The 57,671-nt window shown below is 45.0% G+C and carries 56 protein-coding genes and 1 tRNA gene (2 of these 57 running past the window's edge); 36 read left to right on the top strand and 21 right to left on the bottom strand.

Annotated elements, in window-relative coordinates; genetic code table 11:
- The 3 genes in view from ON006_RS26195 to ON006_RS26185 are tightly spaced (at most 45 nt apart) and all read left to right on the top strand, a layout consistent with a single transcriptional unit that may run on beyond the window.
- Positions 1–1,173 carry the 3' portion of a bifunctional 3,4-dihydroxy-2-butanone-4-phosphate synthase/GTP cyclohydrolase II gene (locus tag ON006_RS26195; RefSeq protein WP_244824196.1) on the top strand. 75 nt of this gene lie to the left of the window's left edge, so only the last 1,173 of its 1,248 coding nucleotides appear in the window; its start codon lies beyond the left edge, outside the window; the stop codon is at positions 1,171–1,173.
- A complete protein-coding gene (locus ON006_RS26190; RefSeq protein ID WP_244824195.1) occupies positions 1,170–1,598 on the top strand; it encodes a GNAT family N-acetyltransferase in 429 nt (142 codons plus the stop codon). Before ON006_RS26195 ends, ON006_RS26190 begins: the two co-directional genes overlap by 4 nt.
- 45 nt (positions 1,599–1,643) lie before the next feature.
- The gene (locus ON006_RS26185; RefSeq protein ID WP_244824194.1) at positions 1,644–2,621 is read left to right on the top strand and encodes a bifunctional heptose 7-phosphate kinase/heptose 1-phosphate adenyltransferase; all 978 of its coding nucleotides are present in this window, start codon (positions 1,644–1,646) and stop codon (positions 2,619–2,621) included.
- A gap of 31 nt (positions 2,622–2,652) precedes the next feature.
- On the opposite strand, the gene ON006_RS26180 is transcribed toward ON006_RS26185, so the two are convergent.
- The gene (locus ON006_RS26180) at positions 2,653–3,633 is read right to left on the bottom strand and encodes a hypothetical protein (RefSeq protein ID WP_244824193.1); all 981 of its coding nucleotides are present in this window, start codon (positions 3,631–3,633) and stop codon (positions 2,653–2,655) included.
- Between the two features lie 133 nt (positions 3,634–3,766).
- Between ON006_RS26180 and ON006_RS26175 the strand changes: the two genes are divergently transcribed.
- Together ON006_RS26175 and ON006_RS26170 are read left to right on the top strand one after the other, a co-directional pair.
- Positions 3,767–5,521: a DUF4153 domain-containing protein gene (locus ON006_RS26175; RefSeq protein WP_244824192.1), complete on the top strand. Its 1,755-nt coding sequence runs from the start codon at positions 3,767–3,769 to the stop codon at positions 5,519–5,521.
- Between the two features lie 91 nt (positions 5,522–5,612).
- Positions 5,613–6,623: a polysaccharide deacetylase family protein gene (locus ON006_RS26170; protein ID WP_244824191.1), complete on the top strand. Its 1,011-nt coding sequence runs from the start codon at positions 5,613–5,615 to the stop codon at positions 6,621–6,623.
- Between the two features lie 15 nt (positions 6,624–6,638).
- Here ON006_RS26170 and ON006_RS26165 read toward each other — a convergent pair whose 3' ends face one another.
- Both ON006_RS26165 and lpdA read right to left on the bottom strand, forming a co-directional pair.
- Positions 6,639–7,343, bottom strand: coding sequence for a DUF6036 family nucleotidyltransferase (locus ON006_RS26165; protein ID WP_244824190.1), 705 nt, complete (start codon positions 7,341–7,343; stop codon positions 6,639–6,641).
- Between the two features lie 12 nt (positions 7,344–7,355).
- Positions 7,356–8,753, bottom strand: a complete 1,398-nt coding sequence (lpdA, locus tag ON006_RS26160; RefSeq protein WP_244824189.1) for a dihydrolipoyl dehydrogenase — start codon at positions 8,751–8,753, stop codon at positions 7,356–7,358.
- Between the two features lie 304 nt (positions 8,754–9,057).
- Between lpdA and ON006_RS26155 the strand changes: the two genes are divergently transcribed.
- The 7 genes from ON006_RS26155 to ON006_RS26125 all read left to right on the top strand — a co-directional run bounded on the left by ON006_RS26155 (position 9,058) and on the right by ON006_RS26125 (position 13,775).
- Complete coding sequence (locus ON006_RS26155; protein ID WP_244824188.1) at positions 9,058–9,435, top strand: four helix bundle protein; 378 nt, start codon at positions 9,058–9,060, stop codon at positions 9,433–9,435.
- Positions 9,436–9,549: 114 nt separating this feature from the next.
- A protein-coding gene (gene prfB, locus ON006_RS26150) for a peptide chain release factor 2 (RefSeq protein ID WP_244824187.1) occupies positions 9,550–10,624 on the top strand; the annotation gives its coding sequence in 2 pieces (ribosomal slippage) (positions 9,550–9,609 and positions 9,611–10,624; 1,074 coding nt in all).
- 91 nt (positions 10,625–10,715) lie between these two features.
- Positions 10,716–10,907 carry a hypothetical protein gene (locus ON006_RS26145; protein WP_244824186.1) on the top strand — a complete coding sequence of 64 codons (192 nt, stop codon included), beginning with the start codon at positions 10,716–10,718 and terminating at the stop codon, positions 10,905–10,907.
- Positions 10,900–11,163, top strand: a complete 264-nt coding sequence (locus tag ON006_RS26140) for a type II toxin-antitoxin system RelE family toxin (RefSeq protein WP_244824185.1) — start codon at positions 10,900–10,902, stop codon at positions 11,161–11,163. The genes ON006_RS26145 and ON006_RS26140 overlap by 8 nt, the downstream gene beginning before the upstream one ends.
- Positions 11,156–11,950 (top strand): alpha/beta hydrolase, encoded by a 795-nt coding sequence (locus ON006_RS26135; protein ID WP_244824184.1) that lies wholly within the window; start codon positions 11,156–11,158, stop codon positions 11,948–11,950. Before ON006_RS26140 ends, ON006_RS26135 begins: the two co-directional genes overlap by 8 nt.
- 25 nt (positions 11,951–11,975) lie before the next feature.
- Positions 11,976–13,271 (top strand): MFS transporter, encoded by a 1,296-nt coding sequence (locus ON006_RS26130; RefSeq protein ID WP_244824183.1) that lies wholly within the window; start codon positions 11,976–11,978, stop codon positions 13,269–13,271.
- A 69-nt stretch (positions 13,272–13,340) separates the two neighbouring features.
- Entirely contained in the window at positions 13,341–13,775 is a 435-nt protein-coding gene (locus tag ON006_RS26125; protein ID WP_244824182.1) for a DoxX family protein, read from the top strand.
- A gap of 2 nt (positions 13,776–13,777) precedes the next feature.
- Here the strand turns inward: ON006_RS26125 and ON006_RS26120 are convergent, their stop codons facing one another.
- The 5 genes from ON006_RS26120 to ON006_RS26100 form a co-directional block, all read right to left on the bottom strand.
- Positions 13,778–14,653 carry an AraC family transcriptional regulator gene (locus tag ON006_RS26120; protein ID WP_244824181.1) on the bottom strand — a complete coding sequence of 292 codons (876 nt, stop codon included), beginning with the start codon at positions 14,651–14,653 and terminating at the stop codon, positions 13,778–13,780.
- Between the two features lie 162 nt (positions 14,654–14,815).
- Entirely contained in the window at positions 14,816–15,139 is a 324-nt protein-coding gene (locus ON006_RS26115) for an RNA polymerase sigma factor (RefSeq protein ID WP_244824180.1), read from the bottom strand.
- 12 nt (positions 15,140–15,151) lie between these two features.
- Positions 15,152–16,123 (bottom strand): dihydrodipicolinate synthase family protein, encoded by a 972-nt coding sequence (locus ON006_RS26110; RefSeq protein WP_244824179.1) that lies wholly within the window; start codon positions 16,121–16,123, stop codon positions 15,152–15,154.
- A gap of 43 nt (positions 16,124–16,166) precedes the next feature.
- Positions 16,167–17,753 carry a sodium:solute symporter family protein gene (locus ON006_RS26105; protein WP_244824178.1) on the bottom strand — a complete coding sequence of 529 codons (1,587 nt, stop codon included), beginning with the start codon at positions 17,751–17,753 and terminating at the stop codon, positions 16,167–16,169.
- A gap of 129 nt (positions 17,754–17,882) precedes the next feature.
- Positions 17,883–18,641, bottom strand: coding sequence for a TVP38/TMEM64 family protein (locus tag ON006_RS26100; protein ID WP_244824177.1), 759 nt, complete (start codon positions 18,639–18,641; stop codon positions 17,883–17,885).
- Positions 18,642–18,759: 118 nt separating this feature from the next.
- On the opposite strand from ON006_RS26100, the gene ON006_RS26095 reads away from it, so the two are divergent.
- The 3 genes from ON006_RS26095 to crcB all read left to right on the top strand — a co-directional run bounded on the left by ON006_RS26095 (position 18,760) and on the right by crcB (position 20,767).
- On the top strand, positions 18,760–19,905 hold the full coding sequence (locus ON006_RS26095) for a cystathionine gamma-synthase (protein ID WP_244824176.1): 1,146 nt from the start codon (positions 18,760–18,762) through the stop codon (positions 19,903–19,905).
- Between the two features lie 77 nt (positions 19,906–19,982).
- The gene (locus ON006_RS26090; protein WP_244824175.1) at positions 19,983–20,336 is read left to right on the top strand and encodes a DUF3127 domain-containing protein; all 354 of its coding nucleotides are present in this window, start codon (positions 19,983–19,985) and stop codon (positions 20,334–20,336) included.
- Between the two features lie 47 nt (positions 20,337–20,383).
- On the top strand, positions 20,384–20,767 hold the full coding sequence (gene crcB, locus ON006_RS26085) for a fluoride efflux transporter CrcB (RefSeq protein WP_244824174.1): 384 nt from the start codon (positions 20,384–20,386) through the stop codon (positions 20,765–20,767).
- 5 nt (positions 20,768–20,772) lie between these two features.
- On the opposite strand, the gene ON006_RS26080 is transcribed toward crcB, so the two are convergent.
- From ON006_RS26080 to ON006_RS26065, 4 genes are all read right to left on the bottom strand, one after another.
- Positions 20,773–21,426 carry an AlbA family DNA-binding domain-containing protein gene (locus ON006_RS26080; RefSeq protein WP_244824173.1) on the bottom strand — a complete coding sequence of 218 codons (654 nt, stop codon included), beginning with the start codon at positions 21,424–21,426 and terminating at the stop codon, positions 20,773–20,775.
- Between the two features lie 187 nt (positions 21,427–21,613).
- Positions 21,614–21,835 carry a DUF2795 domain-containing protein gene (locus ON006_RS26075; RefSeq protein WP_013927448.1) on the bottom strand — a complete coding sequence of 74 codons (222 nt, stop codon included), beginning with the start codon at positions 21,833–21,835 and terminating at the stop codon, positions 21,614–21,616.
- A gap of 164 nt (positions 21,836–21,999) precedes the next feature.
- Positions 22,000–22,374: a helix-turn-helix domain-containing protein gene (locus ON006_RS26070; RefSeq protein WP_244824172.1), complete on the bottom strand. Its 375-nt coding sequence runs from the start codon at positions 22,372–22,374 to the stop codon at positions 22,000–22,002.
- Positions 22,375–22,379: 5 nt separating this feature from the next.
- Positions 22,380–22,676, bottom strand: a complete 297-nt coding sequence (locus ON006_RS26065) for a type II toxin-antitoxin system HigB family toxin (RefSeq protein WP_244824171.1) — start codon at positions 22,674–22,676, stop codon at positions 22,380–22,382.
- A 147-nt stretch (positions 22,677–22,823) separates the two neighbouring features.
- Between ON006_RS26065 and ON006_RS26060 the strand changes: the two genes are divergently transcribed.
- The 4 genes from ON006_RS26060 to ON006_RS26045 all read left to right on the top strand — a co-directional run bounded on the left by ON006_RS26060 (position 22,824) and on the right by ON006_RS26045 (position 27,144).
- On the top strand, positions 22,824–23,555 hold the full coding sequence (locus ON006_RS26060) for a copper homeostasis protein CutC (protein ID WP_244824170.1): 732 nt from the start codon (positions 22,824–22,826) through the stop codon (positions 23,553–23,555).
- Positions 23,556–23,597: 42 nt separating this feature from the next.
- Positions 23,598–26,054, top strand: coding sequence for a penicillin acylase family protein (locus ON006_RS26055; RefSeq protein WP_244824169.1), 2,457 nt, complete (start codon positions 23,598–23,600; stop codon positions 26,052–26,054).
- A 13-nt stretch (positions 26,055–26,067) separates the two neighbouring features.
- Positions 26,068–26,433: a hypothetical protein gene (locus tag ON006_RS26050; protein ID WP_244824168.1), complete on the top strand. Its 366-nt coding sequence runs from the start codon at positions 26,068–26,070 to the stop codon at positions 26,431–26,433.
- 90 nt (positions 26,434–26,523) lie between these two features.
- A complete protein-coding gene (locus tag ON006_RS26045; protein ID WP_244824167.1) occupies positions 26,524–27,144 on the top strand; it encodes an OmpH/Skp family outer membrane protein in 621 nt (206 codons plus the stop codon).
- A gap of 78 nt (positions 27,145–27,222) precedes the next feature.
- On the opposite strand, the gene ON006_RS26040 is transcribed toward ON006_RS26045, so the two are convergent.
- The 4 genes from ON006_RS26040 to ON006_RS26025 all read right to left on the bottom strand — a co-directional run bounded on the left by ON006_RS26040 (position 27,223) and on the right by ON006_RS26025 (position 32,402).
- A complete protein-coding gene (locus ON006_RS26040; RefSeq protein WP_244824240.1) occupies positions 27,223–27,975 on the bottom strand; it encodes a succinate dehydrogenase/fumarate reductase iron-sulfur subunit in 753 nt (250 codons plus the stop codon).
- 35 nt (positions 27,976–28,010) lie between these two features.
- Positions 28,011–29,600 (bottom strand): DUF8728 domain-containing protein, encoded by a 1,590-nt coding sequence (locus ON006_RS26035; RefSeq protein ID WP_244824166.1) that lies wholly within the window; start codon positions 29,598–29,600, stop codon positions 28,011–28,013.
- A 75-nt stretch (positions 29,601–29,675) separates the two neighbouring features.
- Positions 29,676–31,664 carry a fumarate reductase/succinate dehydrogenase flavoprotein subunit gene (locus ON006_RS26030; protein WP_244824165.1) on the bottom strand — a complete coding sequence of 663 codons (1,989 nt, stop codon included), beginning with the start codon at positions 31,662–31,664 and terminating at the stop codon, positions 29,676–29,678.
- Positions 31,665–31,730: 66 nt separating this feature from the next.
- Positions 31,731–32,402 (bottom strand): succinate dehydrogenase cytochrome b subunit, encoded by a 672-nt coding sequence (locus ON006_RS26025; RefSeq protein ID WP_244824164.1) that lies wholly within the window; start codon positions 32,400–32,402, stop codon positions 31,731–31,733.
- A gap of 240 nt (positions 32,403–32,642) precedes the next feature.
- On the opposite strand from ON006_RS26025, the gene ON006_RS26020 reads away from it, so the two are divergent.
- The 6 genes from ON006_RS26020 (at position 32,643) to ON006_RS25995 (ending at position 42,245) form a co-directional block, all read left to right on the top strand.
- Entirely contained in the window at positions 32,643–35,540 is a 2,898-nt protein-coding gene (locus tag ON006_RS26020; RefSeq protein WP_244824163.1) for a T9SS type B sorting domain-containing protein, read from the top strand.
- 209 nt (positions 35,541–35,749) lie between these two features.
- Positions 35,750–38,653, top strand: coding sequence for a T9SS type B sorting domain-containing protein (locus ON006_RS26015; RefSeq protein WP_244824162.1), 2,904 nt, complete (start codon positions 35,750–35,752; stop codon positions 38,651–38,653).
- A gap of 96 nt (positions 38,654–38,749) precedes the next feature.
- Entirely contained in the window at positions 38,750–39,628 is an 879-nt protein-coding gene (gene fabD, locus ON006_RS26010) for an ACP S-malonyltransferase (protein ID WP_244824161.1), read from the top strand.
- Positions 39,629–39,693: 65 nt separating this feature from the next.
- A tRNA-Gln gene (locus ON006_RS26005) sits at positions 39,694–39,764 on the top strand.
- 235 nt (positions 39,765–39,999) lie between these two features.
- On the top strand, positions 40,000–40,605 hold the full coding sequence (locus ON006_RS26000) for a TetR/AcrR family transcriptional regulator (RefSeq protein ID WP_244824160.1): 606 nt from the start codon (positions 40,000–40,002) through the stop codon (positions 40,603–40,605).
- Between the two features lie 137 nt (positions 40,606–40,742).
- Positions 40,743–42,245, top strand: a complete 1,503-nt coding sequence (locus ON006_RS25995) for a lipopolysaccharide biosynthesis protein (RefSeq protein WP_244824159.1) — start codon at positions 40,743–40,745, stop codon at positions 42,243–42,245.
- Positions 42,246–42,249: 4 nt separating this feature from the next.
- On the opposite strand, the gene ON006_RS25990 is transcribed toward ON006_RS25995, so the two are convergent.
- Together ON006_RS25990 and ON006_RS25985 are read right to left on the bottom strand one after the other, a co-directional pair.
- Entirely contained in the window at positions 42,250–42,996 is a 747-nt protein-coding gene (locus ON006_RS25990) for an ABC transporter ATP-binding protein (protein WP_244824158.1), read from the bottom strand.
- Positions 42,997–43,042: 46 nt separating this feature from the next.
- Entirely contained in the window at positions 43,043–43,771 is a 729-nt protein-coding gene (locus ON006_RS25985) for an MlaE family ABC transporter permease (RefSeq protein ID WP_244824157.1), read from the bottom strand.
- A 62-nt stretch (positions 43,772–43,833) separates the two neighbouring features.
- On the opposite strand from ON006_RS25985, the gene ON006_RS25980 reads away from it, so the two are divergent.
- From ON006_RS25980 to ON006_RS25965, 4 genes are all read left to right on the top strand, one after another.
- Positions 43,834–44,544 carry an SDR family oxidoreductase gene (locus tag ON006_RS25980; RefSeq protein WP_244824156.1) on the top strand — a complete coding sequence of 237 codons (711 nt, stop codon included), beginning with the start codon at positions 43,834–43,836 and terminating at the stop codon, positions 44,542–44,544.
- 73 nt (positions 44,545–44,617) lie between these two features.
- Positions 44,618–45,526 (top strand): ROK family protein, encoded by a 909-nt coding sequence (locus tag ON006_RS25975; protein WP_244824155.1) that lies wholly within the window; start codon positions 44,618–44,620, stop codon positions 45,524–45,526.
- Between the two features lie 64 nt (positions 45,527–45,590).
- On the top strand, positions 45,591–46,301 hold the full coding sequence (locus ON006_RS25970) for a glycosyltransferase family 2 protein (RefSeq protein WP_244824154.1): 711 nt from the start codon (positions 45,591–45,593) through the stop codon (positions 46,299–46,301).
- Positions 46,302–46,416: 115 nt separating this feature from the next.
- Positions 46,417–48,381 carry a T9SS type A sorting domain-containing protein gene (locus ON006_RS25965; protein ID WP_244824153.1) on the top strand — a complete coding sequence of 655 codons (1,965 nt, stop codon included), beginning with the start codon at positions 46,417–46,419 and terminating at the stop codon, positions 48,379–48,381.
- Between the two features lie 58 nt (positions 48,382–48,439).
- Here ON006_RS25965 and ON006_RS25960 read toward each other — a convergent pair whose 3' ends face one another.
- Together ON006_RS25960 and murB are read right to left on the bottom strand one after the other, a co-directional pair.
- Positions 48,440–49,942, bottom strand: coding sequence for a hypothetical protein (locus tag ON006_RS25960; protein WP_244824152.1), 1,503 nt, complete (start codon positions 49,940–49,942; stop codon positions 48,440–48,442).
- Positions 49,943–49,997: 55 nt separating this feature from the next.
- The gene (gene murB, locus ON006_RS25955) at positions 49,998–51,014 is read right to left on the bottom strand and encodes a UDP-N-acetylmuramate dehydrogenase (RefSeq protein WP_244824151.1); all 1,017 of its coding nucleotides are present in this window, start codon (positions 51,012–51,014) and stop codon (positions 49,998–50,000) included.
- Positions 51,015–51,069: 55 nt separating this feature from the next.
- Between murB and ON006_RS25950 the strand changes: the two genes are divergently transcribed.
- Complete coding sequence (locus tag ON006_RS25950) at positions 51,070–51,696, top strand: SPOR domain-containing protein (RefSeq protein WP_244824150.1); 627 nt, start codon at positions 51,070–51,072, stop codon at positions 51,694–51,696.
- Between the two features lie 72 nt (positions 51,697–51,768).
- On the top strand, positions 51,769–52,881 hold the full coding sequence (gene gmd / locus ON006_RS25945; protein ID WP_244824149.1) for a GDP-mannose 4,6-dehydratase: 1,113 nt from the start codon (positions 51,769–51,771) through the stop codon (positions 52,879–52,881).
- Positions 52,882–52,953: 72 nt separating this feature from the next.
- Here the strand turns inward: gmd and ON006_RS25940 are convergent, their stop codons facing one another.
- A complete protein-coding gene (locus tag ON006_RS25940; protein WP_374760242.1) occupies positions 52,954–53,421 on the bottom strand; it encodes a thioredoxin family protein in 468 nt (155 codons plus the stop codon).
- Positions 53,422–53,574: 153 nt separating this feature from the next.
- On the opposite strand from ON006_RS25940, the gene yihA reads away from it, so the two are divergent.
- The 5 genes from yihA to ON006_RS25915 all read left to right on the top strand — a co-directional run.
- Positions 53,575–54,183 carry a ribosome biogenesis GTP-binding protein YihA/YsxC gene (gene yihA, locus ON006_RS25935; RefSeq protein ID WP_244824148.1) on the top strand — a complete coding sequence of 203 codons (609 nt, stop codon included), beginning with the start codon at positions 53,575–53,577 and terminating at the stop codon, positions 54,181–54,183.
- A 107-nt stretch (positions 54,184–54,290) separates the two neighbouring features.
- The gene (locus ON006_RS25930) at positions 54,291–54,815 is read left to right on the top strand and encodes a DUF5606 family protein (protein ID WP_244824147.1); all 525 of its coding nucleotides are present in this window, start codon (positions 54,291–54,293) and stop codon (positions 54,813–54,815) included.
- Positions 54,816–54,893: 78 nt separating this feature from the next.
- Positions 54,894–55,553, top strand: coding sequence for a deoxyribose-phosphate aldolase (deoC, locus tag ON006_RS25925; protein WP_244824146.1), 660 nt, complete (start codon positions 54,894–54,896; stop codon positions 55,551–55,553).
- Entirely contained in the window at positions 55,550–56,683 is a 1,134-nt protein-coding gene (locus tag ON006_RS25920) for a glycosyltransferase (protein ID WP_244824145.1), read from the top strand. Before deoC ends, ON006_RS25920 begins: the two co-directional genes overlap by 4 nt.
- 132 nt (positions 56,684–56,815) lie before the next feature.
- On the top strand, positions 56,816–57,671 hold the 5' portion of the coding sequence (locus tag ON006_RS25915; RefSeq protein ID WP_244824144.1) for a 3-oxoacyl-ACP synthase III family protein. Its footprint extends 89 nt past the window's final position; the window shows 856 of its 945 coding nt (coding positions 1–856); the start codon lies at positions 56,816–56,818; the stop codon falls past the right edge of the window.

The following is a 57,671-nucleotide window of genomic DNA, read 5'->3' as shown; positions in this document are numbered from 1 at the left end:
ATTATTGTCGTTGACGACGAGGACCGGGAAAATGAGGGTGATTTTATTTGCGCTGCCGAATTGATAACTCCCGAAATCGTCAACTTTATGGCCAGAGAAGGCCGCGGCTTGATTTGCGTTCCCATCACCGAGGAACGTTGTGCCGAGCTCGATCTCGAAATGATGGTAGGAAATAATACTGCATTGCACGAAACAGCATTCACCGTTTCTGTGGATTTGCTGGGACATGGCTGCACTACCGGAATTTCTGCCAGCGACCGCTCCAAAACCATTCAGGCACTGGTTAGCTCTGACACCAAACCAGAAGATTTGGGTCGCCCCGGTCATATTTTTCCATTAAAAGCAAAAAAAGGCGGAGTACTTCGCCGTACCGGACATACCGAAGCCGCCATTGACTTTCCGCGGCTGGCCGGATTATCGCCTGCTGGTGTCCTTGTTGAAATTCTCAATGAAGATGGTTCTATGGCGCGCCTGCCTCAATTGCGTGAGATCGCCAACCGATTTAATCTCAAACTCGTAAGTATCAAAGACCTGATTGAGTATCGGCTACGTGAAGAATCCTTGATCAAAAGAGAGATTGGCGTTGATATGCCTACTAAATGGGGACATTTCGACCTGATCGCTTACCGCCAGATCAACACCGGAGACTTACATTTGGCGTTGGTTAAAGGTACCTGGGAGAAAGATGAACCTGTATTGGTTCGGGTACATTCATCTTGTGTTACCGGTGATATTTTCGGTTCCTGCCGATGTGATTGTGGCCCTCAGCTGCATGCCGCAATGGAAATGGTAGACAAAGCAGGCAAGGGAGTGATCGTTTATATGAACCAGGAAGGACGTGGTATCGGTTTGCTAAATAAATTGAAGGCCTACAAGTTACAGGAAATGGGCCGCGATACCGTGGAAGCCAATCTGGAACTTGGGCTGCCAATGGATGACAGAGACTACGGTGTAGGCGCTCAGATCCTGCGCGACCTGGAAGTGACTAAATTGAAATTGATCACCAATAATCCTAAAAAACGGGCAGGATTGATCGGCTATGGTTTGGAAATAGTAGACTCCGTAGCCGTCGAAATTGCTTCTAATCCCTACAATGAAAAATATCTTTTGACCAAAAGAGATAAAATGGGTCACAATTTGAGCAACCTCACAATCCCCGTTAATAAAGGATGACAGCTGTTCAAATCGTAAAAACAGAAAGTGATATTTTGAAATGCCGCAGTGCCGTACAGGCGTTGCGGCCTTCTCTTACCGATGATATTTACGACGAAGCGGTGCAAAAAACGCTCGCTGATAACCGTCAGATCGTTTTTATTGAAGAAGACAATGAAGCTGCGGCCATTGCAGTTTTTGAGACGGGCTACAACCTTTTTCGGGGGAAATATATCTACATTGATGACCTGTCGACATTACCCGGCCATCGTGGAAAAGGGTATGCGGGTGTTCTCATCGACTGGATCATGGAGTATGCTCAAAAAGAAGGCTACAATGAAGTCCATCTCGATTCCGGTGTAAGCGCAGCCAGAACGGACGCACATAGGCTTTATCTCAATAAAAGATTTCAGGTCACAAGCCTTCATTTTGTTGCCAAGGTCTGATTTTTTGGTCAGTCAAAATTTTGATTTCAATACGGTACTATTTCAATGAATATAAATCAGGTATTCGAAGCATTTAACTCTCTGCGTGTACTAGTAATCGGAGATGTGATGCTGGACTCATATGTTTGGGGAAAAGTAGAGAGAATTTCACCGGAAGCACCTGTTCCGGTGGTCAATGTTCAAACCAGGGAATACAGGCTTGGAGGCGCCGGTAATGTACTTTTGAATGTGCAGTCGCTAGGCGCCGAGGCCATTATCTGCTCCGTCATCGGCACCGATAGCTCCGGCGACCTGCTCGAAAACAGCCTGATTGAAAAAGGCTTGAACTGTGAAGGCCTCATCCGAAGTGAACACAGGATCACAACGATCAAGGAAAGAATCATTGCAGGCTCTCAGCAGGTAGTACGCATTGATACCGAAACTGATAAACCTGTTTCTGTCTCAGAAACGGCACAATTGATCGCCAAAGCCAAAGAACTGATCCCTACCTGCCAGGTGATTATTTTTGAAGACTACGACAAAGGTGTGCTGACTCCCGAATCAATCGCCGAGATCACTTCCTTTGCGAATGCCAATAATGTACCAACCGTCGTTGATCCAAAGAAACGTAATTTCCTTGCTTACAACCATACAACGCTTTTCAAACCTAACCTGAAAGAGCTCCGCGAAGGTTTAAAAGTGGAATTCAATGTGGATAACCCCGAAGAACTGAGGGCAGCTGTTCAGCATTTGAAAGAAACACTGCAAGTTAAAGGGGCGCTCATTACACTTTCGGAAAGAGGTGTTATCATTGATTTCCAGGAGGAAGTGCATAAGCTGCCTGCTCATATCAGGCAAATTGCGGATGTGTCAGGAGCAGGTGACACCGTGATCAGCATTGCGGCTTGCTGCGTAGCATTAGGTTTGCCTCCCAAATCCATTGCAGCCATCTCAAACCTGGGTGGCGGACTGGTTTGCGAAATGGTAGGGGTGGTTCCGATCGACAAAAACCTGTTGCAAACGGAAGCCGAAAAGCTAAGTTAACACACTTTCAAAGTTAGCTTTCCGGCGAAGGTTACCAGTTTATTCCAGCTTCGCCCAGGCCCATTCTTCTGGTAAACTTGGACGACAATCGTGATCTGCTTGTAATGTAGCGTACGCTTGCACCGATATAAGGCGTGGTCGCGGGGGTATAGGAGGTTAAATTTTCTCTGGCACTGTTGAATGTCCGTAATTGGCGAAAAGTAGTCACACCCGCTTCAAGTGAAACATTGAGCACAGTGAACAAATGTGCGTTGGCAGCAACCCCGACCTTGATCTGTCTGTAATTTTCACGGCGTAAAGCTTTTTCTTCGGGAGTCTGAACCTGGAAACCGCCGCTATATCCGTTCAGGCCGGCCAGCATATCCACATTAAACCATTTGGTAGCTTTATAATTGACATTAGCCATAAACGGTAGCAACGCAGAAGCCCGCCAATGTTTCCCAAGCCCTTTATTGATCCCAAAAACAGGAACGAACCGCAGTTTCTGATTATATGCCAGCACGGAGCCGTACATGATCTGCGTTCTCAAACCCAGTATGTGCATTCTCGCGGCACCGCCCCAGAAGAAAGGTTGCGGACTGAAAAAGGTCTCATTTGTTTCCGTCATCCCCAATCCTCCGCCGTATACCCAAAGGCGGTCTTTGATACTTGCTTGCAAGCGAATCACCCCCAGCGACAAAGTTTTGTAGCCATTCTCGGGATCATTTTTACGATCGATCGTTGGCTGAATCTGAGTGTACTGGGCCAGTACCACCGTGTGTACGGCTCGTAAATCGAATTTTTTTCTGAGACTATATCCTAATTGTACCTCGCTATGTACCGGTATTATTCCGAAAAAGCCCGTTCTTGAAACCCCGTAGTCCTGCGTTCCATTCAGGCTCGATGGCACAGTATAATCTGCTTTCAGGGTTACATTGGGATAAAAAAGCCTGCTTAATGCGAAATGCTGTGCTTTTGCGGAAGTCAGCGAAGCCACTGAAAAGCAAATGATCACGATACGGAAATAAGTCATGCGGAGAAATTAGGGGTGCGTTATTTTCCGCAAATAACGTGAAAAGGCTGCACCTATTGTCCTTCGAAACCACGTCAGATTTCAAATAAAAATTTGTTGATTTACATTCACTATACAACAATCTTACCCAAACATGATCAAATTACCTTCCGTTCAATCCCTGACAGAGAGCTTTGTTCAGACTACGACCCGCTATAAATGGGTGGTTGCAGTAGCATTAATAAAAATGGCCGTGCTTTTACGGTATACCGAAACACCCAATGCCATTGAAAGCGAAAGAAATTTCCTACTCCGCTTAGGATACGTTTCCTTTCTCGCACTTCCTCTATTCCTGGCGGTCTTGCTTTCTGCCAAAAGGCGCCAATGGAAAAATTCATGGACTGCTGGAATAATGGTGGGAATCACTGGGCTTCTGGTTTGGTACTATTTTAGTTTGCCTGACGATCCCGGTCAAACAGATTATTATCGTTTTATGCTTTTTATGGCGGGCGCTCATTTGATTGTTTCATTCGCACCGTTTATCGGATTTGACGAACCAAATGGGTTCTGGCAGTTTAACAAAACGCTCTTTCTGCAATTTCTGAATGCTTCGTTGTATTCCCTCACTTTGTTTATCGGGCTTCTTATCGCCATCCAAGCGATCAAGTATTTGTTTAAAGTGGAGCTCTCGGCGCAGATTGAAATGGATCTCGCTGTTGTGATATTTACATTCTTTCATACGGTATTCTTTTTGAGCAAAATCCCTGATAATCTCGGTGATCTTGAACGGCAGACCAAGTATCCCAACGGTTTAAAAATATTCACGCAATATGTTTTGCTGCCTCTTGAGGTAGTTTATGTGATCATTCTCTACGCCTATACCGGCAAGATTATTTTTCAATGGAAGCTACCAGAAGGCGGGGTTGCCTACCTTGTACTAGCCTTTTCGATAGCGGGAATTTTCGCATTGCTGCTACTTTATCCTTTGCGTAAAAATCAGGAGGAACGGTGGATACAAATTTTCAGCCGGCGGTATTACCTCGCACTCCTGCCATTGATCGTTCTCTTGTTTATTGGAATTACAAGAAGGATCGGCGATTATGGCGTTACTGAAAACCGTTACATTATTGCAGTACTAGCTATTTGGCTGGCTGGTATCACCTTTTATTTCTTGTCGGGAAAGCGGGACGACATTCGCTGGATACCAATAAGTTTATCCATTCTCTGCTTTTTGTTGCCAATCGGCCCCTGGAATATTTTCGCTGTTTCCAAAACCAGCCAGTTGAATCAGTTTCATACGATTTTAGCTGAACATAAAATCCTCAATGCAAAAAATCAGATTACAGGAAAGGCTACCATGAAGTCGGAGGATTATGAGCGGCTTACTTCTATTGTTAGTTTTTTCAGGTATAGGGAGGAAACTGGTCTTGAACCACACTTCGCTGGTTTTTCCGCCAATGATCGGAAGGAGTATGAGTATTACAGAAAAATGGACGCTGCTCTTGAAAAACACATTAGAATATCCAACCCAGGATCCGCGAACAACTATGCTCATTTCTCGTCACAACTTTCACGTAGTGCCGGTCAGGATATTGCTATTCTCGGGTTCAATAAAATGGTCTTTTTTGATTCAGCCGATGACGAGCAAATCAAAAACAAAGAATGGCGGTTTTTATCCCAAAATAAGAGAATAGCCGTCTATCGTAATAATATCAAAGTGACAGAGCTGCCCGCAGAGAAGAAAGTCAGCGAGTTAATAGATGAATTCAGCAACAATTCTATGAGTGTCCCTCAGGAAAAACTGGTTTTTGGTTACCAGGATGCCCATAATCACATTAAGGTGATCATAAGGTCAATCTCCAAAAATGACACCACCTATTCAGCGCAAGGTATTCTCCTGTACAAATAAGCACCTGATAAATTTACACAGCACTAGTACAAAATCATTTGCAAAAGGTATTTACAAATGATTTCTGCCTTATCATCAAAATTACATGTCCATGAAACCCTTGAAAACAAAAGTCCTGCTCCTGCTAGCTGCGCTGGCTTGCCATTGCTCTTTTGCCCAAACAACCGAAACTACTTACGCCGAAAAGCTCGGATACCCGAAAGGGAAAAAGATACTAATCATTCACGTGGACGATGTAGGAATGTCTTACGAGTCCAATCAGGGTGCGATTAAGGCCATCCGCGAAGGTGTTGCCAACTCGCTGAGCGTGATGATGCCTTGTGGCTGGGTACCCGGTTTTGTCAATTATTGGAAAGAAAATAAAGATATCGACGCAGGCCTGCACCTCACAATGACCTCCGAATGGAAGGATTATCGCTGGGGTCCATTGGCCGGAAAAAATCAGGTGAAAGGACTAGTCGATCCGCAGGGCGCTATGTGGCGCGGCGTAGCGGATGTAGTGAAAAATGCTTCTCCCGATGAAGTTGAAATGGAGATCCGGGCACAGCTGGAACGCGCGAGAACAATGGGTTTTGAGCCTACACACCTGGATTCGCACATGGGTACACTCTTCGCGAAACCCGAATTTTTGGAAAGATATCTTAAAGTAGGAATGCAGGAGAAAATTCCGGTCATGTTCCCAGGTGGCCATAATACTGCTATTCAGGCAGAAGAAAAGATGATCGCTGAAAGATTTGAAATGACCCAACAAGTAGGAAAACAACTTTGGAATGCGGGGCTACCCGTGCTCGACGACCTCGAAAACACCAGCTATGGCTGGAAAGGGCCAGAAAATGGTGACAAGTCTGAAAAGGCGCTTCAAAAATATAAAACTGCCAAATACATGGAGGCGCTCGGAAAGCTGAAACCCGGGCTGACAATGGTGATCATGCATTGCACGATTCATACCGAGGTTTTTCCAAAAATCTCGGACTCCTGGCCAACAAGAGAGGGTGACTTTCTAGCGATGATTGACCCTGAGCTTAAAAAATACATTGAAAAAGAAGGGATCATTCTTACGACCTGGCGGGAAGCAATGCAGAGGAGGCAAAAAACGAAATAAAGTTCTATTGGTATATTAAGATTGCTGATTTTCCCAGATGCGTTGAAGTTCTTCAACGTCAGCGAGATCTTTTGCCCGGGCAGTCGCTTTCTTTTCTGTTATTAAATCTTTTAAATGGATAACATGAAAAGGAACTCCTTCAAAATCAGCAGTTAGTGACCGTTCATAACAAGAATCAAAATCACTTTCCTGAAATGCTTTCAACGAATGTCCTAAATCCAGCTCAAATCCCGACATCCCAAATCTGACGGATGTCCAGCCAAAAATGAGTGGCATATCCAGTAGCAAATCCGCACCGGGGACATCATTTTCATTTAATGCTTTGACAAATGCAATAGCGTTTTCCCGGTCCTTTTTAATCCATAAATCCATGTCCTGAGTAGTTCTGATATGCCCATGGACTACCCCAGCCATTCCGCCAACTAACAAATATTTTACATTATATCTGTTCAAACTTTTGAGAAGATTAAGCACGTCTTCGCTGCTTATATCCATAAATACCGCTGTTTTATTGAGAGGGTTGGATCGATACAATTTCCCCGCCAAGTTATTTAGCCGGACAAGAGCTTCTATATTTTCAGCGTAACGTTGTTGTAATTCGCTTACAGACATCTCTTTGTAAAATTGATCTTCTATAAAATTAGATAAATAATTTGAACCATTCCATACATTAAAAAAATGCCCGGGAATAGTAATTCTCGGGCATTCATATGAAGGCAAATCGTTAAAACCCTACAAATCAATCGCCTCGCCGTAAGCTGCTTCCGTCGCGCCTTTCAATGCTTCGGACATAGTGGGGTGAGGGTGGATCGCACGCATGATCTCGTGTGAAGTAGTTTCCAATTTACGGGCCACCACCACCTCAGCGATCATTTCTGTAACGTTTGCGCCGATCATGTGAGCACCAAGGAACTCGCCATATTTCGAGTCAAAAATTACTTTCACAAATCCATCAGTAACACCTGCGCCAACGGCCTTACCAGACGCTTTGAATGGAAATTTACCCACTTTGATATCGTATCCTGCTTCTTTTGCTTTCTTTTCGGTTAGTCCAACAGATGCAATTTCAGGCTGACAGTAAGTACATCCCGGAATGTTTCCGTAATCTAGTGCTTCCGTTTTGTGTCCAGCGATTTTCTCTGCACAGATAATTCCCTCAGCCGTAGCAACGTGTGCCAAAGCCGGGCCAGGTGTGCAGTCACCGATTGCATAAAATCCTGGAACGCTGGTTTCATACCATTCGTTTACAGTGATTTTGCCTTTATCCGTTTTAATGCCCGTTTCTTCCAAACCAATGTTTTCAAGGTTGGAAACAATTCCGGCAGCAGAAAGAACGATATCCACTTCAAAGGACTTTTGTCCGTCCGGCGTTTTTACAGAAACTTTGCAACCATTTCCTGACACGTCAACTGTCTCAACCGTTGAGTTCACGTAAGTGTCAATGCCAAGCTTTTTGTATTGTTTCGCGATCTCTTTTGAAATGTCTTCATCTTCGACCGGAACCAGATTTGGCAGGAATTCAACAACGGTTACTTTCGTTCCCATCGAAGCATATACGTAAGCGAATTCCATTCCAATTGCGCCAGAACCTACAACCAACATAGAGGCAGGCTGCTTTTCAAGGCTCATGGCTTTACGGTATTCGATTACCTTCTGGCCATCAATTTTAATGTTTGGCAATTCGCGGGCGCGGGCACCTGTTGCGATGATAACGCCTTTAGCAGCTGTGTAATCCGTTGTCTTACCGTCTTTATCTGTAACCGCAACCGTTTTCTGGCCTTTTACTTTACCGGTACCCATGATGACGTCGATCTTATTCTTCTTCATCAAAAATGATACCCCTTTGCTCATGGTATCGGCAACGCCGCGGCTGCGTTTGATAACCGCTCCGAAATCGGCAGACGAATCGCTTACATTGATACCATAGTCTTTTGCATGCTTAATGTATTCAAAAACCTGGGCACTTTTCAGAAGTGCTTTGGTAGGGATACAACCCCAGTTAAGGCAAATTCCTCCTAAACTTTCTTTTTCAACAATTGCAACTTTAAGTCCTAATTGGGAAGCACGAATGGCTGCGGGATAACCTCCGGGGCCGCTACCAATTACAATCACATCATATGTTTGAGCCATTTTCTGGTATTTTTATTGTACGAAATGGGTTGACAAAATTTTCACGCAAAGTTAATAAATATTGTCAGGGATTGTCACTCATTGTCAAGTGTTGTTAAGAATTGTGAGAAGTCATTTATGGTCAGAGACGGATCTAATGGGTCATGCATCGTCAGAAATTGTCATTTGTTGTGCATAACTGTGAATGTTGATTTAAAAAAATACAAGTACGGCTTTTGGATGTATTTATTACTCCGGGGCGTTATGTTACTATTGTTTGACTTCAACGTATTAATGTTTGAGACATATCTTAAACATTTTTAGTATGAAACTTGAAGAATTACAGATTTATCAATTGGCAATGTCACTTGGTGAAAAGGTATGGACAGTCGTTGAACCCTGGGGCTACTTTTTGAAAGACACTCTTGGTAAACAACTTGTGAGAGCGACAGACTCCATTGCGGCGAATATTGCGGAAGGATATGGGAGGTTTCACTTTAAGGAAAATCTGAACTTTTGTTTCTATTCCAGAGGTTCTCTACAAGAGACAAGAACCTGGTTGACAAAAGCAAGGAACAGAAATCTGATCGAAACAGAAAAATTCGAAGAATTAACCCAACTTTGCGATCAGTTGTCAATAAAACTCAATAATTACATAAAAACAATAGGCAAAACTCCTCTGAAACTTAATGACAACAAATGACCACACTTGACTATAATTGACAATTCTTGACAATATCTGACCACACATGACTATAAATGACCAAGAATGACAATCAATGATTATATATTTTTTTCCACAAAACTTAAACTTCAAATGACATTAGAGCAATTGAAAGACTTGAAGGCCCGTGTAGAGGCTTTGGGGAGGTATCTTTGACTACGGTAACCGAAAAAAACAGCTAGAAGACCTTGAACAACAGACTGTTCAGCCCGAGTTCTGGAACGATTCAGAACGAGCGGAAAAAACAATGCGGGAAATCCGTGGATTGAAATTCTGGACCAATGGCTATGAGGAACTCGCCCGTTTACGCGATGACCTGGACACTATTTGGGAATTTTATGACGCCAATGAGGCTACCGAAGAAGAGGTAGACGAAGAAGGCAAAAAGCTCTCCGACAAACTGGAAGAAATTGAATTCCGGAAAATGATGGGAGAAGAAGGCGACGAGCTACCTGCCGTGATCGAGATCAATGCTGGTGCAGGCGGAACCGAATCTCAGGACTGGGCATCCATGCTGATGCGGATGTACATCATGTGGGCTGAGAAAAACGGATACAAGGTTCGTGAGGTGGATTTGCAGGATGGCGATGTTGCCGGCGTAAAATCCGTAACCCTCGAAATTGATGGTGAATATGCTTACGGAAACCTGAAATCGGAAAACGGCGTACATCGTCTGGTCCGCATTTCTCCTTTCGATTCCAATGCGCGCCGACATACCTCATTCACGTCTGTATATGTGTACCCGCTCGCGGATAATAACATTGAAATTGATGTGAATCTGGCCGACATTACCTGGGATACTTATCGCTCCGGCGGTGCGGGTGGCCAGAACGTGAACAAAGTGGAAACGGCAGTACGTCTCCATCACAAACCTTCGGGAATCATCATTGCTTGCCAGCAGGAACGTTCGCAATTAATGAACAAAGAGGTGGCAATCAGACTCTTGAAGTCAAGACTTTATCAGATTGAGTTGGAAAAACGCAATTCTGCCCGTGCCGAAGTAGAAGCGTCCAAACGTAAAATTGAATGGGGTTCGCAGATCCGGAGCTATGTCCTCGACGACCGTCGTGTCAAAGACCACCGGACCGATCACCAGACTTCTAATACCGATGCGGTGCTCAATGGTGAGATCAATGATTTTATCAAGGCGTATTTAATGGAGTCGTAGAATAACTGAAAACCTCCTTGCGTTCATCGACTTATAGATGCCCTTGGAGGTTTTTCTGTTTTTTACTAACTTACTTTTAAATGTTAAAACCATGACCGGTATTCGCTATATTACTAATGACAAAGGCCAAAAGACTGATTTGATAATCAGTTTGAAAGAGCATGGTCAAATCGTAGAGGATTTACTAGACGCCTTGATAATAGAAGAAAGAAAAGGCGAAGAAACCATTCCATTTGAAAATTTTGTCGCTCAATTAAAAGCCGAAAGCAAACTTGATGAATGACGTTTATCAAGTAGTCGTTACAACATCAGCACAGAAAGAAATACGTAGTCTTCAAAAGTCTGATCTCAAAAGAGTGATAACTGCAATAGGATCGCTTGCCATTGACCCTCGGTCTTCCGGATGTAAAAAATTAGTAGCATCTAAAAACACTTACAGAATAAGAATTGGTAATTATCGCGTTCTTTATTTTATAGAGGACAGCATAAGAATTGTGGAAATTTCTGGCGTAAAACATCGCCGAGAAGCATATGAATAATTCTTTTGTAAAACCCCTTCCCTACCATAAACTCGGCTACGGCCCGAACATTCTTCTTGCTTTTCACGGAATTGGCCAGGATGGCGTTAGCTGTTTCAAGTCATTTGAAACACAACTCGGGCAGCATTACACCATTTACGCCTTCGATTTATTCTTTCATGGACGAAGCCGCGACTTCTCATTTCAGGTTATTACCAAAGAGCTTTGGACTGAGCTGATACGTGACTTTTTAAGAGTTCACAACATCACTCGTTTTGACATTGCCGGATTCAGCATGGGTGGCAGATTTGCACTTGCAGTACTGGAAGCATTCCCTTCTCACATCAAAAATGCTTTCCTGATTGCTCCCGATGGGATTTCCGAGCATCCGGCTTATACATTAGCTTCCCGGTTTGCCCCCACCAGATTTTTGTTCAAATGGTTTATGCAGCATCCCGAAACCTTTTTCAGATCCGTTAATATGCTGCGAAAGGCCGGAATTTTAAATGATAGTTTGGTAAGGTTCACCGGACAGGTGCTAAACACGCAGGAAAAACGAGAAACGATCTATAATTCCTGGGTAGCATTCAGACAATTAAGTTTCGATATACCTCAGGTTTATGCCAAAGCCAAGGAAAACCACGTTCGCATCATTCTTTTTACAGGCAAATTCGACAAGCTGCTCAAAGAAGCAGACGTCAGGGAACTCGCAAACATTCTTCCGCCCGAAGACTATATTGTACTTAAAAGTGGCCATTCTCAGCTGGTAGCGCAGGCGGGTGTGTGGATTTGTACTTTATTTAAGTAAATTGTAAAAAACTAAAACCCCGCGTATGAAGCAGGACTTACCGCAAAACGATACAAGCTGGCGGCTAAAAGCCATTATGGGGGGCTCCGCCGGAAACCTTGTCGAATGGTACGACTGGTACGCCTATTCTGCTTTCTCTCTCTACTTCGCAAATACCTTTTTCCCCGACTCCAACCCCACGGTTCAACTCATCAACACCGCCGGAATATTCGCCGTAGGATTTCTGATGAGGCCGATCGGCGGCTATGTTTTTGGTAAACTGGCCGATACCAAAGGGCGCAAGCTGGCGATGACACTGTCGGTGTTATTGATGTCATTCGGTTCATTACTGATCGCTTTTCTGCCTGGGTATAACAGTATAGGCATTGCAGCGCCAATCTTGTTACTACTTGCAAGACTTTTGCAAGGGTTAAGTGTAGGCGGCGAGTATGGTACTTCGGCCACATACCTTAGCGAGGTTGCTACTGAAAAACGGCGTGGATTTTATTCCAGCTTTCAATATGTAACATTAATCGGCGGGCAGCTCATAGCATTGGGTTTGCAGCTGATACTTCAAAATATTTTTCTTACCGACAAACAGATGCATGAATGGGGCTGGCGGATACCATTCATTTTGGGAGCCATTTTGTCGTTGGTAGCATTATATCTGCGCGCCCATTTGAATGAAACCGAAGCATTTCAGACCAAAGATCTCAAAGCAAAGAAAGAAGGCTCATTGCAAGAACTGCTGAAACATCCCAAGGCTATCATGGTCGTAATCGGGCTTACATTGGGAGGTACGCTGGCATTTTACACATACACTACCTACATGCAGAAGTTTCTGGTCAATACCGTTGGTCTTACCAAATACCAGTCCACGCTGCTGACTTTCTGCTCATTGCTGATCTTCGCGCTTCTGCAACCTGTTTTCGGGGCTATCAGCGACAAAGTTGGTCGGCGGCCTCTGCTGATTTCATTCGGGGTTTTGGGGACAATCTTTACCTACCCGCTACTGAGCACACTCAGCCATACAACCGAAATGTGGGGGGCATTTGGCTTGCTCATGGCCGCTCTGATCATCGTCAGTGGCTATACTTCCATCAATGCGGTGGTGAAGGCAGAATTATTCCCGGTTGAAGTACGTGCGCTGGGCGTCGGGCTACCCTATTCGCTGACGGTCGCTATTTTTGGCGGAACGGCTGAGTACCTGGCACTTTGGGCAAAAAACCTGGGTCACGAGAGCTATTATTACTGGTATGTCACGGTCTGCATTCTTATCTCCCTAGTCATTTATATCCGGATGCAGGATACCAAACATACTTCCCTGATCGATAAATCTTAGTTATAATTAAATCTTGACATAATCCATTAAAATTTTTAACTTTCTGGAAACCAAAACATTTCAGTAGTTATGAACATGATGGATCGAATCGAGCATTGGGGCGATACGCATCATCCAGCCTGGATGGATTTCGTTCGTATTGCCTTGGGAGTATTTCTTTTTGCAAAAGGTATCAGCTTTATCAGTGATACCACACGATTATCGCACCTGGTAACTGGTTTGGATTTTCACCTTTACACCGTTACTGCCGTTCATTATGTGGCGTTTGCTCACATATTCGGAGGATTTTTGATTGCAATGGGCTGCCTTACCCGCATTGCTTCGATCATACAGATCCCTATTCTGCTCACAGCTGTTTTCTTTGTAAACATCAGAATGGGTTTCTCCTATCTTAACTCTGAGCTCTGGCTTTCCATGATCACGCTGATGCTGGTTCTTACTTTCTCCATCATAGGCTCGGGACGCTATTCCATGGACGAATGGATGAAGAACCACGACAAATGAATTTAAATCATCTCGGGTGCGGTTTTATATAAATACCTCCTTTTATATTCCAGAGGGGTCATATCGGTCACTTTTTTGAAATGCCGGTAGAAATTAGACACATTATTGAAACCGCACTCGAAACAAATTACTTCCGTCGCCATCTTATCTTCAATCAATAACCGGCACGCCTGGCTGATCCTGATTTCCACAAGGAAATCATTGTAGGTCTTTTTGGTCATTAACTTAAAATACCTGCAAAAAGACGTAATCCCCAAGTTGGCAATGGACGCCACATCCTGTAAAGTGATATCGCTCCGATAGTTCGACAATGTATAGGCGTATATTTTATTCAACCGCAACGTTTCCGTATCATTGGATTTATAGAAAGCGTGCGCAGAGGCAATAGTCTCGTATTCACTCGTTTCTGCCAGTATTTTAAGTATTGATAAAAGCGCAATGAGCCTGTCGAGGTTCTGCGCCTGCACGGCCGAATGCATGAGGGGAACAATTCTCTCCCTGGCCTCACCACTTACCAGCAGCCCTCGTTTCGCTTTTTCGAACAGCTTGGGGATCTGATAAGCCTCGGGTAATAGCAAAAGCTCACTACCCAGGCAATTTGGCAGAAAATGAATAATGATTGCTTCGGAACCAGTATTGCTGTTACCCTCTTCAACGCGCCAGGTATGCGGAAGGTTTTCTCCGAGCAGGATCAATTCTCCGTCCGAAAAATTGCTGATATTATCGCCGATGAACCGTACACCCTTGCCTTTGATAAGATAGTGAAGTTCCAGCTCTGGGTGAAAGTGCCAGACGGTGCCAAAGCCCGAGTCTTTGTCATGTCGAATGCTAAAAGAGGTCCTCGACGGTATCGGGACTTTGTGAAAGTGCGGTTTCATTTTAAAATCGATGCCTGACAGGATTATGCTGAGCTGTCAACATTCAATTTAAAAAGAAAAATCTTTAAGTATCTATCTAAATTGAAAAATAAAGTTTAGAAAAATGCTATTACATCTAAAAATTATAATAGATCAACGCTGGTTACAAAGAAATAATCTTCGTCAATTCTCTTTAAACGAATGAATCTTTTCAAGGTATTGCATCCTGGCAGTCGGGTCTGTGTACTTTTTCATTTGTCCAAAAATCTGGTTTTTCAAATTCATGAACAGGTAAGATTGAAAATTGTCATCCGTTTTTAGCTGAAACCTTTCTTCCCATATTTTTGCAAAAACATCCTGGATAATCAGCTCCGCTTCTTTTTCGTCCTTTAAAATCACAGAACAAAACTTAAAAGCGGGAATATGAAAATAGGAACGCAGCTGTGTGAATGCTGCTTCATCTCCCTGCGTTACCTGATGCAAAATTTGTTGATTAGGAAAAGTCATAGCTGTAAAAAATTATTTCACCAGATTCTTTTTAAACACACTCATTATTCCCAAATCGCTCTGGATCTGATCTATCTCTTCCAATAGGCCGTCCATTCGCTCTTTTAAATCGTCAGTAAGCACACCCACGTCCCTCCGCGTGTAGGTAGAGATTGGGAAGCCTCTCCGCTGCAGACTGTACTTCGCAATTGTCGGATAAGCGGTATGCACCAGATCCATTGACTCCTCAAAGAATTTTTGCAGTTTCGCGATATCCCCCTGCTTTTCGGCATTGTCATAATTGTCGCAGATCCACACGATCAATTCAGGATAAATATTCCCTTGAATACACGATAAACCGGCTGCGCCGGCACGCAAAGAAGCCACTGCATTGACCATATAGGCATCGTAAAGTCCGAAATTAAAGCCTTCCGCCACTTGTATGCGCCTGATCACTTCCTCGATATCGAGACAAGTATCTTTATGGTAAACGACCCGCTTCGTTTTGACCAATTCAGCCAGTACTTCACTGTTTATCAATCGTTTATAAGGAACCGGACATTCATAGAATCCCAATGGAATATCATCCGTCAATGCGATAAGCTCCTTCGCTCTCTCTATAAAAACAGCATCCGATTCATCTTCTTCGGCCAGTAAGCCGCTGATGACGATGACCGCCTGTATTCCGGTACCATATATACGTTTCACAAATGCCGCCTGCTCAGAAATAGGCCCCCCGAATGTGCCCGTTGCCACTACCGGAACCCGGCCTGCAACCTGGTCCACCACCGTCTTGGTGATCTCTAATCTTTCATCCTCAGTCAGTTCATACATTTCGCTGGACAAACAATTGGCAAAAAGCCCAGCCGAACCAGCTTCGAGATACATTTCAGTTAATGCTCTCAATCCATCATAATCGATCTCCCCGGAGTCCAGAAAAGGTGTGAGCATTACCGGAATAAATCCTTTGGGCAGCAGAACGGGGTTTGGCTTTACGAAAGTCATAATTGAGCGTGTCAGGTGTTAAGAAAAACTTTATATCTCTGGATTAGTCGTTGTTATCCATCACAACTTCCCTTTGTCCGGGAACCTGTCGTTTGAGTCTTGTCAGTAGCAAACCCGTCAGGAAGATGGTCAGGGTACCAACTACCATGATCATGTTCTGATGCAACGGGTTGCGTAAAAAGGCGTATTCTTCAGGAAGGCTGGACGAGAACGTCATCCAGATAATGACCACAATACCGATTAAAGTAGCTGTCAGCGCTTCCGCATTTTTAGTATTTCTGGATATAATTCCCAGCAGGAACAGACCTAACATTCCGCCGGCGAAAATACCCGACAACATCCACCACACATCCAGTACACTTTTAACGCCAATCATTGCAATCCCCGTGACCATTCCCAGCAACCCAAAAACGGTAGTAGCAATGTATAGCAAGCGCAACGATTCCTTTGGGGCAAGGTCTGACTTAATGTATTTTTGATAAATATCTACTGAAAAGACTGTTGCCGACGCATTCATCCCCGAGCTGATCGTACTCATAGCGGCAGACATAATGGCTGCTATAATGAGGCCCAGCAAGCCGACAGGAACTTTAGTCACCATAAAGTGTGGCATTACTTTGTCCCCATAATCTGCCGGAGTAAGCGTAGCCGCGAGTTGCGATACAGCATCTGCGGTAGCGCCTGGTAACCTTTCATTAGCCACCTGCATTTTCACAATCTGAAGCAATTCAGGATTGGTCTGATAGTAGGCGTACAAACAGGACCCCAGCAAAAAGAAAATCAATGATACAGGCAAGTACAAATACACGCAAAGCCATACTGAACTTGCGGCTTCTTTGATGGACGAGGTTGTATGATAGCGCTGTACGTAATTCTGATCCATCCCAAAATTGTTCAGGTTCATGAAAAATCCGTACAATAGCACGACCCAAAAGGAGGACTGCGTAAAATCAGGTGCAAAGCTACCGAGGCTGAATTTGTTCTCCGCCTGTCCAATATCTATGATCCGTGACATGCCGCCGTTCATTCCGGTTACTACCAGATAAAGGATTACCAAAGCGCCAATGGTTTTGATCACTCCCTGAACCACTTCCGTCCAGATGACGGCTTCCATACCGCCCATTACCGTATAAAGCACAATGCAAATTCCTACAACGACCATGATAGTCGACATCGGATAGCCCGTCAATGCCTGTAAGCTCAATGCAATTCCAAAGAAAATAGAACCCATACGGGCCAACTGCGTCAGCAAAAAGCAAGCTACCGCATAGGTACGTGCCCAGGAGCCGAATCTATGTTCAAGGTGAGTGTAGGCTGAAACTGCGCCTGTATTCCTATAAAAGGGAATGAAATACTTGGTTGCTACCCAGGCGGCCAATGGCATGGACAAGCTGAATACTAATGAATTCCAGTTGCTCCCGAATGCTTTGCCCGGTACGCCCAGAAATGTATTACTGCTCAAAAATGTAGCATAAATCGAGATACCAATTGCCCATCCTGGAATCTTTCCCGAAGCTTTTGTGAACTGGTCAGCACTGGTGTTTTTTCGGGAAAAATAAATCCCTACCGCGACCATCCCCACCAGATAGGCAATCACAATGACAAGATCTACGAGTGGTAAGGATTTCATTGTACTTTTTTGCTAAGTATAACTTTACCACAAAGAAACAGGATCAAGCGAATGGTTTTGTATCGTTTCGTATCCTATTATTGTACGATATTATCAAAGAAGCCGGGGTTAGCCTTTGAGATTGGCTTATTATTCTACCATACTCTTATCACGGAAGAAATAACCGATTCCAACAGTGGAAACAATGATTAGCACTATTAAAATAATTTTAGTGGCTAATCCCTCATTGGGATGTTCCAGCAGGTAGCGAATGTCCTGCGCTTCCTTCCCTGCCCACACCGCCAGCGCGGTACGTGGTATCATGCCCATTGTGCCACCCGCCAGTACCTGTTTGAAACGTGCACCGGCCATGGCGAAGAACAGGTTGGTGATCGCAAAAGGCAATACAGGCGAAAGTTTGGCAAAGAAAATGAGCCTTAATTCATTTTTATAAAACCGGCGCAGCAATGTGCCTACCTGCGGGTACACCTGGATCAGATACTCGCGTACGGAAGATGCGTGCAAAAAATGCGCCGATACATATATGATCGCAATAGCGCCGAGGTTAAGCCCAAATAACATGGGCAGAGCGCTCCATCCTAGAAAATATCCATAAACCAGCGCAAGGAAAGTGGGCGGTGTAAGTGCTGCCGAGGATGCAAGCGTCAGAATAAAAGTGACGCCAAGCCACCATTCAAGTGCTAGATTACGGAGTATATTCTCGTGACTAATGGCCCAGGCAGTGAGAATAGAGGTGGTAACAAGCGGAACGACGGTCATTAAAATACTGACAATGACCGGTAATGAAAATTTTTTAGGTGTAGTGGTTTCCAAGGCTAATGTATCTTTAAAACGTGTTCTCCGTTCCGCTAACAGGATAACCACTTGTTTGACTAAAAGGTTTTTCACAATCTTACCTTTATCACAGAAGATTATTCCAGGTCCCGCAAATGCGTCAGTGGACGCAAATTTGGGATATTCACGGTCCGTTGTCGTCGTACATTTGTGGCTTTAAAATACCATAACAATGAAATTCGGAACCAAAGCAATACATGCAGGCGTGGAGCCTGACCCAACAACCGGTGCCATTATGACACCGATTTACCAAACTTCCACCTACGTTCAGGAAAGCCCTGGCAAACATAAGGGATATGAATATTCCCGCACCCACAATCCTACCCGGACAGCTTTGCAAAACGCTTTGGCTGCTTTGGAAAATGGTCAATACGGAATTTGTTATGCTTCCGGCCTCGCTGCTACCGATGCAGTTCTTAAACTGTACCGTCCCGGCGACGAAATTGTGGCAACCAATGATATTTACGGAGGTACATACCGGATCATGAAACGTGTTTTTGAACCATTCGGGTTGATTTTCAAATTCGTTGACCTCAGCGATGCTGATAGCCTGGCAGCGGCGATCTCTGACAAAACCAGAATGGTATGGATCGAAACACCCACCAATCCGCTTCTGAAAATTCTGGACATTGAAAAAATCACCCGGCTTTGCAAAGAAAAAGGCATTCATAGCGTCGTGGATAACACTTTTGCTTCGCCATATCTTCAAAACCCACTGGATACCGGAGCGGACATTGTCATGCATTCTGTTACCAAATACCTGGGCGGACATTCGGATACGGTAATGGGCGCATTGGTTACCAATAATGACGAACTGGCTGCCCGGCTCGCCTTTATCCAGAATGCCAGTGGCGCAGTGCCAGGCCCGCAGGATTGCTTTTTGGTATTGAGAGGCATTAAAACCCTGCACATTCGAATGCAGCGACATTGTGAAAACGCGATGAAAGTAGCGCAATGGCTTGAAAATCATCCCAAAGTAAGTAAGGTATACTATCCCGGACTGGAATCTCACCCCGGCCATGCATTGGCAGCACGTCAAATGAGAGATTTCGGAGGAATGCTTTCTTTTGAATTGAAAGGGGACATTTATGAAGAGGCGGTGAGGACCATGGAGCGGCTGGAAGTATTTTCTCTCGGGGAGTCGCTCGGGGGCGTAGAGTCCCTGTGTACCCACCCCGCCAGCATGACGCACGCGAGCATACCGAAGGAAGAACGCATGAAAGTTGGCTTGAAAGATACATTGATCCGCCTCAGTGTTGGTATTGAAGATGTAGAAGACCTGATTGCCGATCTGGAACAGGCTATCGGCGGTGATTAGGTTTCTGCTTTGCAATCAAACATCAAAACAATTACTTTTGAAGCTACATTTTAAAGACACTAAACATTAAATAATAAATGGAATTAACAGGAACAGTTATCTCTTTGCTACCTGAGGTGAACGGCCAGGGTAAAAACGGAACATGGCGCAAGCAGGAATTTATTCTTGAAATACCTTCCCAGTATCCTAAGAAGGTCTGTATTTCACTTTGGGGCGACAAAATTGATCAGGCTAACCTGCAAATAAATGACTCGGTAACTGCATCAATTGATATTGAAAGCCGTGAGTACAATTCCCGCTGGTACACAGAGGTGAAAGCATGGAAAGTGGATAAAGCAGGAAGCGGCGGTTCTTCTTCAGCTTCTGGCAGCAACCCATTGCCTCCCGTTACTACATTTACCGAGGACGAATCTGACGATCTTCCCTTCTGATCCCAAATAAACAAACATAACGCTCTCCGCGACATCCGACCATCCTCGTGAAACACATTGTTCTTATTTTCATTGGCGGCGGATTAGGTAGTTTGGCACGTTACGGGGTGGGAAAAGCATTTTCTACATGGTCGTCAATATTTCCTTTCGGAACATTGACGGCCAATATACTAGCCTGTCTCATTCTGGGAATATTTACGGGCTGGTCCACATTCAGGTCGCCGGATGCAGTGCTTACTTACCGATTATTTATAGTTGTGGGCTTTTGCGGGGGATTCAGCACGTTTTCTACATTCAGCAACGATACCGTGCAGCTCATGGCCAGCAACCGCTGGACGGAAGCAATTATCAATATTTTTGGCAGCTTAATTCTCTGCCTGGGCGCAACTGTGCTGGGAATGTGGCTTGGAAAACAGTTTATCCCGGCGTAAAACAGCTAGCTTGACTGATAGGCCATCGACATCGTAAACTTGTCGATCATTTCCTGCGGATGAACTTCCAAAATCCTCGCCAGTACCATTACTACCAAGGTATTGGATGCAATTTTGCGTGGGATACCTGCTACCGCGGCAAACAAATCCACCGTCACGGATTCCTTTTCATCCAGCAGCTTCATTAATTTCTCTTCCTTGTCGCCATACTGAAAACGGACATCCCGCTCGCCTCTTCCCCTGCGCATGATCTCCTTCATTTCCCGGCTGGCCTGGATCGACTTATCCTCCACCCGGATGTATGCCTGTCGGTAACCGGTACCATCCACTACATAATGCGGCTTATCGACGCTACGCGGTATCGTGAGTACCAGCACGTCCCGGTCGGGACTGACCGGTATTCGTTCTTTTCGGAAACTAATTTTGGGGAAAATATACTTGTCGATGGCTTTTGTGAGTGTGTACTCATCTTCCTCGACATCTTTGAGGCCCTTGATGGTTTTGTCGTCGCCTACTCCGACGAACAACTTTCCGCCACCAGAATTTGCGAAAGCGACAACTTCGCGGACAATTTTCTCGGGATGATTGGATTTCAATTTGAATTCCACGTGCTCACCCTCACCTTTCTTAACCAGCTCTTTCAACAATCGAAGCTCCATCAGTTGGATTGGATAGATATCTGAATTATGACTAATCACTTTCGGTAACTTCCTTGCCTTCCTCTATGATAACGCTAACAATTTACATTCCTTTTATCAGATTTAAAAAAAATAAGGAACGAGTTTGCGTAAAAAATGCGGTTTTTGATAACAAAAAAACGGCACCGATAGAGTGCCGTTTCCTTATTTAGTATTCATCTTCATTGAAAAAGAAATCGTCTTTTGTCGGATAGTCGGGCCAAATTTCCTCAATGCTTTCATAAGGCTGACCATCATCTTCAAGCTCCTGAAGGTTTTCAACTACTTCTAACGGAGCGCCTGTTCTGATTGCAAAGTCAATTAGCTCGTCTTTGGTAGCTGGCCAGGGAGCATCTTCAAGGTACGATGCGAGTTCGAGAGTCCAGTACATAATATTTTCGCCTATTAATAAGTTACTTTACTTTTTTGCAAAAGTAAAAAATTTGACATCTTTTAAAAGCTTAAAGCGAAAAAAAACAAAAATAATTGCTGTTCTAAAAATATTATTTTCTTTCTCGATTTAATCTTTTGTTGTTCAAATAGTTAACCATGGTATCAAGCCAATAATGTCTCCGCTGAAATCCCCAGCCCTCTATGTAGTTTTCGTATCATTTCAAGGGTTAAAGGCCTTTTCCTGTTCAATACCTCAGATACACGGCTGGCGCTGCCAAAGTAACTGATCAGGTCTTTTCTTTTCAGTCCCTGCTCTTCAATTCTCAGTTTTATTGCCTCAACAGGATCAGGCGGCTCAATCGGATAATGCTTCAATTCGTAATCCTCGACCAGGATCGATAGCAGTTCCAGTAATTCTTCCTCTGGGCTGTTTTCTTTACAATCCACAAGCGTATCAATGATTGCAAGATATTTTCGGTACTCTGGATCTGAGTGAACTGGCTTCAATTCAGATTTAATTTGTTCCAATGTGTTCATAACGTTCAAATGTTCTTAATGTCCTTAATCCTATCGTATTCTTTGTGTGTGCCTACGAATCTGATATATACGCGTTGCAGATTATACCGGAATAAAGCAATCAGCCTGTATTTGTTACTACAGATATTGAATACAATGCGATTGTTTCCAACTGTATCAGTCCTGGGATTATCCGCAATAACCTCATTGGGCGATTGGTAGTCCGCATTTTTTACTTTTTCGTACCAAAATTTCAGATCTTGTTCAGCGTCTGGATATTTCTGCCAAAAATCGTGCAATGTTCCCTTCGTAATTATTCTCACCCGACTAGTATTAAATTCCCAATTTGGTAAATTATATACAATATTGGGAATTTAATTCATTCCTCCAAATTCTCGATTCCGGTCCCGCTCAGCGATAAGCATTCAAAACCTTTTCGTAATTTCCCCAATCATTAGAAACATTAAAATATGACCATTGAAGTTTGTGCTTATTCCCTTGAATCCTGTATCAATGCACAGGCGGGAGGAGCCGGAAGAATTGAGCTGTGCGGAGGGTTGGGCGAAGGCGGTACCACGCCCAGCGCCGGATTGATTGAAGTAGTAAGGCAACATATTGATATCAACCTATATGTGATGATCAGGCCGAGAGGTGGGGATTTCGTGTATGATGTGTTTGAAGAAGAAATCATGCGAAAGGACATTGATCTCGCCAAAAAACTCGGTGCAAATGGTGTCGTACTAGGCATTCTTACCGCCGACGGCCAGGTGGATGTACAACGCACCAAAGCGCTTGTCGACTATGCTTACCCACTCAAAGTCACTTTTCACAGAGCGTTTGACCTCACGCCAGATCCGGTGAAAGCATTAAAGGCCGTAATCGAAACCGGCGCCGAAAGAATTCTTACATCCGGGCAAAAAGCTTCCGCTCCGCAAGGTATTGATCTGCTCCGCAAACTGGCCGAGGAGTCGAATGGTGCCGTTGAAATTATGGCTGGCGGAGGTGTTAACCATACCAATGCCGCTGAACTGGCGGCAGCAGGCATACATTCGCTTCACCTCACGGCGAAAGCATTCCGTCCGGGCCGACAGAAATATTTTCCCGAGGGAATTTCAATGGCCGGAGAGATCCCCGACGAGCGATCTGTTATGTACAGCGATCTCGCTCTTGTAGAGGCAATTGTACAAGTAGTTTCAGAGTAAAATCCCTCTTTTATCAGTAATGTTGAATTCGCCCCCCACTATATGAAATTTGTCAAAGCGATCATTTCCCTCATCGTTACTGGTGCCCTTATTTACGCATTGAACAGACCTTTGGGGCCTGCTCCTGCATTAGGGCCATTTCTGAGCCCGTTTACCGGCTTTTGGCAAAACGGCGAAGCGCCTGCTGATCCCAAAAGCAAGCAGGTTCTTAAACTGGGCGGGTTGAAAGATGAGGTGACCATTCGCTTTGACGATATGGGTGTCCCGCACATTTTCGCAAAAAACGATTTCGACCTTTTTTATGCCCAAGGCTATGTCACTGCCAAAGACCGCCTGTGGCAAATGGATTTGCAGACAAGAGCTGCGGCTGGAAGGCTTTCCGAAATACTGGGGGAAGTTACTTTGCCGCTTGATCAGCAAAGCCGCCGATTGGGAATGGGTTACGGCGCGGAAGCTAATTTGAAAATGGCTATGAGCGATCCTCATTCCAGCGAAGCATTACTTGCGTACACTGCGGGAGTTAATGCATACATTAGTCAGCTCGCACCAAAAGACTACCCTGTAGAGTTCAAGCTGCTTGGCTATAAACCGGAGCCCTGGCAGCCCATCAATACCATGTACGTGCTGGAACAGATGACATTGACTCTCGCGGGAAGGTCTAATGAAATCAATATGTCCAATGTTTTGAAAAAATATGGAAAAGAGGTAGTTGAACAGCTATTTCCGGACTACCCGATGCTGCAGGAAAGTCCTATCATTCCGGTCGGGACGAAGTGGGATTTTAATCCACTGCCTGTTCCAAGAGAAATTGTAGAACTGGAAACAGATGACAGCATTTCTTACAGCAAGAAGCCAGCAGGCACATTGCCGGAGAGGCAACCCAAAGAGGAAGGCATAGGGAGCAATAATTGGGCGGTGAGCGCTGAAAAATCAATGACCGGCTACCCGATTCTCGCCAATGACCCTCACCTCGACCTTTCGCTACCCTCGATATGGTACCAGGTGCAGCTTCATGGTCCCGATATGAATGTGTATGGTGTTTCGCTACCAGGTATTCCAAGTGTTATCATTGGCTTTAACCAGAATGTAGCCTGGGGAGTTACCAACGTGGACGCCGATGTTTTTGATTTATATAAAATTAAATTCAAGAGTGATGCTCGTAATTTTTATTGGCATGGCGATCAATGGAGACGGACCCGCAAACGAAAAGAGGTCATTCAGGTAAGAGGAAGACTAAAACCTTTCGAGGAAGAAGTTGTGTATACCCACCACGGGCCCGTCACCGAATCTGACAAGACCGCTGGGAAATTCCCAAACCTCGCTATCAAATGGATAGGACATGAGCCGGGCAACAGCTTCATTACATTTTATGAATTAAACAAGGCTAAAAACTACGACGACTACCGTCTGGCACTGACTAAATACGTCGGCCCGGCGCAAAACTTCGTTTTTGCCGATAACAGCAAGAATATTGCCATCACCGTCAATGGCAAAATACCATTGAAATATAAGGATCAAGGCAAGTTCCTCCTCGATGGTACCAATCCTTCGCACGACTGGAATGGCTGGGTTCCCGCAGATCAGAATCCTTTTGTAAAAAATCCGCCGCGCGGTTTTGTGAGCAGCGCCAATCAGTCTTCAACCGATCCTTCTTATCCTTATTATATCAACTGGTCATTTGCCCCTTCGGAAAGAGGAATACGGATCAACGAGCGGCTGGACGCCATGGTTAATGCCAATGCTGACAGCCTGAGATTGCTTCAGAATGACAATTTCAGTGTTCTGGCCAGGACGATACTCCCGAAATTACTGGATATCCTTCATGTAGCGGCGTTGAGCCCCGCCCAAAAAGCTGCTAAAATCACATTGTCGAACTGGAACTATCAAAACGCGCCGGAGTCCGTGGCCACAACCATATTTGAAGAATGGATGCCCATGCTGCGCAGTGCGATATGGGACGACGAATTTGGCTCTGATAAGGAACCGATGGCCATTCCTTCCCGTGACCGCACATTGTACCTGATATTGAAACAGCCCGAAGAAAAATGGTTTGACAACATCCATACACCTGAAAAGGAAACACTTTCCGACATTGTTTCAGGAAGTTTCAAAGCTGCATTGGATAGCCTGGTCGCCAGACATGGCCCTATGAGCCCGGGATGGCAATGGTCTAAAATAAAGGCGACCGAGATCCGTCATTTGAGCAGAAGCCTGAAACCCTTCAATGCGCCGCCGCTTACTACCGGCGGTGGAAGCAGTATTGTGAATGCGACTACTAAAAGAAAAGGGCCGTCGTGGCGGATGGTCGTCGAACTTGGGCCTACTCCACGTGCCTATGGAATTTACCCTGGCGGGCAGTCGGGTAATCCCGGTAGTCCTTACTATCTGAACTTGTTGAAAAAATGGGAGCATGGAGAGCTGAATGAGCTGATCTTCCTGAATTCCCCCGATCAGGACAATCCACATTTGACATCAAGGGTGATTTTACAAAAAAACTAAAAACATTCACTACATGAACTTTGCAATCATCATCATCCTGTCTGTCATATTGCAGCTTTTCGCTCCGTGGTGGGTAATCGCCATTGTCCCTTTAATTATACTTTTTTGGAGGCCTGCCACTACATCTGAAGCTTTCTGGACAGGGTTTGCAGGCATTGCGTTGCCGTGGCTGGCTTATGGCTACTATCTTCATTTTATTTCGGAGGGTGCGATGTCCGATCGCGTCGCCCAGATATTCTTTCTCCCCAATGGTATCCTGATTTTGATCGTAACAGCCCTTGTCGGCGGTCTGACGGGTGGTTTGGCAGGAATTGCAGGACATTACGTCCGCGAGGTTTTCAGGCAATCGCCAGTGAGGATTTCCGGCCGCACGTCATAATGTGGCTATAACCCAGGTGGGATATCCATTGTACTTAAACACAAATCATTATCTTTGCGGCTCGTTCAAAAAACAATAAACCTTAAAAACGTGAACAATAATACTTCGTTAATTTGGAACATCGTCCTTTCTTTGGCAGTAGCGGTGTTATTCTTTTTACATTTTTCCGGTAAGCCTTCAGGAGATTCCGGAGCAGTAGCAGACGGTGGTGTAGTCGCAGGCCGTCGTACAGTTTATGTTCAGGTAGACTCTCTTTTGAAAAACTACGAGTTTTTTAAGGATACCAGAAAAGAGCTTGAAAACAAGAATTTCCAGCTTGAAAATGAGTTGAACACAAAAGGACGTTCTCTACAAAACGAAGTCGCTTTTTTTCAACAAAAAGCACAAACCATGACTCCTGAGCAAGCACGCTCCACAGAAGCTCAATTGATGAAAAAACAACAGGATCTGGTAGCTTATCGCGACCAGTCGGCGCAGGCCCTGGGGCAGGAAGAAGCTAAAAAGAATGAAGAGCTTTATAAAAATATCAGATCTTATATCGACAAATACAACAAAGAGAATGGCTACGAATTTGTATTGGGCTACTCTTTGGGCGGAGGCATTTTGTTTGCCAACCCTTCTCTGGATGTTACCCAGAAGATCCTGGACGGCTTGAACAAAGAATACAAATCTTCAGGAAAACCAGCTGCTGCTGATTCTACTAAGAAATAATCAATACAGTAAAAAGCGAAAGCAGGCGGCTAATTGATAGCCGCCTGCTTTCGCTTTTATATCATTTCAAACTGGTATCTACACTGCCGACGAAGACAATTTCGCGCCAATGTACTCCCTGTTCATCCTTGCAATGTTCACCATACCGATCTCTTTTGGACATTCTGCCGAACAAGCGCCGGTATTGGTACAGTTTCCAAAGCCTTCTGCATCCATTTGAGCAACCATTTTCTCCGCACGGATCTCACGCTCAGCCTGTCCCTGAGGTAATAATGCCAGCTGCGATATCTTGGCCGAAACGAACAACATAGCCGACGCATTTTTACATGCAGCCACACACGCCCCGCAACCAATACATGCCGCAGCAGAAAACGCGTCATCCGCCGCTTCCTTCGCGATAGGCAGGCTGTTTGCATCCTGCGCATTACCGGTATTGACAGAAATAAACCCACCCGCCGAAATAACGCGGTCAAAAGCATCACGGTCCACAACCAGGTCCTTGATCACCGGGAAAGCCTTTGCTCTCCACGGCTCTACTACAATCGTATCTCCATCATTAAAAGAACGCATGTGCAGCTGGCAGGTTGTAACACCTTTCAGCGGGCCATGCGGACGGCCATTGATATACATGGAGCAGGCTCCGCAAATACCTTCACGGCAGTCATGATCAAACGATACAGGCTCTTTTCCTTCTACAATGAGCTGCTCATTTAATACATCGAACATTTCAAGAAATGACATATCAGGAGAGACATGGTCGAGCTTGTAATTCTCGAACCCTCCTGCTGTATCTTTATTACTTTGTCTCCAAACTTTCAGTGACAAACTCATATTTCCTTCCATACCTATATTCTTTATTACTGAGATTACTTTTTCTTATAAACTATAAATTCACTGTCGTAAGCGAGGTAATTCTTTCCGTATACATTCAAATCAGCGAGCTTTTCTTTTTGGCTGAAAACCCTTGCCTGGTCATATAATGTGGCAAAGGTTGCGGCTTCCTCTTTCGTAGCCCTACCCAAGTCCCACGGACGGAAAACGACCCAGTTTGGCTTCAAATAATTGATCAGCTGAACATAAGACTCTGTTTTCAATTCCTTTCTTGCATTGATCACCTTGGTATTACACAATCCGGGATAGTCATACATGGTCAATCCCGAATAAAATCCTATGTACCCCAATGGTTCAAGAAACACTGTTTCGTTCGGCGTCTTCGATTCTTCTTTCAGCCAGAGCCCGATTTCTTTTCTCAATCCATTCTCTATAATATCCTGCTGCCAACGCATTTGTAACAATCCGCCCGTATAAACCCAAAGCTGCGCGATCAGCAATATTCCCAGCACTCCTAGAGACAACCACTTTACATTTCCAGTGCCAGCTAATCCCTTCGCAGGTTGCGCCACTGCACATCCAAGGCTTACAAGGCATATCACCATCACAGCGGGTATGTACCAGGGATAGATCGTTGGTGAAAAAATATTCAGATACGATGCGATTAAAAATGCTGCGAATGACAAAAACCTTGCATTTGCATTGACTTTGGGAATAACCCAAAGAAAAACGGCAACGTATGTAACAACCTTCAATACAAATAATAAGACTGGTGGCCAGCTTTCATAATAATAATAGGCTGGCGCAAAAATCCATAAAAATGGCGCTTCCGAAGAAACAAAACCCATGAATACGGACTGCACATAATGCCAGGTCCTGTTCATAATACTCTCCGCCGTGAGCGTAAAGCCTTTGGCCAGAATCGTATTAGGGACTGGATTTCCATAGTACCACCAGGCAAAAAGCACCCATGGCAAATAGAACAAAATCCCTAGCATGCCGCCTTTGAAAAACGCTGCGAAATGTGTTTTGGAATTATTCCTGAACAACAGATAACCTAGCAAAAGAGACCCGATATGAATAAAAGCATCCGGGCGGCTCCACATTAAAAATGCAAAAATCAACCCAAGTCTCAGCGGATCCGGGTTACCCGTTTTAAACAGCTCCCTCACCAGCAGCACTATTCCTAGCAGCATAAAGGCCGTTTCCATACCATTAATGCTATAATCAATGCTCTTTTCATCAAATATCAGTGCCAGCGTCACCAGCAAAGCCGGCAAAATAGGCGCCTTAATGAATGTCGAAAATAAGTCAAAGATCAATTTCGCTACCAAACCGATCAGCAGCATATTAACAATTCTGAACGACCAGATTACTGCTTCATCGTCCCTCGTAATAAAATGAAGCAGCGCAGGTATCAGCGTTCCCAGTGGGGACGTGAATGAATGCACTCTTTCATTCATATTAAAAGTAAACCCCAACCCCTCAGATAAATTCTTCGATGCCCTGAAAGTAATGTACCAGTCTTCCCAACGATGATCCGTATAAACCGCAAAAAACAATGCTGACAAAATGCCAAGGACAAAAACCCCAAAGGATAATGCCTTCTGAACCGATACCGTCATGAAAAGACCTACTAGAGGTGTTGAGTTATATTAATGAGACAAAGATATATCTGTGTCATCATCAGGTATTAATCACTACTTGTAACTTCTCTGTGCAATCTTAATGTTCTCGTAAATGAGATCCTCTTTGTGAAGCTCCCATTCTTCCACGCCTTTATGCTCCCATGCCGAAACATACATATAGTTTTCGTCGTCACGGAGCGCTTCTCCTTCTTCCGTCTGAAACTCTTCCCGGAAATGGCCCCCGCAGGATTCATTTCTATCCAAAGCATCAATACACATCAATTCACCTAGTTCGATGAAATCTGCAACACGGTTTGCCTTATCAAGTTCAGGGTTAAAGTAGTTAGCAGTACCCATTACTTTCACATCGGACCAGAAATCTTTACGAAGCTGTCTGATCTCTTCAATCGCTTCCTTCAGTCCCTGTGCATTACGGGCCATACCGCATTTGTCCCACATGATCTTGCCTAATCGGCGGTGGAACAATTCAGGAGAAGTATTACCCTGAATACGCAGTAGCGTATCGATCCTTTCTTTAACCTCTTGTTCGGTTTTAACAAAAGCTTCGTGGTCTGTCGAGATTTTTCCGGTACGGATCTCACTCGCCAGGTAGGAACCAATGGTATAAGGAATTACGAAATATCCATCAGCAAGTCCCTGCATCAAAGCAGAAGCCCCCAAACGGTTTGCTCCGTGGTCGGAGAAATTCGCCTCTCCCAATGAGTACAAGCCTGGAACTGTGGTCATTAGGTTATAGTCAACCCAAAGACCTCCCATGGTGTAGTGTACCGCAGGATAAATCCGCATTGGTACTTCATATGGGTCTTCGCCGGTAATCTGCTTGTACATATCAAACAGGTTACCATATTTTTCTTTCACTACTGCCTTACCCCAAGTGGTAATGTCGGCATCGGAAGCATTATGAATGTTATTTTTATTGGCTTCACCACGTCCGTAACGTTCTACCGCAGCTGCAAAGTCAAGGAAAACAGCCAATTTTGACGTTCCTACTCCATAACCCGCATCGCAACGCTCTTTCGCAGCACGTGAAGCGATATCACGCGGTACTAAGTTACCGAAGGCAGGGTACCGGCGTTCCAGGTAGTAGTCACGCTCGTTTTCAGGAATTTCGTTCCCGGGACGGGTATCATTTTTGGCTTTCGGAACCCAGATACGTCCATCGTTACGAAGCGATTCCGACATCAAAGTCAGTTTAGACTGATGCTCACCGGAAACGGGGATACAAGTAGGGTGAATTTGCGTAAAACATGGGTTACCAAAGAATGCACCGCGTTTGTGGGCTTTCCAAGCAGCAGTAACATTGCTTCCCATGGCATTAGTCGACAGGTAAAATACGTTTCCGTAACCTCCTGTGCAAAGCAACACAGCGTGGCCCGCATGTCTTTCCAATTCACCTGTAATAAGGTTTCTGGCGATAATACCGCGGCATTTGCCATCGATATTAACAACATCCAGCATTTCGTGACGGTTGTACATTTTGACGGTACCCATCCCAACCTGGCGCTGCAGACCTGAATATGCTCCTAACAATAATTGCTGACCTGTCTGGCCCGCAGCATAAAATGTCCGTTGAACCTGCGTACCACCGAAAGAACGGTTGGACAGCAAACCACCATATTCACGTGCAAACGGCACACCGGCCGCTACACATTGATCAATAATATTACCCGAAACCTCAGCCAGACGGTGTACATTGCCTTCTCTGGCTCGGTAGTCACCTCCTTTAATGGTATCATAAAAAAGACGGTAAACCGAGTCACCGTCATTCTGATAATTTTTTGCAGCATTAATCCCTCCCTGCGCTGCGATCGAGTGCGCGCGACGTGGAGAATCCTGAAAGCAAAAAGCCTTTACCTTGTAACCCAGTTCAGCCAGCGTAGCCGCAGCAGAAGCACCGGCCAAACCGGTTCCCACTACGATAATTTCAAGGTTACGTTTATTGGCAGGGTTAACAAGCGGTACCGAAGACTTATATTTACTCCATTTGGTTTCAATCGGCCCCTGAGGTATTTTGGCATCCAGACGAGATGAAGTTGCCATATTTTGAATGTTATTTAATCGAGTGTTTTAAATAGAAATTTTAAGCATTGCTCCGCATAGCGCCGGTTAGTTCACCCAACCCAGATAAATGGAGATAGGCATTAAGGCGAAAAGGATTGGGACAATGATAGAAAAGGCCGTTCCTACGAACGAGATCAGGCCGTTGTATTTAACGTGGTTCAATCCCAGTGATTGAAAAGAGCTTTGAAAGCCATGAAGCAAATGCCAGAATAAGGAAATGCAACCTGCTACATAAATCAGTACCACCCAAATGTTCTGGAAAATGTCCAGCATCATGTTGTAAAGCGGAAGCTCCTCGCCCGTCGTAAACTGGTTGGTGCGATTTGGAATCCAGAAATGAGCAGTGTGAATGACCAGGAATATCAGTAACAATGTTCCCAGCAAGCCCATACTACGCGAATACCACGTACTGTTGGCGGATGGATTATTGACCTCATAATTGATCGGACGGGCCTCTCTATTATTTTTCCAAAGCAAGAGTCCATCCACGATATGAATGAGAAATCCTGCAACCAGACCAATTTCAAGCGTTCGGATAATCGGGTTAGTACCCATAAAATGACCCCAGTGAGTAAAAGTCTCTCCCCCGTCATTGTAAAAAATCATGGCATTAATGGTGGCATGAATCACCAGGAAGCTTATTAAAAAAAGTCCGGTAAGAGCCATCAGAAGTTTTTTACCAATGGAACTCGTTAACGTTTGTGAAAACCACGACATAGCAAACACGAATGGTTTTAGTGCAAAAAAAATAGGTATATTCAGAACCTTTCAAAGGTATATCACAAACGGGTGCAAGGCAAAAAAACCTTCCCATTTTTATAAAACCATATATTATTTATAATCATTATTAAGAATTATTCAATCTAAATAATATTTGTAACCGGCGAGCCGTTCCGCATGCGATAAAAGATATTTTTTTCGTTGAGTTTTTAATCCGGCGACCCAACAATCACGCTCATGAACTTTACTCTACGACCTTTTTCTATCATATTGTCTTTTTTGCTTCTGATTTGCGCCTTTGACGCCAGTGCCACGCATTTTAGGGCGGGTGAAATAACAGCCAGAAGGATTTCCGCTACTAACCTCACTTATGAGATCACACTGACAGCCTATTTTGACGTCACTCCCGCCGGTATCGAAGCTGCAAAAGCCGCCGTCTCTGTCGACTTTTATTTCGGAACTGATGGCCCCAGGAAAGTGGACCGACTGGTTTCATCTATCCGCGACATTGGCAATAATACTACTGTTAACAAGTACATTACGACCTATACATTCCGGTCGGCAGGCCAGTATCAGATCTCGGTCAAAATGGATAACCGGAATGCCAATACCCTTAACCTGAACAATGGCGTACAGACAAACACCATTAACTTCTACGTTCACAGCACATTGGAGATCAATGCAAACTTTGGCCTTAACCAAACACCGGTACTGTTAAATCCTCCGATAGACATTGCTGCCGTTGGACAGCGGTACATTCACAATCCCAATGCTTTTGATGCAGATGGGGACAGCCTGTCATACAAAATGTTTGTCCCGCAACAAAGCCTCACAGGCAATGGCGTCGGAACCGATATTATCTACAAAGACCCGAACCAGGTCACCCCTCCCGGACAAACAGAGGCAGGCGTTTCTCCCGCGACTTTTAGCATTAACGAGGTCACGGGGGACCTGATTTGGGACGCTCCCGCGACCAAAGGCCAGTATAATGTGGCATTTATGGTTGAAGAATGGCGGGACGGTTTCCTGATTGGCAAGATCGTAAGAGACATGCAGATTCTCGTGGAAGACGCCCGCAATGACCGTCCGCTCGTGGACCCGTTACCGGAAATATGCGTCGAGGCCGGGACATTGATTAACCAGCAGGTCAGGGCTACGGATAAAAATGGTGATAAGCTTACCCTCACTTCGACAGGTGGTGTTTATGAAGCTTCGTTGATTTCGCCTGCGCTGGCCAAGTTTAATGTTGCTCAGCAGGGTTCACAAGGTACCGTCGCCGGTCAGTTTACCTGGCAAACTTCCTGTAACCACATCAGGCTCGAACCTTATGATGTGCTTTTCAAGGTAGAAGATGGGGCGAGACCTGATGTCAACCCGTCCCTTTTCCGAAAGCTTGTCGATATGACTACCCTCAGCATCCGGGTAGTAGGGCCAAGACCGCTTGGGTTAAAAGCCACCGCTGCTACTGATCCGGCAGGTACCGCCTACCGCCTCACCTGGGACGCTTACAGATGCCAGGTTGCAGGTGCCAGGATCGTTATTTATAGAAGAGAAAGCTGCTCTGATATTCCGGAAGATGTATGTATTACCGGTATTCCGGCAGGATCAGGATATGAAGAAATTGGTCGTGTCGCTGTCAATGAAACCACTTACCTGGACAATGATAATGGCAATGGGCTGCGCCCGGGTGTCTCTTACAGCTACCGTCTGGTGGTCGAGTTCCCTCGCCCTGGCGCCAATGCCGGTGAGCCTGGCAACCTGATCGGTGGCGGGGAAAGCGTTGCTTCCGATGAGTTCTGCCTTAACCTGCCTATGCTGATGCCGGTTATTACCAATGTTACCGTTGATTCTACCAGTGAAACCAAAGGGGTTATCACTGTTAAATGGACCAAACCAGCCGCTTCGTCAGGATTGCCTGCCCAGTACAGGCTTTTCAGGGCAGTAGGGCAAACCGGTACTGCCTTCACCCAGATCGCCACCATCAATACCAACCTGACGCCAGGCGCGCCGGATACGATCTTTGTGGACAGAAACCTGAACACATTGGTCAATCCTTATAACTACAAATTGGAATACTGGTACACCCAGGGTGGACAGCTTGTCAAGCTGGACGATGCCGAAACTGCCAGCAGTGTACGCCTCGAACAGAATGCGGCCCAGCCTAACCAGGTTGGTATCAAATGGGCAGCCTTAGTGCCCTGGGACAATTCCAACCGGACACACAGGGTGTACCGTGAGGATAAAACCAAGCCAGGCACCTTCAACCGCATTGCTGATGTGACCGTGCAGGGACCACAAACATTCACTTTTACAGATGATGGTTCGGACAAATATGCTGCCGACGGGACAGTCAACATTACCATTGTCAAGGATTCGACATATTGCTATAAAGTAGAAACAGTGGGTTCGTATAACAATAGCCAGATCAAACCGGCCGTACTTTATAACTTCTCGCAAATCCTTTGTGTGTCTTCTTCGGATACTACCAAGCCATGCCCGCCGGTACTGACGCTCGACCCGCTCAATTGCGATTCCTTGCAGGCGCATCCCGAGGCTTTCTGCGACTCCCCTACTTTTACAAATCATTTGTCATGGACTTACCCACAGTCGGTTGGCGGCAAAGACTGTGACCCGAATGTGTTTGCCTACAAAATATATTATGCCCGTTACGAAGGCGATACCCCTGGCCTGATCGCTACCGTGACCACACCGCCTTCCCCATTGTCGACTACCTACGACCATCAGGGGCTGACTTCTTTTGCAGGATGTTACTTTGTTACAGCTGTCAACAGGTTTGGAAGTGAGAGTGCGCCGAGCAATCTTGTTTGTAAAGACAACTGCCCGATGTATGTGCTGCCCAATGTATTTACCCCTAATGGTGATTTGAAAAACGATGTCTTCCAGCCTTATGAATGCCCTGCATTTGTTCAGTCACTTGAATTCAAGGCTTTCAACAGATGGGGAGCGCAGGTGTTCTCTACAAAAGATGTCAACATCAATTGGAATGGTAAAACCAATTCAGGCAAAGACCTCGCTGCCGGCCAGTATTATTATGAGGTAACCATCTATTTTGAATCATCCAAAAAAGTAACCACGCCGACTACCATCAAAGGATGGGTACAACTGCTCAGGTAAACCCCTCCCAGATGCCCCCTATTTGTCATACGGCCAGATTATGACAATTCATATATGATTTAGTAAGTTGTTTTGTATGTTTACAAAATGACTTACTATATTCATTCGGTAAGCACACATTTTTATTCAAATTTTCGTTGATTTATAATAGTTGGCGGGTAGTAATATCTGCGGCAACCTCTATCTAAATTAGCTCGACTCTCATATTTATGCGATCTGTTTTACAAATTTTCTCGCTTGCCCTTTTTCTGGCTTTTCTGTGTAGTGGTTATGAGGTAATGGCAACGCACATTCGTGCCGGTGAAATCACAGCCCGAAGAATATCAACAACAACGCACAGATACGAAATCAAGCTGACAGCCTACTTTGACATGCAAAATGGAGAAGGCGCGGCCAACGCCCAGAACAGTGTTTTCTTTACGATTGGAAACGTAAGATCGACCGGTACTCCGGTAGTATTGGAAGCCCCAAGGATCCAGCCGATCCCCAACATTGGCAATAACACGACCCAGAACACCTACATCATCAATTATACATTCCCGACTGCCGCTACATACAGGATTTCATTTGAAGAAGACAACAGGAACAATGGTATCCTGAACATTGGTCCTCCTCCTACTCAGAACCTGAACTTCTATGTAAGTACCATTCTGGAAATCAATGCGAACTTTGGCCTTAACCAGACGCCGGTACTGCTGAATGCACCCATTGACCTTGCCGCAGTTGGCCAGCGATACATCCACAACCCAGGTGCTTTTGATGCCGATGGAGACAGCCTTGCCTACCATTTGTTTACTCCGCAAAGAAGTGGTGTAAATGGCGCCGGTATTAACCTGCAATATGTTAATCCGAACCAGATTGGCGCTCCGGGACAAACAGAGGCCGGTGCTTCTCCTGCGACATTTAGTATGGATGAGATTACAGGGGATCTCGTCTGGGATGCTCCTGTCACGAAGGGTTATTATAACGTCGCATTTGTCGTCGAGGAATGGCGGGATGGTTTTTTGATCGGGCAAATAGTCAGGGATATGCAGATCATTGTCGACGATGCCCGAAACGATCGCCCACTCGTGGACCCGTTACCGGAAATCTGCGTCGAGGCAGGTACATTCATTAACCAGCAGATTAACGCTACCGATAAGAATGGCGATAAATTGACCCTCACTTCAACAGGAGGGGTATATCAAGCTTCACTCATTACTCCTGCCCTGGCCAAATTTAATGTTGCTCAGCAAGGCTCACAAGGCACTGTCACCGGACAGTTTACCTGGCAAACTTCCTGTAACCACATCAGGCTCGAACCTTATGATGTGCTTTTCAAGGTAGAAGATGCCGCGGGACCGAATGCCAATCCCTCCCTTTTCCGCAAGCTTGTCGATATGACTACCCTCAGCATTCGGGTATATGGACCCAAGCCACTTGGACTGAAAGCGGTTGCCGCCACCGATCCAGCGGGTACTGCCTACCGCCTTACCTGGGATGCTTATAAATGCCAGGTTGTCGGCGCTAAGATCGTTATTTATAGAAGAGAAAGCTGCTCTGATATTCCGGAAGATGTATGTATTACCGGTATTCCGGCAGGATCAGGCTATGAAGAAATTGGTCGTGTCGCAGTCAATGAAACCACTTACCTGGACAATGATAATGGCAATGGGCTGCGCCCGGGTGTCTCTTACAGCTACCGTCTGGTGGTCGAGTTCCCGCGCCCTGGTACCAATGCCAATGAGCCCGGCAACCTGATCGGTGGCGGGGAAAGCGTTGCTTCCGATGAGTTCTGCCTTAACCTGCCTATGCTGATGCCGGTTATTACCAATGTTACCGTTGATTCCACCAGCGAAACCAAAGGGGTTATCACTGTTAAATGGACCAAACCAGCCGCATCCTCAGGACTACCTGCCCAGTACAGGCTTTTCAGGGCGGTAGGACAAACCGGTACTGCCTTCACCCAGATCGCCACCATCAATACCAACCTGACGCCAGGCGCGGCGGATACCATCTTTGTGGACAGAAACCTGAACACATTGGTCAACCCTTATAACTACAAATTGGAATACTGGTACACCCAGGGTGGACAGCTTGTCAAGCTGGATGATGCCGAAACTGCCAGCAGTGTACGCCTCGAACAGAATGCGGCCCAGCCTAACCAGGTTGGTATCAAATGGGCAGCCTTAGTGCCCTGGGACAATTCCAACCGGACACACAGGGTGTACCGTGAGGATAAAACCAAGCCAGGCACCTTCAACCGCATTGCTGATGTGACCGTGCAGGGACCACAAACATTCACTTTTACAGATGATGGTTCGGACAAATATGCTGCCGACGGGATTGTCAACATTACCATTGTCAAGGATTCGACATATTGCTATAAAGTAGAAACAGTGGGTTCGTATAACAATAGCCAGATCAAACCGGCTGTACTTTACAATTTCTCGCAAATCCTTTGTGTGTCTTCTTCGGATACTACCAAGCCCTGCCCGCCGGTACTGACGCTCGACCCGCTCAATTGCGATTCCTTGCAGGCGCATCCCGAGGCTTTCTGCAACTCCCCTACTTTTACAAATCATTTGGCATGGACTTACCCACAGTCAGTAGGCGGCAAAGATTGTGACCCGAATGTGTTTGCTTACAAAATATACTACGCCCGTTACGAAGGCGACACACCCGGCCTGATCGCTACTGTGACCACACCGCCTTCGCCATTGTCGACTACCTACGATCATCAGGGGCTGACTTCTTTTGCAGGATGTTACTTTGTTACAGCCGTCAACAGGTTTGGAAGTGAAAGCGCTCCGAGCAACCTTGTTTGTAAAGACAACTGCCCGATGTATGTGCTGCCCAATGTATTTACCCCTAACGGTGATTTGAAAAACGATGTCTTCCAGCCTTATGAATGTCCCGCATTTGTTCAGTCACTTGAATTCAAGGCTTTCAACAGATGGGGAGCGCAGGTGTTCTCTACAAAAGATGTCAACATCAATTGGAACGGTAAAACCAATTCAGGCAAAGACCTGGCTGCCGGCCAGTATTATTATGAGGTGACCATCTATTTTGAATCATCTAAAAAAGTAACCACGCCAACTACCATCAAAGGATGGGTACAGTTGCTCAGGTAGTGCCCACCTTTTTTCTTTCGTCATCAAGTATTTCCTTTGTAGCCCGGTTAACAGCCGGGCTTTTTGTTCACTATGAATAATCTAAACACAGTAAATATGAAAAGGGCTTACATTTTCCCCGGCCAGGGTTCCCAGTTTAAAGGAATGGGACTCGATTTGTACCAATCATCAGATTCAGCCAAGGCTTTGTTTGAAAAAGCAAATGAGATACTTGGTTTTGATATAACCAAAATCATGTTTGAAGGCACCGACGAGGAGCTCAAACAAACCAATGTTACCCAGCCCGCCATTTTCATACATTCCGTAATCCTTGCCAAGATCAGCACCGATTTTGCTCCTAATATGGTTGCAGGGCATTCACTGGGCGAGTTTTCCGCATTGGTAGCAGCCGGTGCATTATCGTTTGAAGACGGGCTTGCACTGGTAGCCAAACGGGCAGACGCCATGCAAAAAGCCTGTGAGATCCGCCCGTCCACAATGGCAGCGATCCTAGGCCTTGCCGACAACATCATTGAAGAAGTATGTGCGGGGATCACCGACGAGATTGTGGTTCCGGCGAATTACAACTGCCCTGGACAGGTTGTGATCTCCGGTACGATCGAAGGCGTTGAAAAAGCGTGCGAATTGTTAAAAGCCGCCGGTGCCAAACGCGCATTGATACTACCCGTTGGAGGTGCATTTCACTCCCCTTTGATGGAGCCGGCACGCGAAGAATTGGCGTCGGCCATCCATGCAGCCGAGTTTCAGGCACCGATCTGTGCGATTTATCAAAATGTAAATGCCAAACCTGCGACAGAAATTTCAGTCATTAAAACCAATTTGATCTCGCAGCTGACTGCACCCGTAAGATGGACGCAATCCGTTGAACAAATGGTAGTTGACGGCGCCGAAACCTTCATTGAATGTGGTCCGGGAAAGGTTTTACAGGGGTTGGTAAAGAAAATTTCAAGCCAGGCAGAAATAAAAAGCATTTAATTTTTTTGCCAAATACTTGACAACTTAAACTCCCCGTATTACTTTTGCACCACTGTTTACGGTTTTGGCCGATGGTGTAATGGTAACACAGGACATTTTGGTTGTCTTATTCAGGGTTCGAGTCCTTGTCGGCCAACAGTAAGTTAAAAGAGCTCATCGAAAGTGAGCTCTTTTTTTATGCCTTCCTTTTTAAGAATCGATACAAATTAGTCGACGAAATACCCATTTTTCTCTTTCAATGAGGCGTTTTTATCGATAAGTGCTAGTTTAGGCTACCAAATAGAAAAAATGGTGACTTATAATATTTTACTCGTATAATATTTCCATATGAAATATTACATTTACCATGTTTTAACCTAAACGGCACCCATATGAAAATTGACAAAGTTAAAAAGCGTGATCGAGAGCGGACAAAGAGTAAGATCCTCCGTGCGGTCGGCGAAGTGATTGAGCAACACGGTACTGAAAAAGTAGGCGTGAATCTTATTGCCAGGACGGCGGGCGTAAACAAAGTACTCATTTACAGGTACTTCGAGAGCGTCGACGGGCTCATGGAGCAATATGTAAAATCGGGCGAATATACCTCTACCACCAGCACCGAGTACATCGACAACATTCCGCAGCTCGCGCCCGAAGAACGCGGGAAGGTACTGACAGGCCTCATGCACACTTTTATGAATGACCTACGTGAACGCAAGGCTACCCGCGACCTGCTGAGGTGGGAAATCGGGACCGGCAAATCGATGCTGTCTGAGGCCCGCAACCAGGTGGCATTACGGATTTTGAGTAAAATAGGAGATCTACCCCACTACAACGACACCAGTGCACTTGTAACATTTCTCACAGCCGGCATTTATTACATGACCATTTCTACTGACTATCGTGAAAAAATGATAGATGTTGACCTTCATTCAGACGACGGATGGAAACGGATAGAAAAAGTCATCGAACGGATTATTGTCGACGTCAGAAGCTGATATAAAAACACAAAAAGAGTCCTTCCGGCCATTCGGAAGGACTCTTTTTTTATGAATTGAAAATAAACCATTCTGCATAACCTATATTTGTTTCTCTGATTTTGCTGCCCTGATGGCGCAAAACCGATTGAACAATTATGAGTGTATTAAAAAAACTGGCCAGCGAAACCGCGACATACGGTATCAGTACCATGCTGGGCCGCTTCCTGAATTACCTGCTGGTCGCACTTCACACCAAACTTTTTGAACCTGAACAAATTGCCGCCCAGGGCCAACTTTATGCCTACGCCGGATTGGCGATGGTACTGTATACCTTTGGCATGGAAACTGCATTTTTCCGGTTTGCCAGGCAAGAAACCAACCGGAAACAATATTATAATCTCATCCTCAGCGCAGTGATTCTGGTCAGTGTGTTCTTTTCAGGACTAATCTTTGTTTTTGCAGAAAGCGCTGCCGAATTTATCAAATACCCGGAAAGTGTCTCGATTGTCAGGATGTTTGCGGTCATTATGGCTATTGATGGCATTGTTTCCATTCCTTTTGCAAGGCTGCGGCTGGAAGGGAAAGGGAAAAAATTTGTGATCATCAGGGTTACCAACATCCTGATTAACATTTTCCTTAACTTATTCTTCCTCATTGTTTGCAAAGACATTTACACAGGTGAATATTTAGCTTTTCTCAAACCTGCTATTGCCATTTTCTACGATCCGATGCATGCGCCGGATTACATTATCATGGCCAACCTCATCGCCAATTTGCTGTTTTTCTGGCTTTTACGGAAAGAATTCTCGGATTTCAGGTTTGTATTTGATAAAACCCTTTTCAAGCCGGTATGGGTGTATGCTTTCCCTATCCTGGTCATGAATGCGGGGGGCGTTGTAAACATGCTTTTCGACCGCGCGTTCATTCAGTTTCTCCTTCCCAGAGATTTTTACCCGGGCCGTACCAGCAAACAGGCGATTGGTATTTACGTACAGTGCTATAAGTTGTCGATCTTCATGAACCTGGCCATTCAGGCATTCAAATATGCTGCCGAGCCTTTTTTCTTTTCCAAAGGTGAAGACAAGAATGCGCCGGAGGTATTTGCAAAAGTTACCAAATACTTTACCATCATATGTGTGGTCATGTGGGTAGGCATATGCCTGAACCTGGATTTGTTTGCGGAATTATTCCTGAAACAAAAGATCTACCATGAAGGCTTGTCGGTAGTTCCGTGGCTGTTGGCGGGCTATATGTTTCTGGGGATTTATTACAACCTGGCAACGTGGTTCAAGCTCACCGACAAGACAGAGTATGGAACCTGGCTCACATTGACCGGTGCGCTGATCACTATTCTTAGTAGCTTCCTGCTCGTTCCGGAAATTGGCTATTTAGGCTTTGCAATTGCTTTTGCATTGTCAGGTTTCACAATGCTCGCTTGCTGCTATTATTTTGGACAAAAGTATTATCCTGTCCCCTACGACGTTACCTCCGCTTTGGGATACATTGGAGCGGGTACGCTTCTGATATACGCCTCAACCCTGTTCAAGATTGACAATCTGCTGATCTCAGTACCTGTTCACATGCTGATACTCGCCATCTTTTCGGGCGTTGCATTTTTGATAGAAAGAAAGAATATTCCTTTTTTAAACAAAAAATAGAAGACTAGGGCTGCATTTCCCTGAGCAATTTATTGGAGAATAGAAACTCTTTTAATTCCGGTACGACTGTCTTGGTGATCTCCGTGTTGACGCCCTCCCAGAGCTTGCTACCCTGATAAAGGAACATGATGTTTTGCCCGATCTCCATCACCGAGTTCATATCATGCGTAATGATAATGGTCGTGATCTGGTACTCTTCGGTTATTTCCTTGATCAGTTCATCAATTTTAACAGAAGTAAGCGGATCGAGGCCGGAGTTAGGTTCATCACAAAAAAGGTACATAGGGTTCATCACAATCGCACGGGCAATACCCACCCTTTTTTTCATCCCTCCACTGATCTCAGAAGGCATTCTTTTGGCGGCCGCTTCCAGCCCCACACGCTGTAAACAAAATGCCACGCGCTCCTGCTTCTCCTGCATAGTCTGCTCGGTGAGCATATCCAACGGAAAACGGACATTCTGCTCTACTGTTTTGGAATCGAAAAGCGCACCCCCCTGAAACAATACGCCCATTTCACGCCGGATTGACTGCTGTGTTTCCTTATCGCAATTGTAAAAGTCGCGACCATTGTACAACACACTACCCCCGTCGGGTTTGACGAGGCCGATCATACACTTCAGCAAAACACTTTTTCCGGTTCCGCTGCCACCTATGATCAAATTGGTCTGTCCCTTTTCGAATTTTGAAGATATTCCCTTTAGAACTTCCTTACCGTTAAAAGCTTTGGCTATATTATTTACTTCAATCATCTTTTTGATCTTGTTGTAACTATCCCGGCGGCTTGGACTAATGCTTTTACAATAACAGTTGGGCTAACAGATAATCCGCGATAAGAATGGATATACAGCTGTTCGTTACCGCTTCTGTACTTGACCTACCTACCTCCAACGCTCCACCTTCCGTAAAAAATCCTTTGAATGAAGATATTGTGGCAATTAAAAACCCAAACACCAGCGGTTTGACACACATAAAGAAAATGTTATACGGCACAAATGAATCCCTGATCCCGTACAAATAATCCCTTTCCGTGATCACGCCCGTCAGCGTACCAGCCAGATAACCCCCTAAAATACCCAGAAATGCCGAAAAAATAACGAGCATCGGGAATGTAAACATCGCTGCAATCACCTTCGGAAGCACCAGATAGGACGACGAATTGATCCCCATTACTTCCAGTGCGTCGATCTGCTCGGTGATGCGCATGGTACCTAATTCGCTGGCAATGTTGGAGCCTACTTTCCCTGCGAGCACGATGCAGGTAATGGTAGGCGCGAGTTCGAGTATTTCCATATCCCGAACGATCAGGGCCACTGTGGAAATAGGGATAATGGGGCTAACCAGGTTATATGCTGTTTGAATGCAGGATACTGCGCCTATAAATGTAGAGACGATCGCAACAATAAATATCGAGCTCACTCCTATACCCACACATTCCTCCATCAGCCTGCGCCAGTAAACCGACAATTTTTCCCCTTTCCCGAACAATGTCCCTAAAAAAATAAAGTATTTCCCGATTACAGACATGATATCTAGATTGTATTCAATATTTTCGGGGAAATTAGGCAAAAAAAGAAGTAATCAGAAAAATGAATCCATTAGCGGTAGTAACCGGCGGGACAAAAGGAATAGGCAAAGCGCTAATTGAACGGTTCATGAGCGGTGGTTTTGACATAATTACCTGTGCGAGAAACCTTCATGACCTGGAAGATCTTGAAAAAGAAATGAAAGGCCTTTTTGGCGATTCAACATTATATTATTTACCGGCTGATCTTTCCCTGCGGGCCAATGTGGATGCATTTCTGGATTTTGTCAAATCAAAAAACAGATTTACAGAGGTACTTATCAACAATACGGGCGTATTTATTCCCGGGCAGGTCCATAATGAATCCGAAGGCACATTGGAAAAAACAATGGAGACCAACGTTTACAGCGCATATCACCTCACAAGAGGTTTTGTCGGCGACATGATGGCGAACCGGAAAGGGCACATTTTTAACATCTGCTCAACGGCGAGCATTATGGCTTATCCCAATGGCGGGTCCTATTGTATTTCCAAATTTGCGCTCTACGGCATGACAAAGGTACTCCGTGTAGAGATGGAGCCTCATGACGTGAAAGTGACCGCTGTGCTCCCCGGAGCTACCTTAACGGACAGCTGGAAAGGTGTGGATTTGCCGGAGGAACGTTTTATCGATCCGAAAGATGTAGCTGACGCCATTTGGGCCGCTTACTCGCTTTCCCCGCGTGCCGTGATGGAAGAAATTTTAATCCGGCCACAGCTTGGAGATTTGGATTGATTAGTAAAGAATAGAGCAATTTTACTAAATTGCCGCATTTTTAAAATTATTTATTAAACCCATATTTCATTTCATGGAACAATACCTCGGTATAGACGTGGGCGGTACTAACGTAAAAATGGGGATCGTTGACGCTACGGATGGAAGAATTTCAAATTTTTACAGTCACGATACCGCCAGCTGGCGTAGTTCAGGGCATTTTATAGAAAGATTAGGAGATGCGATAGCGTTACAGCTTGTTGAATATCCGGAGGTAAAAAGAGTAGGAATCGGTGTTCCCGGACTCACGACCAGAGACCGGACTACATTGATAGAAATTACTGCTATCCCTGAAATTGATGGCATTGCCATTGTTCCTGATCTGAAAGAAAGATTTCCAAGCCACGATTTTTATCTTGAAAATGATGCCAATGCTGCGGCGTTGGGTGAGTATTATTTTGGAGAAGACAAACTTCCTGAGGACTACATTTTCGTAACGCTCGGAACCGGTATCGGCGGTGCTGCTATTATTGATAAGAAAGTTTTCAAAGGCGGTGGCGGTAATGCTATGGAGCCAGGCCACGTTCCATCCAAGAATGGAAAAGTGCTGGAACGTAACATTGGCAAGAAAGAACTGCTCGACCTGGCCAATGCCATGCGTGCCGAATACACAGGCCAGACGCAGCTTCCTGACGACGGGACTATCTCTACTACCGGCCTCGTTGCTGCTGCTTCGAAAGGCGATGAGCTTGCGAAACAGGTATTTCACGAAATGGGTTACCTGCTTGGAGAAGGACTTGTGTCGATGATCCGTATCCTGGACATTACAACTATTTTGATCGGCGGTGGTATTTCTGCATCGTTTGAATTTATTTTGCCAGCCATTAATGAGCGTTTTGAATACTGGCTAACGCCTTATTACTTAAAGACTATCACCATTAAACGCGCCACTTTGGCTAATGACGCAGGCTTGCTTGGTGCTGCTTCACTGTGTTTCGATTGATTTTTTTTCCAACTAATTTATACTCAATAACGTCCTTTATTTCTATTCACCTTTTAACGTTCTGATGAAGTTATCTGTTATCGTTCCTGCTTACAATGAGGAAAAGACAATTTGGAAAGTATTGGATAAACTCAAATCTGTTGAACTGATTGGCGGCTTTCAAAAGGAAATAGTAATAGTCAACGATTGTTCGTCGGACAACACGGAAGGCGTAGCGAAAAGGTTTATTGAGGAAAATCCGCAGATGGAGATAAGCTATTATCGCCATGAATACAATCAGGGTAAGGGAGCGGCCTTACATACGGGCATTCGCAGGGCCATCGGTGACTACATTATCGTGCAGGATGCCGACCTCGAATATGACCCGCAAGAATTTAATATCTTGCTAAAACCGGTAATTGAAGGATATGCTGATGTGGTGTACGGCTCCCGCTTTATGGGTGGGAGACCACACCGCATCCTCTTTTTCTGGCATACGATCGGCAACAAATTCCTTACTTTCCTGAGCAACATGTTTACCAATCTCAATCTGACGGATATGGAAACATGCTACAAACTTTTCAGGGCCGACATTCTCAAAGGGTTGGTATTGCTTGAAAACCGCTTTGGCTTTGAACCAGAAGTCACGGCCAAAATCTCTAAAGTCCCAAAAATCCGAATATATGAAGTAGGCGTCTCCTACTACGGCCGGACCTACGACGAAGGCAAGAAAATTAACTGGAAAGATGGTTTCCGCGCCCTGTACTGCATTGTCAGGTACGGACTGGGCCGTTAGAAAACTCATAGTAGCCTCAGGATAATTTTTGAAATCCAATTTCTTTTTTCCTCCGTAGATATGGAGCACTTTATCAAATTGATAAAGTGGTAATCCAAGCACCCCGCTTCTACGAATGAAAAGATTGATACTACTGTTTTTATTTACAGGATTATTTATTCGTACAACTTATGCCCAACCATCCGGCATAGCCATCCTGGACAAAGTGCCTGCCGACATGCAGCTTTTTGCAAGAGACAGCACCGGGCAGGCAGATGTGGATTTTCTGGGCAGGGTACAAGAGCCCGGATATGCCTATCTGTCTGTCATAAAATTCAGGGACAAGACAAGAAGCGGTTATCAAAGAAAAGATCTTCAATATAACGGCGCACAAGCTCCATTTAACTTTTCGTTCAAAATCAAGGCTGAGCTTGCCGAGTATTCGTTTGAAATTTACGCCTGCAAGTCAAAATCTGACTCCGTGCTGATCGCCAGACGCGATAACATTGTCGCCGGTGATTTTTACCTGATTTACGGACAATCCAACGCGGTAGCCTGGGAGATAGACTACCAGTACAGAAACGAGTTTGCACGGACATACGGATCTTCGGGAGGTGCAGCTGCATGGGGTTTAGCAAATGACATTGGTCAGCGCGTAGGTATATTCGGAATTGAATTTCAGAGAAGCATTGCTGAAAAATACCAGGTTCCTACATGCGTCATCAACGGCTCCGCAGCAGGCGCTTCCCTACTCGCTCTCACCGAAAGATCGAGCTTCTACGGATACCTGCTGAATGCGGCGAAAGAATCTGGATTGCTGCCTTCTTTGAAAGCCATATTTTTCTGGCAGGGCGAAACAGAGGCCTCGTCTGATGATCCGCTAACCTGGGCTCCGCGTTTTGACAAATTGGTGAAAATGTGGCAGGAAGATTACCCTATGGTTGAAAAGATATACCTTTTTCAACTTCCTCTTTTCGGCGGCGGCGCATATGACGACCGGATTGGTCTCTTGCGGGAACAACAAAGAACAATGGATCGAAAGTATCCCATTATTCAGCCTTATGCAGCTCTGGGCGCCGAAGGATGGAATGGATTTCACTATGGCTTAGAGGGATACCTGCAAGTGGGTCGCGACCTGGCGGATTTGGCGGGATTTTATCATTATGGTCAAAAAGAAAAGATTTCTTCACCCAGCTTGCAGAAGGCATTTTATTCTACATCTAAAAAGGATGAAATAACAATGGTTTTTGAAGATTACCAGCGGATGGTCTATCCTAATGACACAACAGCTGTGAACATTGAAGGAAGCCAGGAAAGCTCTTCCGTTTTTACTATGAAAGACTTTTTCTATCTGAATGCTGAGTGGAAAAAACTGGCGTCAGGCAGAGCAGAGGCCAATAGGATCGTTGTGAAGCTAAAAGAGGCTGCGAATGATTCTACGATTAAATATCTTCCTTCCAAATATCATTACTCGGGGCTGTTGAGTGCCGCCTGGGTGTACATTGGACCGTTTCTTAGAAATACCAAGGGGCAGCGCGCGTTTGCTTTTCACCATAATAAGATTTTTCCTTACACGGATTTGGGCGCGATAACGCTCGTATCTAACGAACAAGATCACCAGGTGGTCCTAAGCTGGAATAAACTGCCAAATGTAGCCGGGTACATGTTGGAGCGATTTGATGCTGCGGACACACTTGGTACACATGAGATATTGCATTTCCCGGCAAGCCAGTTCAAATATGAAGACCCATCAGCAAAAAAAGGAATTGAATACATTTATCGAATCAGAGGTTATACGGATCAATCTGAATCGAATTTATCGTCTACAACAATTACCAAGCAGGGTGACGATCTCCTGCAAGAGATAAGCATTATGATCTATCCTAACCCAGTAACCGATTTTATCAATATTGCTTCCGGCACAGCTAATATCAGCCTGGTGGAACTGTTTTCTGCAAGTGGTAAAATGTTTAAAAATGTGAGTTATGAAGGCAAGGATTGGGTCACATTCAATGTGAATGATTGTAGTAGTGGCCAGTATATTCTGAGGGTTTATTATGGAGACAAGTCGAGCGCCCGCAGAGTTTTGCTGATGCATTGAGCAATCGGCAGCCATTTTTACTAGTGGTTGACTGGGTATACCTCATATAGTAAATTCCCTACCGCCGCCCGCTATTTTTATTGAGTAGAAATCGCTCGAAGAATGTACCCTTTCGCAATGAATATTGCTTTACTACTTCTTTCCCGTTTTTTTGATAGGCGCTTTCCAGCAGGTCGTAGTACTCGTCGCGGGCGCTGCGCGGGACCGGATTTTCAATCGTATTTCTGTGTCCTTTTAAAACAAAAAGCCTTTCATAGTAAAATTTCAGCGGGCTGACGCCATTCAATGCCCAGAACAAAATCCCTAATGTTAAGATCCTCTTCTTGAAAATCAGTTTGGAGTTTGTAACAATTACGTAGGCGATTGATATACTAAAAACCATCTGCGGCACCACCGACGAGCGAATATTGAGATCATTGTAATACCCGATTTGGAACAGGGAAACAATGACCAGAAAAACGAGAGAAACCAGCAATGCATCACGATCGAACTGCATGAGTCGTTTTCCAAAAAACAGAAACCATATTCCATACGCGACACCCAGGTAGGCCAGGTAGTAAACCCACCAATAATCCGCGTTGGTTTGCCACAGTGCGCGGTTACTTTCCATCGTGGTGGCCTCCGAGCTTGTTAAAAACAGCACAACGGGCAGATATGCGATAAGCAGCGGTATGGCATACAGTACCTGATCCAGGAAGAATGTCCTTCCCTCTTTCGAGACATTTTTAACAAAACTCATTACTAAAAACCCAAGCAAACCAATCGCTGCAAAAGGGGTCAGAAACAATGTACCGAGAAAAAAATACGCTGCCGCGTTGAAATAAGCAGGCTTGTCGCCGATCGCCAGAAGGAAGCATATCCCGAGGATAGCCGGTAATGTGTGCTGGGGGGATTCCGACAATCCTCTTGTAAAAATAGGTACCTGATTTAGGATAAACTTGCCGTTTACAACCAGCGAATTACCTTCCTGAATAGGCAGCGTGGGAATAAAATGGTGCAGCGCCGGGAAAATCACGCAGACATAAGAACCTACTACCAGCGCGACACAAATGAATATGCGTTTCCAAGGATGCAGATCAATGACCCGGACCTGAATCCAGGTGTAGGTAAGCGCCAGGCCAATCGTGCACCAGACAAAGAAGAAGAATTTAATGACACTTAATGAAAGGTATTTTCCGAGTAATGACGGTATAATGTAGTTCCCCAGGTAGTAGCACATATATACCTGTCGGTCCTCACTATACAACGGTAAATCCTGAGTAGCCAGCAAATTGAATTTATAGTTATGTATCAGGTAATCATAGCTTTGGTATTGAAATATCCCGAACTCTGAAAAAGTGCAGACGAGGGTAGCCAGTGCGAATGACGAGCCCAAAAGAGGCAGCATATTGATTTCCTCAGCTTTGGTTTCCGGCACATTCAATTTTCTTATTGCCAGAAAAAAGGCCATCAGCAGGCACAGGATTGAAATGAATGCAAAATGAGGTTTCAGCCAGAATAAAAGAAAAAAACAGGTAGGCGCTGATACGTATACCAGCGTGGCAATGGTCAAATTTTTCATAACGTCGTGAAGGGATTTCAGGGCTAATAATCAGCTTTTCGGTACCTCATTAATTTCAAATAAAATTCACCTCGGCATTCAGGTCAATGCCGAATTTGACTGATACCGAAGCCTTGATTTCTTCTGCCAGGGCTTTGATATCATTACCATTACCGCCTCCATAATTAACGAGGACGAGGGCTTGCCTCTCATGTACCCCGATCGCGCCGCGGCGATACCCTTTCCAGCCCGCTTGTTCAATCAGCCAGCCGGCTGGCACTTTCACTTTTTCGGCGCTCACCACATATCCGGGCATTTCAGCAAAAGTTTCTTTCAGTTCTGCGTATTGTCCTGACGGGATTTCCGGGTTTTTGAAAAAACTACCTGCATTCCCTATTTGTGCCGGGTCAGGCAGCTTACTTTGGCGGATTTTAATGATCGCATCGCTGACGTCCCTGATCGTCGGGCTGGCCACATTCATTTCTTCCAATGTCTTTTTCACATCTCCATACCCCACATTCAGCACTGGGTTTTTGCTTAAAACAAATGTAGCACCGGTGATCACGTACTGATCTTTCAATGCTCTTTTGAAAACACTTTCCCGGTAGCCAAACTGGCATTCTTCTTTGGAAAACGTCCTTTTCTGGCCATTTTGAATGCTTACACCCTCTACTGATTCGATCACATCCTTGATCTCGACACCGTAAGCGCCAATGTTCTGCATCGGTGCCGCGCCTACTGTTCCGGGAATCAATGAGAGGTTTTCAATGCCACCATAATTGTTTTCAACGCAATGCATCACGAAGTCATGCCACACTTCTCCTCCTCCGACTTTTAACCAGACACGGTCGTCATCTTCCTTTATTTTTTCAATGCCTTTAATGACCGGATGAATGACCAGCGCATCGACATTCCTGGTAAAAAGGACATTACTTCCGCCTCCGAGAATAAATTTTGCCGTCTGTTTCCATACCGGATCGAGCAGAATTTCAGTTAGTTCTTCAATAGACCGGGCTTCCACGAAGTAGCGGGCCTCCGATTCGAGGCCGAAAGTATTGAGGTGGCGAAGTGAAAAGTTAGATTGTATTTGCATCGAAATGGTCATAATAGGCCGGTAAAGTTAGATATTACATTCAAAATTTAGTGGTATGGTGATTCATCCATTTTTGATTAAGTTTGTGGGCTCAGTCACAATGGTTCAGGATATGATGCTGAAAAAGAAATTTTTATGGGCTTTGCATCTTGGTATAATCGTCCTCGCAGGTTGCAGCAAAAAATCGGTGGTCAGCTCTTCCGGTTCCGAATATAAGGAAGACCTCGCATCGGTTCGTCCCCGTTACGAGTACACTGAACCTACCTTTGCAAAAAAGACGGAAACAGCCGTCGCTCCTAAAAACAACAATGTTCCCAGGGCCAATGTGGACAAACCTTTGTATGTAAACAAGCGCCTGGACACTGTTCTGGATACGCTTGCAAAGCAAAATAAATCCATCAGGTACATTAATGGTTTCCGTATACAGATCTATGTTGGTAATGTAAGACAAGAGGCCGACGCAGCCAAATCGTACATTTACCAGGCATTCCCGGACCTTAACCCATACATGTCCTATTCGCAGCCAACCTACCGTGTCAAAGTAGGGGATTTTATGTACCGGAGCGATGCAGAACAATACCTGGATCTCGTCCGTCAGCAATATTCGTCTGCCGTGATACTTTCGGACAGGGTGGATATTAAAAGAAGTATGATGGTAAATCCGGCTTCTGAAAGCAACTAGGCCGGCGTTGATAAAATTGTTTTTTACTTTAAACCGGATAACATTATCCACATATACATACCTAAGACAATAATGAAAAAAGCCCTGATTACCGGGATTACCGGGCAAGATGGTTCTTATTTGGCGGAACTACTTTTAAGCAAAGGATATGAAGTGCATGGTATCAAACGACGCAGCTCGTTGTTCAATACACAACGCATTGATCATATTTACGAAGATCCACACGAAAAAAATGTGCGCTTTCACCTCCACTATGGTGATTTGAGCGACTCTACTAACATTATCCGCATTGTACAGGAAGTTCAGCCAGACGAAATCTACAACCTGGGCGCCATGTCCCATGTTCAGGTTAGCTTTGAAGAACCGGAATACACTGCTAATGTCGACGGTATTGGTACGCTTCGTATCCTGGAAGCAGTACGTTTGCTGGGATTGACCAAAAAAACGAAGATATACCAGGCGTCCACTTCCGAATTATACGGACTGGTGCAGGAAGTTCCGCAATCGGAAACTACACCGTTTTATCCACGCTCACCTTACGCAGTCGCGAAATTGTACGGATACTGGATCACGGTCAACTATCGTGAAGCTTATGATATGTTTGCTGTGAATGGGATTTTGTTCAACCACGAATCTCCATTACGCGGCGAAACTTTCGTGACCAGGAAAATCACACGTGCCGTTGCGCGGATCGCGTTGGGCCTGCAAGACAAGGTGTACCTGGGTAACTTGGACGCACAACGCGACTGGGGACATGCCAAGGACTTTGTGGAGGCAATGTGGCTGATCCTGCAACAAGAAGTGGCCGAGGACTTTGTAATCGCAACGGGGATCACGACCCGCATCCGCGATTTCGTCAAAATGGCTTTTGCAGAAGTAGGTATCGAAGTTGAATTTAAGGGCGAAGGCGTCAATGAGATCGCCGTTGTGAGTAAATGCACTAACCCTGACTTCCAGATCGAGATTGGCAAAGAAGTGGTGGCTGTTGACCCAAGATATTTCCGTCCGACTGAAGTGGAATTGCTGATTGGCGATCCTACCAAGTCGATGACCAAGCTGGGCTGGAAACCCAAATATGACCTGAAAGCATTGGTCCAGGATATGGTTACTGCTGATGTGATGTTGTTCAAGAAGGACAGACTATTGGAAAGTAGCGGACACCGCGTTCCGAACTACTACGAATAGGAAATCCTTGTACCAAAAAATAAACCCCGGTGGAAAGCCACCGGGGTTTATTTTTTGTGAGCCATTCAATTATCAGATCGTTCTTGGAGCTTTCTGAATGGATTTTGCAGCTTTTATTAATTTCTCAGGAGTCTGGTAGCCCAATAGCGACTTTACCATTTTTCCATTGCCATCAATAAAAAACAATGTCGGGTAACCTTCAATCGGGTATTTCTCCGCCAGGGCTGGGCCTTCGCCGCTTTCCATATCAAATTTTACATTGATAAAATTGGCATTGAAAACTTTCGCCACATCAGCGCGGGTGAAAACATTTTTTTGCAGCAATTTACATGGTCCGCACCAGGTAGTGTAGGCGTCAAAAAATATGATTTTGTTTTCCTTCTTGGCTTTTTTAAGAATAGCCGCCCAGGACGCCTCCGTAAACTGAATGCCCTTTTCAGCAGCTTTATCAGACTTTTTGTTCCCATCTCCTGCATATACCGCTGAAAACGTCAGAGACAGCAATGCAACCAGGAAACCCAATTTTTTCAGACTTTTCATCTTTTCGACTTAGTTACAGTTTCAAATATTCACAAACGAAAATACCCCTTTGTTTCATTTTATCCAACACCTTAGCAGACAACACATCATTACTCTGCAAGGTTGATAAAAAAGAAAAAAGTAACTTCGCAACATTATTAACGTCAAATAAATATGAAAGTTCAGGAAGCAAGATATGTAATGAGCAATTCGGATTACCAGAAATGCCCTGAGCCTGATTTGCCGGAATATGCTTTCATAGGTAGGTCCAATGTAGGGAAATCGTCCCTGATCAATATGCTTACCGAGAAAAAGTCTCTTGCGAAAACGTCTCAGCAACCCGGTAAAACTCAGCTTATTAACCATTATCTGATCAATGACCTCTGGTATCTGGTGGATTTGCCCGGCTACGGTTATGCCAAAGTAAGTAAAGTAGAGCGCGAGAAATGGGAGACGATGATCAATGATTACCTCCATAACCGCCAAAACCTGATCTGCACTTTTGTGCTTATCGATGTTCGCCACAGCGCGCTGACCGCTGATCTGGAATTTATGGCTGCATTAGGCGAGGCAGGGATCCCATTTCACATTATTTTTACCAAAGCCGATAAACTGAAACCAGGACAGGTTGCCAATAAAGTGGAAGAATACAAACAGACATTGAGCGAATTATGGGAAGAAGTACCTCCAATGTTCGTGACATCGGCTGAAAAACACGAGGGCCGTGACGCCATCCTGAAAACAATAGAAACTTATAATCAGTCGTTTGAGAAGACAAAGTAAGAGGGAGGTTGTATAACGGTCAATCTTTCTGTTATTTTGCGACAAAATTTAGTTGGTCATTGCATTCAACATAATCATAATCAAGATATAACTAATAGTAAGAAAGGATGAGTGAAAAAGTAGAGTCAACCGGAATGGATTTGTTGAAAGAAATCGCAAATGTTTCAGGTAAAGGCGGATTGTTCCGCATTCTTAAGCCAAGCCGTGCGGGCGTGATCGTTGAGAGTCTTGACGAAAAAAGAGAAAAAACCCTGATCGGGCCAACTGCGCGTGTTTCAGTGTTGAAAGATGTTTCCATTTTTACTGAAGGCGAAGAAGAATCAGTTCCGCTGGCAGACGTTTTCCTCAAAATCCGGGAAATTCACGGAGAAGAAATCGCTATTCAGGTAAAAACCTCTTCTGATAAAGACTTCATTGAGTTTCTGAACAAAATCCTTCCGGAATTTGACAGGTCCAAAGTGTATGTGTCCGACATCAAAAAAATCATTACCTGGTACAACTTATTGTCAAAATATATCCCTGAGCTTTTTGTAGCATCTGAGGAAGAGGCAGTGGCTGAAACTGAGGAAACGGAAGTAGTTGCAGAAGAGCCAGCTAAAAAACCGGCCAAGAAAGAAAAGACCAAAGCGTAGTTTACGATATAGCATTTCGCATTAGAACCCTGTCCGGCAGACAGGGTTTTTACTTTTTCCAACTCCCGGTATCCGAATATGACAAACCTTCCTGCATACATTGACCATACCCTGCTCAATCCGACAGCGAGCGAGACGGATATCCGTAAAGTTTGCGAAGAAGCCTGGATACACCAGTTTAAAGCGGTTTGCATTGCTCCTTCCTACGTCGCCTACACGGTCGAAATGTTTGAATTCTGTCCGGTAAAAATCGAGATCGCGACGGTGGTCGGTTTTCCAATGGGCTACTCTACTACTGCTACCAAAATCGCAGAAGCCGAAAATGCATTGAGGGACGGGGCCACCGAGCTGGATGTGGTGATGAATATTTCGCGTTTCAAATCCATGGCTTACGTCAGCGTCCGGGAAGAACTGCGGCAGCTCTCGGATCTTGCCCACACGAGCAATGCATTGCTCAAAGTAATCATTGAAACCGCCTACCTGGATACCTTTGACCTGTATACAGCTTGTGAGATCTGCGCTGAGGCGAATGTGGATTTTGTCAAAACGTCTACCGGGTTCGCTCCAAAAGGCGCTGAAGTAGAAACTGTGAAAATGATCAGGTCGATACTTCCTACTAACATTAAAATAAAGGCCTCGGGTGGTATTCGTACGTACGATCAGGCCGTTGCAATGATCGAAGCAGGAGCTGACCGAATTGGTACTTCGGCCGGCGTATTGATCGTGACGCAGGCATGAGGCAGCGCGTTATGCTCCTGAGTACTGTTCATCCGCCGACAGACCCGCGTATTTTTTACAAGATAGCTCCTTCGCTTTCCACGTATTACGAGGTGTTTTGTGCGATGCCGGGCGCTAGGGCGAATACTGAGACCAATGCATTCAAAACCATCAGGCTTCCCCATTTTCAGGGATTATTCGCAAGGGCATTGTTTTGCCATCCGGTTGCATTGTGGAATTACCTCCGTTTCAGGCCCGATCTGGTCCATATTTTCGTTCCTGAATTGCTGCCGCTGGCTTTTTTGTTTCAATGGCTCGGTACGAAGGTGATTTATGAAGTGCAGGAAAATCTTTATAAGAAGTTCAGTATCAAACGTTACAACAATGGAGCGGTTTATCAATTTCTATTCCGGCTCTGTGACAGGATAGCCATGCGCAGATTCCACTTGATTTTTACGGAGCACGCATATCTTGACGTATACCGGGACCTGGCCTATCCGCATGTTGTCATTCATAATTATGCGTCGCTTGCCTTTATTGATGCCAATAAGTCCTGTTCCGGCGTAATTTCAGACAAACCACAATTATTTTACACCGGGGTAATATCTATGGAACGATGTTTTGATATAATCGTAGCAGCTTTGGCGAGACTGAAAGTTACGTACCCGACGTTTCATGTTCATTTATTCGGCCCGTCAAGGCTGGATCAAAAGGAGATGGCGAAACTGCCTGGCTTTGAAGACATTCGCAATAACCTGACATTTTATGGTTATACCGATATCAAAATGGCTTTACCATTCGCACAAAACGCAACCGCAGGCATAGCGCTCTTAAAACCGGTTGCTGATTATCCCGAATCCTATACAACTAAATTGTTCGAATATATGTCCTTGGGGCTACCGGTTATTACTTCTGATTTCCCAATTTACCGGGATGTTGTGGAACAATCGGAATGTGGCTTTTGTATTTCTCCATACGATTCTGACGCATTGTATGAAAAACTCCGCTGGATCATTGAAAATCCCGGTTTGGCCAGATCAATGGGAAATAACGGAAGGAAATCGGCAGAAAAAAATTATAATTGGCAGCAAGAGGAAGGCCTTCTGCTGTCATTTTACAAAAGTTTGTTAAAAAGTGACAGGGTTATGTAACGATTACTCCTTTTACTATAATTTTATAAACTTATTATTGAATTGTTCAAATATTAAGTGCTACGATTTCTACGAAATATTTAACTTTCGGAATTAAAAAGAATCGTAGCTTGCGAAGTCAACTTCTCAATCATGTATATTAATACAGTTAGTCATTATTTACCAAGCGAAGTTATTGGTAATGAATATTTTACAAATCTTAACAATCTTTCCAATGAATGGATTGTAGAACGCACAGGAATTTCAGAAAGACGTAAGGCATCACCGGAAGAAAATACTTCCACCATGGCGATTAAAGCGGTTGAATCCTTACTTGAAAGTATCCCTTACAGCAAAAATGAAATAGACCTTATTGTTGGAGCCACTTATACTCCCTATGATACCATCGTGACGCTGGCACATGCTGTGCAGTACCAGCTTCAGATTCCTGACATTCCCGTTGTAAGCATCTCTTCCGCGTGCTCATCCCTTCTGAATGCCATTGAAATCGTAGAGGGTTATTTTGCGATGGGTAAGGCTTCCAAAGCGGTTGTGGTCGTGTCTGACCATAATACCGCTTACTATAATGAAATGGATACCGTATCGGGGCATTTGTGGGGAGACGGCGCTTCGGCACTTCTCATTTCCAAAGAGCGTCAGACGGATTCGGACATGAAAATCCAAAAACTGATCACGGGTGGTGCTGCCACCAGTGGAAAAGCGATTGAAGCAGTGGTGCTACGCCCAAATGACCGTGGAGTGATCATGCCATATGGCCGTGATGTGTTCCAGAATGCGTGTGTGTACATGCCAAAAGTGAGCCAGCAGGTATTGCAGGCTTGCGGACTAACGATCAATGACCTTGATTACCTCATTCCGCACCAGGCCAACCACCGTATCAGTCTCAATGTGATCAACACCCTAGGCATACCGGCAGAAAAGCTTATTTCGAACATTCAGTACCTGGGTAACACCGGCTGTGCAGGTTGTGCGATCGCGCTTTCGGAGA

The sequence above is a fragment of the Dyadobacter pollutisoli genome (assembly GCF_026625565.1).
Lineage (GTDB): Bacteria > Bacteroidota > Bacteroidia > Cytophagales > Spirosomataceae > Dyadobacter > Dyadobacter pollutisoli.
Note: the sequence above shows the minus strand (reverse complement) of the source record. Positions and strands in the feature narration are given on the sequence as shown.

What these genes read in the sequence shown, in the direction of transcription:
- ON006_RS26190 (WP_244824195.1), top strand. Translation starts at nt 1,170, where the DNA reads ATGACAGCTGTTCAAATCGTAAAAACAGAAAGTGATATTTTGAAATGC.
- ON006_RS26185 (WP_244824194.1), top strand. Translation starts at nt 1,644, where the DNA reads ATGAATATAAATCAGGTATTCGAAGCATTTAACTCTCTGCGTGTACTA.
- ON006_RS26180 (WP_244824193.1), bottom strand. Translation starts at nt 3,633, where the DNA reads ATGACTTATTTCCGTATCGTGATCATTTGCTTTTCAGTGGCTTCGCTG.
- ON006_RS26175 (WP_244824192.1), top strand. Translation starts at nt 3,767, where the DNA reads ATGATCAAATTACCTTCCGTTCAATCCCTGACAGAGAGCTTTGTTCAG.
- ON006_RS26170 (WP_244824191.1), top strand. Translation starts at nt 5,613, where the DNA reads ATGAAACCCTTGAAAACAAAAGTCCTGCTCCTGCTAGCTGCGCTGGCT.
- lpdA (WP_244824189.1), bottom strand. Translation starts at nt 8,753, where the DNA reads ATGGCTCAAACATATGATGTGATTGTAATTGGTAGCGGCCCCGGAGGT.
- ON006_RS26155 (WP_244824188.1), top strand. Translation starts at nt 9,058, where the DNA reads ATGAAACTTGAAGAATTACAGATTTATCAATTGGCAATGTCACTTGGT.
- ON006_RS26145 (WP_244824186.1), top strand. Translation starts at nt 10,716, where the DNA reads ATGACCGGTATTCGCTATATTACTAATGACAAAGGCCAAAAGACTGAT.
- ON006_RS26140 (WP_244824185.1), top strand. Translation starts at nt 10,900, where the DNA reads ATGAATGACGTTTATCAAGTAGTCGTTACAACATCAGCACAGAAAGAA.
- ON006_RS26135 (WP_244824184.1), top strand. Translation starts at nt 11,156, where the DNA reads ATGAATAATTCTTTTGTAAAACCCCTTCCCTACCATAAACTCGGCTAC.
- ON006_RS26130 (WP_244824183.1), top strand. Translation starts at nt 11,976, where the DNA reads ATGAAGCAGGACTTACCGCAAAACGATACAAGCTGGCGGCTAAAAGCC.
- ON006_RS26125 (WP_244824182.1), top strand. Translation starts at nt 13,341, where the DNA reads ATGAACATGATGGATCGAATCGAGCATTGGGGCGATACGCATCATCCA.
- ON006_RS26120 (WP_244824181.1), bottom strand. Translation starts at nt 14,653, where the DNA reads ATGAAACCGCACTTTCACAAAGTCCCGATACCGTCGAGGACCTCTTTT.
- ON006_RS26115 (WP_244824180.1), bottom strand. Translation starts at nt 15,139, where the DNA reads ATGACTTTTCCTAATCAACAAATTTTGCATCAGGTAACGCAGGGAGAT.
- ON006_RS26110 (WP_244824179.1), bottom strand. Translation starts at nt 16,123, where the DNA reads ATGACTTTCGTAAAGCCAAACCCCGTTCTGCTGCCCAAAGGATTTATT.
- ON006_RS26105 (WP_244824178.1), bottom strand. Translation starts at nt 17,753, where the DNA reads ATGAAATCCTTACCACTCGTAGATCTTGTCATTGTGATTGCCTATCTG.
- ON006_RS26095 (WP_244824176.1), top strand. Translation starts at nt 18,760, where the DNA reads ATGAAATTCGGAACCAAAGCAATACATGCAGGCGTGGAGCCTGACCCA.
- ON006_RS26090 (WP_244824175.1), top strand. Translation starts at nt 19,983, where the DNA reads ATGGAATTAACAGGAACAGTTATCTCTTTGCTACCTGAGGTGAACGGC.
- ON006_RS26080 (WP_244824173.1), bottom strand. Translation starts at nt 21,426, where the DNA reads ATGGAGCTTCGATTGTTGAAAGAGCTGGTTAAGAAAGGTGAGGGTGAG.
- ON006_RS26075 (WP_013927448.1), bottom strand. Translation starts at nt 21,835, where the DNA reads ATGTACTGGACTCTCGAACTCGCATCGTACCTTGAAGATGCTCCCTGG.
- ON006_RS26070 (WP_244824172.1), bottom strand. Translation starts at nt 22,374, where the DNA reads ATGAACACATTGGAACAAATTAAATCTGAATTGAAGCCAGTTCACTCA.
- ON006_RS26060 (WP_244824170.1), top strand. Translation starts at nt 22,824, where the DNA reads ATGACCATTGAAGTTTGTGCTTATTCCCTTGAATCCTGTATCAATGCA.
- ON006_RS26055 (WP_244824169.1), top strand. Translation starts at nt 23,598, where the DNA reads ATGAAATTTGTCAAAGCGATCATTTCCCTCATCGTTACTGGTGCCCTT.
- ON006_RS26050 (WP_244824168.1), top strand. Translation starts at nt 26,068, where the DNA reads ATGAACTTTGCAATCATCATCATCCTGTCTGTCATATTGCAGCTTTTC.
- ON006_RS26040 (WP_244824240.1), bottom strand. Translation starts at nt 27,975, where the DNA reads ATGAGTTTGTCACTGAAAGTTTGGAGACAAAGTAATAAAGATACAGCA.
- ON006_RS26035 (WP_244824166.1), bottom strand. Translation starts at nt 29,600, where the DNA reads ATGACGGTATCGGTTCAGAAGGCATTATCCTTTGGGGTTTTTGTCCTT.
- ON006_RS26030 (WP_244824165.1), bottom strand. Translation starts at nt 31,664, where the DNA reads ATGGCAACTTCATCTCGTCTGGATGCCAAAATACCTCAGGGGCCGATT.
- ON006_RS26025 (WP_244824164.1), bottom strand. Translation starts at nt 32,402, where the DNA reads ATGTCGTGGTTTTCACAAACGTTAACGAGTTCCATTGGTAAAAAACTT.
- ON006_RS26020 (WP_244824163.1), top strand. Translation starts at nt 32,643, where the DNA reads ATGAACTTTACTCTACGACCTTTTTCTATCATATTGTCTTTTTTGCTT.
- ON006_RS26015 (WP_244824162.1), top strand. Translation starts at nt 35,750, where the DNA reads ATGCGATCTGTTTTACAAATTTTCTCGCTTGCCCTTTTTCTGGCTTTT.
- fabD (WP_244824161.1), top strand. Translation starts at nt 38,750, where the DNA reads ATGAAAAGGGCTTACATTTTCCCCGGCCAGGGTTCCCAGTTTAAAGGA.
- ON006_RS26000 (WP_244824160.1), top strand. Translation starts at nt 40,000, where the DNA reads ATGAAAATTGACAAAGTTAAAAAGCGTGATCGAGAGCGGACAAAGAGT.
- ON006_RS25995 (WP_244824159.1), top strand. Translation starts at nt 40,743, where the DNA reads ATGAGTGTATTAAAAAAACTGGCCAGCGAAACCGCGACATACGGTATC.
- ON006_RS25990 (WP_244824158.1), bottom strand. Translation starts at nt 42,996, where the DNA reads ATGATTGAAGTAAATAATATAGCCAAAGCTTTTAACGGTAAGGAAGTT.
- ON006_RS25985 (WP_244824157.1), bottom strand. Translation starts at nt 43,771, where the DNA reads ATGTCTGTAATCGGGAAATACTTTATTTTTTTAGGGACATTGTTCGGG.
- ON006_RS25980 (WP_244824156.1), top strand. Translation starts at nt 43,834, where the DNA reads ATGAATCCATTAGCGGTAGTAACCGGCGGGACAAAAGGAATAGGCAAA.
- ON006_RS25975 (WP_244824155.1), top strand. Translation starts at nt 44,618, where the DNA reads ATGGAACAATACCTCGGTATAGACGTGGGCGGTACTAACGTAAAAATG.
- ON006_RS25970 (WP_244824154.1), top strand. Translation starts at nt 45,591, where the DNA reads ATGAAGTTATCTGTTATCGTTCCTGCTTACAATGAGGAAAAGACAATT.
- ON006_RS25965 (WP_244824153.1), top strand. Translation starts at nt 46,417, where the DNA reads ATGAAAAGATTGATACTACTGTTTTTATTTACAGGATTATTTATTCGT.
- ON006_RS25960 (WP_244824152.1), bottom strand. Translation starts at nt 49,942, where the DNA reads ATGAAAAATTTGACCATTGCCACGCTGGTATACGTATCAGCGCCTACC.
- murB (WP_244824151.1), bottom strand. Translation starts at nt 51,014, where the DNA reads ATGCAAATACAATCTAACTTTTCACTTCGCCACCTCAATACTTTCGGC.
- ON006_RS25950 (WP_244824150.1), top strand. Translation starts at nt 51,070, where the DNA reads ATGGTGATTCATCCATTTTTGATTAAGTTTGTGGGCTCAGTCACAATG.
- gmd (WP_244824149.1), top strand. Translation starts at nt 51,769, where the DNA reads ATGAAAAAAGCCCTGATTACCGGGATTACCGGGCAAGATGGTTCTTAT.
- ON006_RS25940 (WP_374760242.1), bottom strand. Translation starts at nt 53,421, where the DNA reads ATGAAAAGTCTGAAAAAATTGGGTTTCCTGGTTGCATTGCTGTCTCTG.
- yihA (WP_244824148.1), top strand. Translation starts at nt 53,575, where the DNA reads ATGAAAGTTCAGGAAGCAAGATATGTAATGAGCAATTCGGATTACCAG.
- ON006_RS25930 (WP_244824147.1), top strand. Translation starts at nt 54,291, where the DNA reads ATGAGTGAAAAAGTAGAGTCAACCGGAATGGATTTGTTGAAAGAAATC.
- deoC (WP_244824146.1), top strand. Translation starts at nt 54,894, where the DNA reads ATGACAAACCTTCCTGCATACATTGACCATACCCTGCTCAATCCGACA.
- ON006_RS25920 (WP_244824145.1), top strand. Translation starts at nt 55,550, where the DNA reads ATGAGGCAGCGCGTTATGCTCCTGAGTACTGTTCATCCGCCGACAGAC.